General features: G+C 58.8%; 50 protein-coding genes and 4 pseudogenes. 40 read left to right on the top strand and 14 right to left on the bottom strand.

Annotated elements, in window-relative coordinates; all coding sequences use genetic code 11:
- Positions 1-38 precede the first annotated feature (38 nt).
- From ACA070_RS13200 to ACA070_RS13155, 10 genes and pseudogenes are all read left to right on the top strand, one after another.
- The gene (locus ACA070_RS13200; protein WP_497451502.1) at positions 39-935 is read left to right on the top strand and encodes a LysR family transcriptional regulator; all 897 of its coding nucleotides are present in this window, start codon (positions 39-41) and stop codon (positions 933-935) included.
- Positions 936-1,061: 126 nt separating this feature from the next.
- Positions 1,062-1,727 (top strand): RraA family protein, encoded by a 666-nt coding sequence (locus ACA070_RS13195; RefSeq protein WP_497451501.1) that lies wholly within the window; start codon positions 1,062-1,064, stop codon positions 1,725-1,727.
- Between the two features lie 199 nt (positions 1,728-1,926).
- Positions 1,927-3,273 (top strand): MFS transporter, encoded by a 1,347-nt coding sequence (locus ACA070_RS13190; protein WP_497451500.1) that lies wholly within the window; start codon positions 1,927-1,929, stop codon positions 3,271-3,273.
- 81 nt (positions 3,274-3,354) lie between these two features.
- Positions 3,355-4,016 (top strand): annotated as a pseudogene (locus ACA070_RS13185) (RraA family protein).
- 242 nt (positions 4,017-4,258) lie between these two features.
- A complete protein-coding gene (locus ACA070_RS13180; RefSeq protein WP_497451499.1) occupies positions 4,259-4,798 on the top strand; it encodes a thiamine pyrophosphate-binding protein in 540 nt (179 codons plus the stop codon).
- Positions 4,786-5,382 carry a thiamine pyrophosphate-dependent enzyme gene (locus tag ACA070_RS13175; protein WP_497451498.1) on the top strand — a complete coding sequence of 199 codons (597 nt, stop codon included), beginning with the start codon at positions 4,786-4,788 and terminating at the stop codon, positions 5,380-5,382. Before ACA070_RS13180 ends, ACA070_RS13175 begins: the two co-directional genes overlap by 13 nt.
- Positions 5,383-5,448: 66 nt before the next feature.
- A complete protein-coding gene (locus tag ACA070_RS13170; RefSeq protein WP_497451497.1) occupies positions 5,449-6,612 on the top strand; it encodes an acyl-CoA dehydrogenase family protein in 1,164 nt (387 codons plus the stop codon).
- Between the two features lie 19 nt (positions 6,613-6,631).
- Positions 6,632-7,834 carry a CaiB/BaiF CoA transferase family protein gene (locus ACA070_RS13165; protein ID WP_497451496.1) on the top strand — a complete coding sequence of 401 codons (1,203 nt, stop codon included), beginning with the start codon at positions 6,632-6,634 and terminating at the stop codon, positions 7,832-7,834.
- A 68-nt stretch (positions 7,835-7,902) separates the two neighbouring features.
- Positions 7,903-8,745 carry an HTD2 family dehydratase gene (locus ACA070_RS13160; protein WP_497451495.1) on the top strand — a complete coding sequence of 281 codons (843 nt, stop codon included), beginning with the start codon at positions 7,903-7,905 and terminating at the stop codon, positions 8,743-8,745.
- Positions 8,742-9,557 (top strand): HpcH/HpaI aldolase/citrate lyase family protein, encoded by an 816-nt coding sequence (locus ACA070_RS13155; RefSeq protein ID WP_497451494.1) that lies wholly within the window; start codon positions 8,742-8,744, stop codon positions 9,555-9,557. The genes ACA070_RS13160 and ACA070_RS13155 overlap by 4 nt, the downstream gene beginning before the upstream one ends.
- On the opposite strand, the gene ptrR is transcribed toward ACA070_RS13155, so the two are convergent.
- The gene (ptrR, locus tag ACA070_RS13150; RefSeq protein ID WP_497451493.1) at positions 9,554-10,438 is read right to left on the bottom strand and encodes a putrescine utilization regulator PtrR; all 885 of its coding nucleotides are present in this window, start codon (positions 10,436-10,438) and stop codon (positions 9,554-9,556) included. The genes ACA070_RS13155 and ptrR overlap by 4 nt on opposite strands.
- Positions 10,439-10,538: 100 nt before the next feature.
- On the opposite strand from ptrR, the gene ACA070_RS13145 reads away from it, so the two are divergent.
- The gene (locus ACA070_RS13145; protein ID WP_497451492.1) at positions 10,539-11,930 is read left to right on the top strand and encodes an aldehyde dehydrogenase family protein; all 1,392 of its coding nucleotides are present in this window, start codon (positions 10,539-10,541) and stop codon (positions 11,928-11,930) included.
- 62 nt (positions 11,931-11,992) lie between these two features.
- Positions 11,993-12,103 (top strand): annotated as a pseudogene (locus tag ACA070_RS13140) (glutathione S-transferase family protein); the annotation flags it as partial.
- A gap of 3 nt (positions 12,104-12,106) precedes the next feature.
- Here ACA070_RS13140 and ACA070_RS13135 read toward each other — a convergent pair.
- The gene (locus tag ACA070_RS13135; protein ID WP_497451491.1) at positions 12,107-13,051 is read right to left on the bottom strand and encodes an aldo/keto reductase; all 945 of its coding nucleotides are present in this window, start codon (positions 13,049-13,051) and stop codon (positions 12,107-12,109) included.
- The gene (locus ACA070_RS13130; RefSeq protein ID WP_497451490.1) at positions 13,038-14,324 is read right to left on the bottom strand and encodes an NTP/NDP exchange transporter; all 1,287 of its coding nucleotides are present in this window, start codon (positions 14,322-14,324) and stop codon (positions 13,038-13,040) included. The genes ACA070_RS13135 and ACA070_RS13130 overlap by 14 nt, the downstream gene beginning before the upstream one ends.
- 124 nt (positions 14,325-14,448) lie before the next feature.
- Here ACA070_RS13130 and ACA070_RS13125 point away from each other — a divergent pair, with 124 nt between their 5' ends.
- Both ACA070_RS13125 and ACA070_RS13120 read left to right on the top strand, forming a co-directional pair.
- Positions 14,449-15,213 (top strand): alpha/beta hydrolase, encoded by a 765-nt coding sequence (locus ACA070_RS13125; protein WP_497451489.1) that lies wholly within the window; start codon positions 14,449-14,451, stop codon positions 15,211-15,213.
- A gap of 315 nt (positions 15,214-15,528) precedes the next feature.
- On the top strand, positions 15,529-16,428 hold the full coding sequence (locus ACA070_RS13120) for a bestrophin family protein (RefSeq protein WP_497451488.1): 900 nt from the start codon (positions 15,529-15,531) through the stop codon (positions 16,426-16,428).
- Between the two features lie 10 nt (positions 16,429-16,438).
- Here ACA070_RS13120 and ACA070_RS13115 read toward each other — a convergent pair whose 3' ends face one another.
- A complete protein-coding gene (locus ACA070_RS13115; protein WP_497451487.1) occupies positions 16,439-17,416 on the bottom strand; it encodes an NAD-dependent epimerase in 978 nt (325 codons plus the stop codon).
- A gap of 615 nt (positions 17,417-18,031) precedes the next feature.
- On the opposite strand from ACA070_RS13115, the gene rfaH reads away from it, so the two are divergent.
- The 15 genes from rfaH to ACA070_RS13040 all read left to right on the top strand — a co-directional run bounded on the left by rfaH (position 18,032) and on the right by ACA070_RS13040 (position 35,884).
- On the top strand, positions 18,032-18,571 hold the full coding sequence (rfaH, locus tag ACA070_RS13110) for a transcription/translation regulatory transformer protein RfaH (RefSeq protein WP_497451486.1): 540 nt from the start codon (positions 18,032-18,034) through the stop codon (positions 18,569-18,571).
- A gap of 28 nt (positions 18,572-18,599) precedes the next feature.
- Complete coding sequence (locus ACA070_RS13105; RefSeq protein ID WP_497451485.1) at positions 18,600-19,760, top strand: outer membrane beta-barrel protein; 1,161 nt, start codon at positions 18,600-18,602, stop codon at positions 19,758-19,760.
- 11 nt (positions 19,761-19,771) lie between these two features.
- A complete protein-coding gene (locus ACA070_RS13100) occupies positions 19,772-20,305 on the top strand; it encodes a polysaccharide biosynthesis/export family protein (protein WP_462027534.1) in 534 nt (177 codons plus the stop codon).
- Between the two features lie 2 nt (positions 20,306-20,307).
- Positions 20,308-22,620 carry a GumC family protein gene (locus ACA070_RS13095; RefSeq protein WP_497451484.1) on the top strand — a complete coding sequence of 771 codons (2,313 nt, stop codon included), beginning with the start codon at positions 20,308-20,310 and terminating at the stop codon, positions 22,618-22,620.
- 143 nt (positions 22,621-22,763) lie between these two features.
- A complete protein-coding gene (locus ACA070_RS13090; RefSeq protein WP_497451483.1) occupies positions 22,764-24,155 on the top strand; it encodes an undecaprenyl-phosphate glucose phosphotransferase in 1,392 nt (463 codons plus the stop codon).
- A gap of 46 nt (positions 24,156-24,201) precedes the next feature.
- On the top strand, positions 24,202-25,542 hold the full coding sequence (locus ACA070_RS13085; RefSeq protein ID WP_497451482.1) for a UDP-glucose dehydrogenase family protein: 1,341 nt from the start codon (positions 24,202-24,204) through the stop codon (positions 25,540-25,542).
- A gap of 13 nt (positions 25,543-25,555) precedes the next feature.
- Complete coding sequence (locus ACA070_RS13080) at positions 25,556-26,260, top strand: WecB/TagA/CpsF family glycosyltransferase (protein WP_497451481.1); 705 nt, start codon at positions 25,556-25,558, stop codon at positions 26,258-26,260.
- A 2-nt stretch (positions 26,261-26,262) separates the two neighbouring features.
- The gene (locus ACA070_RS13075) at positions 26,263-27,351 is read left to right on the top strand and encodes a glycosyltransferase (RefSeq protein WP_497451480.1); all 1,089 of its coding nucleotides are present in this window, start codon (positions 26,263-26,265) and stop codon (positions 27,349-27,351) included.
- Complete coding sequence (locus tag ACA070_RS13070) at positions 27,348-28,460, top strand: glycosyltransferase (RefSeq protein WP_497451479.1); 1,113 nt, start codon at positions 27,348-27,350, stop codon at positions 28,458-28,460. The genes ACA070_RS13075 and ACA070_RS13070 overlap by 4 nt, the downstream gene beginning before the upstream one ends.
- On the top strand, positions 28,457-29,770 hold the full coding sequence (locus ACA070_RS13065; RefSeq protein WP_497451478.1) for an O-antigen ligase family protein: 1,314 nt from the start codon (positions 28,457-28,459) through the stop codon (positions 29,768-29,770). The genes ACA070_RS13070 and ACA070_RS13065 overlap by 4 nt, the downstream gene beginning before the upstream one ends.
- Before the next feature lie 17 nt (positions 29,771-29,787).
- The gene (locus tag ACA070_RS13060; protein WP_497451477.1) at positions 29,788-30,741 is read left to right on the top strand and encodes a glycosyltransferase family 2 protein; all 954 of its coding nucleotides are present in this window, start codon (positions 29,788-29,790) and stop codon (positions 30,739-30,741) included.
- Positions 30,742-30,754: 13 nt separating this feature from the next.
- A complete protein-coding gene (locus ACA070_RS13055; RefSeq protein WP_497451476.1) occupies positions 30,755-32,173 on the top strand; it encodes an oligosaccharide flippase family protein in 1,419 nt (472 codons plus the stop codon).
- A gap of 29 nt (positions 32,174-32,202) precedes the next feature.
- Positions 32,203-33,258, top strand: a complete 1,056-nt coding sequence (gene galE, locus ACA070_RS13050) for a UDP-glucose 4-epimerase GalE (protein WP_497451475.1) — start codon at positions 32,203-32,205, stop codon at positions 33,256-33,258.
- Positions 33,259-33,263: 5 nt separating this feature from the next.
- The gene (locus ACA070_RS13045; RefSeq protein ID WP_497451474.1) at positions 33,264-34,736 is read left to right on the top strand and encodes a family 16 glycosylhydrolase; all 1,473 of its coding nucleotides are present in this window, start codon (positions 33,264-33,266) and stop codon (positions 34,734-34,736) included.
- Positions 34,737-34,828: 92 nt separating this feature from the next.
- Complete coding sequence (locus tag ACA070_RS13040; protein ID WP_497451473.1) at positions 34,829-35,884, top strand: acyltransferase family protein; 1,056 nt, start codon at positions 34,829-34,831, stop codon at positions 35,882-35,884.
- Positions 35,885-36,135: 251 nt separating this feature from the next.
- Here the strand turns inward: ACA070_RS13040 and treS are convergent, their stop codons facing one another.
- Together treS and ACA070_RS13030 are read right to left on the bottom strand one after the other, a co-directional pair.
- Positions 36,136-38,202, bottom strand: coding sequence for a maltose alpha-D-glucosyltransferase (gene treS / locus ACA070_RS13035; protein WP_497451472.1), 2,067 nt, complete (start codon positions 38,200-38,202; stop codon positions 36,136-36,138).
- Positions 38,203-38,447: 245 nt separating this feature from the next.
- Positions 38,448-39,851, bottom strand: a complete 1,404-nt coding sequence (locus ACA070_RS13030; RefSeq protein ID WP_497451471.1) for an MFS transporter — start codon at positions 39,849-39,851, stop codon at positions 38,448-38,450.
- 128 nt (positions 39,852-39,979) lie between these two features.
- Between ACA070_RS13030 and ACA070_RS13025 the strand changes: the two genes are divergently transcribed.
- Both ACA070_RS13025 and ilvD read left to right on the top strand, forming a co-directional pair.
- Positions 39,980-40,879 (top strand): LysR family transcriptional regulator, encoded by a 900-nt coding sequence (locus ACA070_RS13025; RefSeq protein WP_497451470.1) that lies wholly within the window; start codon positions 39,980-39,982, stop codon positions 40,877-40,879.
- Between the two features lie 91 nt (positions 40,880-40,970).
- Positions 40,971-42,653 (top strand): dihydroxy-acid dehydratase, encoded by a 1,683-nt coding sequence (gene ilvD, locus ACA070_RS13020; RefSeq protein WP_497451469.1) that lies wholly within the window; start codon positions 40,971-40,973, stop codon positions 42,651-42,653.
- Positions 42,654-42,823: 170 nt separating this feature from the next.
- On the opposite strand, the pseudogene ACA070_RS13015 reads toward ilvD, so the two are convergent.
- The 4 genes and pseudogenes from ACA070_RS13015 to ACA070_RS13000 form a co-directional block, all read right to left on the bottom strand.
- A pseudogene (locus tag ACA070_RS13015) lies at positions 42,824-43,420 on the bottom strand (methyl-accepting chemotaxis protein); the annotation flags it as partial.
- Between the two features lie 309 nt (positions 43,421-43,729).
- A pseudogene (locus ACA070_RS13010) lies at positions 43,730-44,437 on the bottom strand (MCP four helix bundle domain-containing protein); the annotation flags it as partial.
- A gap of 112 nt (positions 44,438-44,549) precedes the next feature.
- Positions 44,550-44,909, bottom strand: a complete 360-nt coding sequence (locus tag ACA070_RS13005; protein WP_497451468.1) for a hypothetical protein — start codon at positions 44,907-44,909, stop codon at positions 44,550-44,552.
- Positions 44,910-44,946: 37 nt separating this feature from the next.
- Positions 44,947-45,507 (bottom strand): MarR family winged helix-turn-helix transcriptional regulator, encoded by a 561-nt coding sequence (locus ACA070_RS13000; RefSeq protein ID WP_497451467.1) that lies wholly within the window; start codon positions 45,505-45,507, stop codon positions 44,947-44,949.
- A gap of 134 nt (positions 45,508-45,641) precedes the next feature.
- On the opposite strand from ACA070_RS13000, the gene ACA070_RS12995 reads away from it, so the two are divergent.
- From ACA070_RS12995 to ACA070_RS12985, 3 genes are read left to right on the top strand one after another with little or no spacing between them, the layout of a single operon-like run.
- Positions 45,642-46,382: a hypothetical protein gene (locus ACA070_RS12995; protein WP_497451466.1), complete on the top strand. Its 741-nt coding sequence runs from the start codon at positions 45,642-45,644 to the stop codon at positions 46,380-46,382.
- On the top strand, positions 46,382-46,642 hold the full coding sequence (locus ACA070_RS12990; RefSeq protein WP_109632290.1) for a DUF2024 family protein: 261 nt from the start codon (positions 46,382-46,384) through the stop codon (positions 46,640-46,642). The genes ACA070_RS12995 and ACA070_RS12990 overlap by 1 nt, the downstream gene beginning before the upstream one ends.
- A gap of 4 nt (positions 46,643-46,646) precedes the next feature.
- On the top strand, positions 46,647-46,925 hold the full coding sequence (locus ACA070_RS12985) for a Rho-binding antiterminator (protein WP_497451465.1): 279 nt from the start codon (positions 46,647-46,649) through the stop codon (positions 46,923-46,925).
- An 18-nt stretch (positions 46,926-46,943) separates the two neighbouring features.
- Here ACA070_RS12985 and ACA070_RS12980 read toward each other — a convergent pair whose 3' ends face one another.
- From ACA070_RS12980 to ACA070_RS12970, 3 genes are read right to left on the bottom strand one after another with little or no spacing between them, the layout of a single operon-like run.
- Entirely contained in the window at positions 46,944-47,375 is a 432-nt protein-coding gene (locus tag ACA070_RS12980) for a DNA methylase (RefSeq protein ID WP_497451464.1), read from the bottom strand.
- 17 nt (positions 47,376-47,392) lie between these two features.
- Positions 47,393-47,665, bottom strand: a complete 273-nt coding sequence (locus tag ACA070_RS12975; protein ID WP_497451463.1) for a hypothetical protein — start codon at positions 47,663-47,665, stop codon at positions 47,393-47,395.
- A gap of 22 nt (positions 47,666-47,687) precedes the next feature.
- The gene (locus tag ACA070_RS12970) at positions 47,688-48,344 is read right to left on the bottom strand and encodes a hypothetical protein (protein ID WP_497451462.1); all 657 of its coding nucleotides are present in this window, start codon (positions 48,342-48,344) and stop codon (positions 47,688-47,690) included.
- Between the two features lie 289 nt (positions 48,345-48,633).
- Between ACA070_RS12970 and ACA070_RS12965 the strand changes: the two genes are divergently transcribed.
- The 6 genes from ACA070_RS12965 (at position 48,634) to ACA070_RS12940 (ending at position 56,848) form a co-directional block, all read left to right on the top strand.
- A complete protein-coding gene (locus ACA070_RS12965) occupies positions 48,634-48,870 on the top strand; it encodes a hypothetical protein (RefSeq protein WP_497451461.1) in 237 nt (78 codons plus the stop codon).
- Positions 48,871-49,201: 331 nt separating this feature from the next.
- A complete protein-coding gene (locus ACA070_RS12960; RefSeq protein ID WP_497451460.1) occupies positions 49,202-50,500 on the top strand; it encodes a sialidase family protein in 1,299 nt (432 codons plus the stop codon).
- The gene (locus ACA070_RS12955) at positions 50,497-51,111 is read left to right on the top strand and encodes a hypothetical protein (protein ID WP_497451459.1); all 615 of its coding nucleotides are present in this window, start codon (positions 50,497-50,499) and stop codon (positions 51,109-51,111) included. Before ACA070_RS12960 ends, ACA070_RS12955 begins: the two co-directional genes overlap by 4 nt.
- Before the next feature lie 31 nt (positions 51,112-51,142).
- Entirely contained in the window at positions 51,143-53,179 is a 2,037-nt protein-coding gene (locus ACA070_RS12950) for an LTA synthase family protein (RefSeq protein WP_497451458.1), read from the top strand.
- 388 nt (positions 53,180-53,567) lie between these two features.
- Positions 53,568-55,823, top strand: a complete 2,256-nt coding sequence (gene katG / locus ACA070_RS12945; RefSeq protein ID WP_497451457.1) for a catalase/peroxidase HPI — start codon at positions 53,568-53,570, stop codon at positions 55,821-55,823.
- A 209-nt stretch (positions 55,824-56,032) separates the two neighbouring features.
- The gene (locus ACA070_RS12940; RefSeq protein ID WP_497451456.1) at positions 56,033-56,848 is read left to right on the top strand and encodes a DUF1206 domain-containing protein; all 816 of its coding nucleotides are present in this window, start codon (positions 56,033-56,035) and stop codon (positions 56,846-56,848) included.
- A 30-nt stretch (positions 56,849-56,878) separates the two neighbouring features.
- On the opposite strand, the gene ACA070_RS12935 is transcribed toward ACA070_RS12940, so the two are convergent.
- On the bottom strand, positions 56,879-57,475 hold the full coding sequence (locus tag ACA070_RS12935) for an eCIS core domain-containing protein (RefSeq protein WP_497451455.1): 597 nt from the start codon (positions 57,473-57,475) through the stop codon (positions 56,879-56,881).
- Positions 57,476-57,671: the final 196 nt, after the last annotated feature.

Below are 57,671 nucleotides of genomic sequence, written 5' to 3'. Positions count from 1 at the left end.
TAAATAATGGACCACTTTTTTTCAACCGAGCCTGAGCAATGATCACGTTCAAGCAACTGGAAGCTATTTACTGGATTGTGGAACTGGGTAGCTTCGAATCCGCAGCCATGAAACTGAACATGTCCCAGTCGGCCATCTCCAAGCGTATTCAGGAGTTGGAAGATGCCTTCGACATGCCCATTTTTGATCGTTCAAAACGCAGTGCGCGCCTGACGGAAAAAGGCACAGAGTTGTTCGAGCAGGCCACGGAGATTCTGCGCCAGCGCGATTACCTGCTTGAACGCATAAGCTCCAAGGAAGTGCTGGTCAGGCGCTTTCGCATCGGTGTCACCGAGCTGACCGCCATGACTTGGTTGCCGACGCTGGTCGAGGGGATTCGCAGTGCTTATCCCAAAGTGGTACTGGAACCCTCGGTCGAGCTCAGCACCGAACTGGTGGCTAAACTGGAGAACGATCAGCTTGACCTGATCATCGTTCCCGACATCTTTGCCGACGCGCGTTTCGTCAGCACCCCGCTGAGTTCGGTGGAGAACGCCTGGATGTGTGCACCTTCGCTGCATCAGGGTAACGAGATCATGAACATGCAGGCCATTTCCTCATACACCGTCCTGACTCAAGGCGGCGGCTCCGGGACCGGGTTAATCTATGAACGCTGGTTTGCCCAGAATGACGTCCGGGTCAACCGTACGATCAAAAGCAACTACCTGATCGCCCAGTTGGGCCTGACCCTGTCCGGTGTTGGCATCAGCTACCTGCCTCGCCAGTGTCTCTCGCCATTGGTGGACCAGGGCCGGCTGCAGGTCATCGAAACCGAGCCTGCGTTGCCTCCCATCCACTACATCGCCGTGCACCGCGCCGATCGACTTCAGGGCCTCAGTGTCGAGGTTGCACGTCTGGCAGCGCGCTGCTGTGATTTCAGCCGCATGGTGTGGTAACGCTAGCGCCAGACACGGGAAAAAAAGCGATGTTTTTGCATAGATAAATATCGCTAATAGTGCCGAGCGACCTTTCTTACTATGAGCGCATAGCCCAAAAGGGTTCAGTCGTTTATGGAGGTCGCTATGTCATTGCCCGGTTCACGCATCTACCCTTCTCCGCCCCAGGCACCACGCTCACTGCTAGACGCATTTCAGAACGTAGTGACGCCGCATATCAGCGACAACCTCGGGCGTCACATCGGTGCCCGAGGGCTGACGCGCTATAACCACACCGGCAAACTGGTGGGCACCGCCCTGACGGTGAAGACCCGCCCCGGCGACAACCTCTACATCTACAAGGCACTGACGCTGATCGAACCGGGGCATGTGTTGGTGATCGATGCCCAGGGCGACGAGACCAATGCGGTCATCGGTGAGTTGATCAAGCTCTACGCGCAGCAACGTGGCTGTGTCGGCTTCGTCGTCGACGGCGCCATCCGCGATGTCGCCAGTTTTGAAGACACGCCTTGCTATGCCCGCAGCGTGGTGCATTGCGGTCCCTACAAAAGCGGCCCCGGCGAGATCAATGTCCCGGTGTCCATCGGGGGGATGATCATCAACCCAGGCGACATCATTGTCGGTGACGAAGATGGGTTGGTTGCCTTCTCCCCCGAACACGCCGAACAGGTGTTGCTCAAGGCGCGAGAGCATGATGCCCACGAACAGCAAGTCAAAGCCGAAATCGCCACCGGCGCCATCGATCAGTCATGGCTGGACAAGGTGCTGGAAAAGGCTGGGCTGGCGAACTGAAAAGCGCCTCGCAATCGCTTGACTCGCACGCTTCGCAGCGCCATCCAACCGGGCATACAGCCCGGTTTTTTTATGCCTGTGCCTCGCGCCTTTTCATCAATAAAAGTGATCTGTTGACCGGAGTATTTGTCGCTTTTTTTGCAGATTCACAATCATTACTTTGGCCGGACAACACCAACAGAAAAATAAGGTCCGCCCCATGTCTATGCCTGAAGTCATAAAACCTGCTGTGCGCAGCCATTACCGCTGGGTGGTTGCAGCCCTGATTTTTCTGATTTACACCGTTGCGGCCGCCGACCGGGCCAACCTCGGTGTCGCGCTACCGTTCATTCGTAAAGAGTTTGAAATGAGCAATGCCGAGGCCGGCGGCTTGATGAGCCTTTTTCTGCTGGCCTATGCCTTGGCACAGATCCCCTCAGGCTTTGCCTTCGGGCGTTTTGGCGTCAGCCGGATACTGCCCGGCGCCATGGTGCTGACTTCAATACTGACGGGGCTGGTAGGTACAGCCAGTTCATTGCTGGCACTTAAACTTTATCGCCTGGGCCTTGGTGTTGCTGAAGGTCCGCTGCCGATCAGCATGACCACGACCATCAACAACTGGTTTCCTGCGCGGGAAAAAGGCACTGCGTCAGGGATCTTTCTGTCCGCCGTCAAGTTCGGGCCGGTGATCGTGCCACCCCTGTGTGCCGTAATCATTTCGGTATGGGGCTGGCGAGAGATCTTCTACTTCTTTGCCGTGCCCGGCATCGCACTGGCAGTCGTCTGGTATTTCATGGTCACCGACCATCCCTCCAAAAGCCGATTCGTCAACGCCGCCGAGCTCAACTACATCGTCGAAGAAACCGGCAGTACTGAAGCAACTCAGCAAACTCGTTCCCAGAAGACTCCAGCCTGGGTGAGCAAACTCGATCGCGTCATACGTGCCCGCCATGAAACGCCTCTGGAGACCAACCGGCAGGTGTTCAAGTCCTGGAACATCTGGGGCTGCGCGGCCAGTTATTGCTTCCAACTGGGTGTATCGAGCGTACTGCTGGCCTGGATTCCGACCTACCTGATGACGGTCAAACAGTTCTCGATCATGAACATGGGGCTGGTGTCGGCTGCGCCATGGGTGGGCGCCGTGCTCGGCAACCTGCTGGGTGGATTCTGCTCGGATCGGTTGATGGGTGGGCGGCGTAAACCCGGCATGCTGCTGTCCGCGCTCGGCACATCGCTGATGATGTACCTGCTGATCAATTCACCCGCCGAACCCCTGCCCTACGGCCTGTTGCTGATGCTGACCGGCGTCGTGCTGAGCCTGGGCTTCTCTTCCTACATGGTTTACCCGATGGGTCTGACCACCAAAAAAACATTCCCCATCTCTAACGCCATCGTGAACATGATCGGCCAGTTGGGCGCGGCGGCGACGCCTTTCATCACTGGGCTGCTGCTGGACAACTATGGCTGGAACTATGTGTTCGCCTGGCTGGCGGTCGGCTCATTTATCAGTTTCATCATCTTGCTGACCATTTCCGAGCCTCGTCCGAGATTAAACACCCCGGCTTGAAGTGCCTTCCGAACAAAGCCGAGCCGCTCATGTGAGCGGCTTCTGTCTGAACGATTCTGTCATCCCTGCGAGGTGTTACACATGTCCCCCCAAGACAAAGAATTGGTTGCCCTGTTTGAAGGCCTGGATACGCCGGGCGTCTCCGATGCCCTGGATAAGCTGGGTCTGCCTGGCCAGTGCCTGGGCGTCATGCCCCTGGACAACTATCGGCAAGTGGTGGTCGGGCCTGCCTTCACCGTGCGCTACGTTACCGCCAGTTGCCCGCCGGGCACGGTCGGCGATTTCATCGATGATGTGGCAGAAGGCGACGTGGTGGTGATCGACAATGACGGGCGCACAGACTGTACCGTCTGGGCGACATCATGACCCAATATGCCGGGAGCCAACGGATTGCCGCGACCGTTATCGACGGCGTCTGCCGGGATGTCAGCAAGGCACTCGGTGACGGCTACCCGGTATTCAGCAAAGGCCGATTCATGCGTACCGGGAAAGATCGGGTCGAAGTCGAGTCGGTCAATCAACCGGTATCCATCGGCCAGGCCCGCGTGTGCGCCAGAGACATCGTGGTCGCCGATGCCAACGGCGTGGTAATCGTGCCCCGGGAACGCGCCAGTGAAGTGGCCGCCTGTGCCCGTTCGATCGAAGCAGTGGAAGCCCGTATCCGCGCCTTGATCGCTGAAGGCAAATCCCTTAGGGAAGCCAGGTCAGAACTGGGTTACCACACCCTGCAACGCAAGTCCTGATCGTCGCCCTACGTCCCTTTTCCCTTTGCCCTCACCGCCTGCCCACGACAGTGCGGTGTGAGGGCTTTTTTTTGCTTATGCATCCTGATTCGTCGTTAATGCTGCTGACTGCTACGCCAGAAGTACATCGCCCAGCTATACAAAACGGGCATATCTCAAAGACAAAAACGGTAGTCGTCGTTCGGTTCCAGCACTCCCAGAATGTGTGAAAACACAAAAGCAGCACTGCTTGGGAGATGGGCATGTCAACAGAAGCTGAACACACCGTGGGACAGGATTGGCAGGAGGACGTGTTCCGCGTACTCAAGGCCCACGACGTCAAACACGTGGTCTTCGTACCGGATGCAGGTCACTCGGCGGCCATCCGCATGTCGTATGCCGACCCGGACATCAAGGCCGTCGTCCTTACCACCGAAGAAGAAGGCATCGGCTACCTCGCCGGCGCCTGGCTGGGCGGTGAGCGCGGTGCACTCTTGATGCAATCCAGCGGCGTCGGTAACTGCATCAACACCCTGGCACTTCAAGTCTGTGCCGGGTTCCCGCTGTTGATAGTGGTGACCATGCGCGGTGACTGGGCCGAGTTCAATGCGTGGCAAAACCCAATGGGCCAGGCCACCGAAGCCTCCCTGAACCTGATGAAGGTCATGACCTGGCGCGCGGACGTTTCGGAAGATGTCGCTCCGCTGCTGCACGGTGCCGCGACCATGGCCTTCAACGGTGATTGCGCCACTGCCCTGCTGCTCGGTCAGCGCCTGATTGGAGAAAAGAAATGGGTCAAGTAAGCGCAAACCACACCCTGTGCCGCCGCGAAGTGGTCAAGGCATTGCTGGCCGACCGCAAAGACGTGCTGGTCGTGACCGGCCTGGGCTCGGCGTCCTATGACGTTATGGCCGCCGGTGACAACGATCTGAATTATTACCTCTGGGCCGCCATGGGCAGCGCAATCACGGTGGGCCTGGGCCTGGCGAATGCGCAGCCAAACAAGTCGGTGGTGGTGGTCACCGGTGACGGCGAGTTGCTCATGGGGTTCGGCGCGTTGGCCACGGTAGCCTTGCAAAAGCCCGCCAACCTGACCATCGCTGTGCTGGATAACGGTCACTTCGGCGAAACCGGTATGCAAGTCAGCCACGCCGGTTTCGGTATTTCCCTGGACCAGGTGGCGAAGACTTGCGGCTTCAGCTGGACCGATGAAATCCGCGACATGGAAGGCGTACACAACCTGCGCGAACGCTTCGCCACCCGCGACGGCGTCAAGCTCGCAACGATCAAGATCAAAGCAGAAAACCCGCCACGGGTGCTGCCACCGCGCGATGGTCACTACGTCAAGAATCGCTTTCGTGCTGCCTTGGGTTTCAACCCGATCTGATTGCTCGTTGCCCGGAACCGGTCACGCAGGGCAGATGCCGTGCGTGACGCGTTCAGGAGAATAATAATGACCGACCGCAACTCTGAAGAACTCAATGCCATCCGCGAGGGCGTACGCGCTCTGTGCGCTGAATTCGATGCAGCTTATTGGCGCAAAGTCGACGAAGAAAAAGGCTTTCCGGAAACTTTCGTCAAGGCCCTGACCGACGCCGGTTGGCTGGCTGCGCTGATCCCGATTGAATATGGCGGCTCCGGTCTGGGGTTGGCCGAGGCCTCTGTGATCCTGGAAGAGGTGAACCGTTGCGGCGGCAATTCCGGCACCGTGCACGGCCAGATGTACAACATGTTCACCCTGCTGCGACACGGCAGTGACGCGCAAAAACGCTACTACCTGCCGAAGATCGCCGCCGGCGAATTACGCCTGCAATCGATGGCCGTCACCGAGCCGACGACCGGCACCGACACCACCAAGATCAAGACCTCCGCGATCAAGCGCGGGGACAAGTACGTGATCAACGGGCAGAAGGTCTGGATCTCGCGGATCCAGCATTCCGACCTGATGATCCTGCTGGCGCGCACCACACCACTGGCCGACGTGAAGAAAAAATCCGAAGGCATGTCGATCTTCCTCGTGGACTTGCGTGAAGCCATCGGCAACGGCCTGACCGTGCAACCGATCGCGAACATGGTTAACCACGAAACCAACGAGTTGTTCTTCGACAACCTGGAAATCCCCGCTGACAGTTTGATCGGCGAGGAAGGCAAAGGCTTCCGCTACATCCTCGACGGCCTGAATGCCGAACGCACCCTGATCGCCGCCGAATGCATCGGTGACAGCCGCTGGTTTATTGAAAAGGCCAGTGCCTACGCCCGCGACCGTGTCGTGTTCGGCCGCCCGATCGGACAGAACCAGGGCGTGCAGTTCCCCATCGCCGAAGCGCACATCGAAATCGAAGCCGCCGACCTGATGCGCTGGCGCGCCTGCGAGGAATACGACAGCGGCATCAATGCCGGGGCCAGCGCCAACATGGCCAAGTACCTGGCGGCGAAAGCCTCCTGGGAAGCCGCCAACGCCTGCTTGCAGACTCATGGCGGTTTTGGCTTTGCCTGCGAATACGACGTAGAGCGCAAGTTCCGCGAAACCCGTCTGTATCAGGTAGCGCCGATCTCCACCAACCTGATCTTGTCGTACGTTGCCGAACACCTCCTCGAACTGCCGCGCTCGTTCTAATAACAAGAGAGATAAAATCATGAGCCAGTCCAAAGGTATTCGTCCGCTCGATGGCATTACCGTCGTCAGCCTTGAGCATGCGATTGCCGCGCCCTTCTGCACCCGACAACTGGCCGACCTTGGAGCCCGGGTGATCAAGGTCGAACGTCCAGGCACCGGTGATTTTGCTCGCGCCTACGACCAGCGCGTCAACGGCCTGGCCTCGCATTTCGTCTGGACCAATCGTTCGAAAGAAAGCCTGACCCTCGATTTGAAGCAAGACACAGCCACTGAGGTACTGGACAGTCTGCTGGCCACCGCCGATGTGTTCGTGCAAAACCTGGCACCTGGCGCTGCAGCGCGAATGGGCCTGTCATTTGAGGTTCTGCATCAGCGATTTCCGCAGCTGATTGTGTGTGACATTTCAGGTTATGGCATGGGGGGGCCCTATGAGAAGAAAAAAGCTTACGACCTGTTGATCCAGAGCGAGGGTGGGTTTCTGTCGGTAACCGGCGGCTCGGGTGACGAAGAGATGGCCAAGGCCGGGTGCTCGATCGCCGACATCGCAGCCGGCATGTACGCCTACACCGGCATCCTGTCTGCACTGCTGCTGCGCGGGCGAACCGAGGAAGGCAGTCACATCGATGTGTCGATGCTGGAGAGCCTGGTCGAGTGGATGAACTATCCGATGTACTACGCCTACAACGGTGCACCTCCGCCCCCTCGCGCCGGTGCTGCACATGCCACCATTTATCCCTACGGCCCCTTCCCCATCGGTGACGGCACCACCGTGATGCTGGGTTTGCAAAACGAGCGTGAGTGGCAGTTGTTTTGTGACGAGGTGCTGCTCAAGCCCGAACTGGCGAAAGACGAGCGCTTCTCTGCCAATTTCAAACGCGCCGAAAACCGCCAGGTGCTGCGAGAGCTCATCATTGAATCCTTCTCCAAGCTCACCTTCGATGTCGTTTTTGACCGACTGGAGCATGCGCAAATCGCCAACGCCCGGGTCAATGACATGCAAGGGGTCTGGGATCATCCACAACTCAAGGCCCGTGATCGCTGGCGAGAAGTCGAGACCTCTGCAGGCAGCGTTCCGAGCCTGATGCCACCGGGCAGCAACAGCGCGTTCGCCCCGCGCATGGATGCCGTACCGGGCCTTGGTCAACACACCGAACAGCTGCTCAGGGAGCTGGGATTGAACACCGACCGCATTGAACACATGCGCGCAATCGGGGCGATCTAGCCGAATTCGCGTGGCCGACTACTACGTCAGGTCCCTGGCCTGATCACCGACTAACGGGAGCGATGAAAATGAGTAATGTCGATTTTTCTGCCTGGATTGGCCGTCGTCAGGAGAGCCAGGACCGGATCAGTTTCAGCCTGGTCAAACGAATTGCCGCAACATTGAGCGAAGTGGCGCCGCAGCCTGGCGAACCGCTGCCGCCGTTGTGGCACTGGGCGTTCTTTCAGGAGCCGGTGGCGGCTGATGACCTGGGACCCGACGGGCATCCCGCACTCGGTGGGTTCCTGCCCCCGGCTCACGACCGTAATCGCATGTGGGCCGGCAGCCGCATCGAATTCTTCCAGCCGCTGAGGGTCGAGGCGGATGTGACCTGTGTATCCACCCTCCTCAACATCGAAGAGAAGCACGGCCGCACGGGCTCTTTGCTGTTTGTCACCGTACGCCATGAGTATTTCCAGGACGGTCAACGCGCCTTGCTGGATGAGCAGGACATCGTCTATCGCGAACCTGTGCCGCCTAAATCCGGCGGCACCGAAGCGCTCCCCGAGGGCCAATGGCAGGAACAGGTGCAGCCCTCCCCGACCTTGTTGTTCCGTTACTCGGCGGTCACCTTCAATGGCCATCGAATTCACTACGACTGGCCTTACGTCACAGAGACCGAAGGCTATCCGGGCCTCGTGGTCCATGGCCCGTTGATCGCCACGCTCAACCTTCGAGCGTTTACCAAAGCGCACCCGACCGCGCGTCTGGAACGCTTCACCTTTCGCGGTCTGCGCCCACTGATTTCACCGCTACCTTTCGAGGTAGGCGGACGTTTGACCGGACGCGGTAAAGCGCAGGTCTGGGCGGGCAATCAGGACGGCACCGCGCAAATCGGCGAAGTGGAATTCAGCGAAGGGGCGGCATCATGAGCACTTCGATTGTCAGGTCAGCCCTGTTCGTACCGGCCACTCGCCCCGAGCGCATCGCCAAAGCCATCGCCACCGGTGCCGACAGGGTCATCGTCGACCTTGAAGACGCCGTCCAGGAAGATCTCAAGGATCAGGCGAGAGACAACCTGGAACGCTTTTTGAGTGAAACCCCGGATGCTCGAGTGCTGGTTCGGGTGAACGCCCCCGATCATCGGGCTCACATAGCGGATCTGACGCTTTGCCAGCGGCACGCCGGCGTGATCGGGGTCTTGCTGCCCAAAGCAGAAAATGCCGCCCAGGTCCTTATTGCCGGCCGCACGGGCAAGCCGATCTGGCCCATCATTGAGAGTGCCAAGGGCCTGGCCGCACTCAGTGAGATTGCCGCGACACAAGGTGTCGAGCGACTGTCGTTCGGCAGCCTTGATCTGGGCCTGGACCTGAACCTCACAACCGGCAGCCGCGCCGCTGCGCAATTACTCAGCCATGCTCGCTATGCCGTTCTGCTGGCGACCCGGGTTGCCAGCCTGGCACCGGCGCTGGACGGTGTATTTGCGTCGATCCAGGACACCGAAGGTTTGCAAGACGCTATTCAGTTTGCCCGCGACATGGGTTTCGGCGGTGCGCTGTGTATCCATCCGAGTCAGGTCGAGATCATCCATCAAGCGCTAAAACCCAACCCTGAGGAACTGCAATGGGCGCACCGCATCATGGCGGCCGCGGGCTCGGGTGAAGGTGTGTTCGTGCTGGATGGGCAAATGGTCGATGCACCCGTCATTGGACGCGCAAAAGCCATCCTTGGACGCGAGAACTAGCGCACCGACTCTTCGCGTACCACGCCCCGCTCCTCCAGCAACCTCACAAACATGGTCAAGCTCTGCGACACCGTGCCTCTGCGCCAGACCAGCCAGGTGCGTAAATACCGGAAGGATTGCGACAACGGCCAGACGCTGACCGTGGTGCAGCCCGGCATGCTTTCGAGCATGCTGCGCGGCATCAGCGCCAGGCCGGCACCGGCGCTGACGCAGGCCAGCATGCCGTGATAGGACTCCATCTCGAAGATTTTGCCGGGCACCGCCGCGTCCTTGCTGAACCAGCTTTCGAAGTGGTGTCGGTACGAGCAATTTGAGCGGAAGGCATAGATGTTTTCGCCATTGACGTCCCGCGCGCGGTGGATCGGGGCATGGTTGAGCGGTGCGATCAGCACCATTTCCTCCTCAAACGCCGGCACGCCCTCCAGTGCCGGGTGCAGCACCGGTCCATCGACGAACGCTGCGGCCAGTCGGCCCGACAGCACGCCGTCGATCATGGTCCCGGAAGGTCCGGTAGACAGGTCGAGCTCGACCTTGGCGTGCTTCTGGTTATAGGCGGCCAACAGCTCAGGGATGCGCACCGCCGCCGTGCTTTCGAGCGAACCCAACGCAAAGGCACCCTGGGGTTCTTCGCCGGCCACCGTCGCTCGGGCTTCCTGGACCAGGTCGAGAATGCGCCGGGCGTAATCCAGAAAACTCCAACCGGCCGGAGACAGGCGCAGGCGGCTTTTCTCGCGGATAAACAGGTCCACGCCGAGGTCCTGCTCCAGTTGCTTGATCCGTGTCGTCAGGTTCGACGGCACCCGATGGATGTGCTGGGCGGCCACGCTGATGCTGCCGTGCTCGGCCACCGCTTTGAAAATTTCCAGCTGAACCAGATCCAAGTCATTCTCCAAACGTGAACGATATGCTCAGCATTATTCAGTTTCCAGAAAACAAACACCACCGTAACCTGAGCGCATTCCCACCTTGCAGGACGGTGCCATGACCAGCGTTTCCAGCCTCACCCATGCCATTTCGATCAATCCCGCCACTGGCGAGCAGATCGGCCACTACCCTTTTGAATCCGACTCGGTGCTGCAAGCCGCACTGTCCCGTGCCGCTGCCGGGTTCCGCGTCTGGCGCATCACCGCAGTTGCACAACGCTCACAGCACTTGATCGCCTTGGCGCAGGCATTGCGCGACAACGCTGCAGCGATGGCGAAGATGATTACCCTGGAGATGGGCAAGCCGATCACTCAGGCGCGCGGTGAAATTGAAAAATGTGCGCAGCTCTGCGAGTGGTACGCCGAACACGGCCCCGCCATGCTGACCGCCGAGCCGACCCTGGTTGAAGGTGGCAAAGCACGCATCGAATATCGCCCGCTCGGCCCGATTCTCGCGGTGATGCCGTGGAATTTTCCGATCTGGCAGGTTCTTCGTGGCGCCGTCCCCGCGCTGATTGCCGGCAACACCTACGTGCTCAAACATGCGCCGAACGTGATGGGCAGTGCTTACCTGCTGCAAGAAGCCTTCAAACAAGCTGACTTCCCTGAAGGCGTGTTCGAGGTGATCAACGTCACGCCGGAAGGTGTTTCCACAGCCATCGCCGATCCACGCATCGCGGCAGTCACCCTCACCGGCAGCGTGCGCGCCGGCATGGCCATCGGCGCGCAGGCCGGTGCAGCGTTGAAGAAATGCGTATTGGAGCTGGGCGGTTCGGACCCTTTCATCGTGCTCAACGACGCCGACCTCGACGAAGCGGTCAAAGCCGCCGTGATTGGCCGCTATCAAAATACCGGGCAAGTCTGCGCCGCCGCGAAACGCTTGATTGTCGAGCAAGGCATTGTCGAAGCATTCACCCGCAAGTTTGTCGAGGCCACGCGCAAACTGGTAGTCGGCGATCCACTGGCGACCGAGACGTACATTGGCCCGATGGCTCGCTTTGACCTGCGTGATGAACTGGATCAACAGGTGCGCGACACCCTGGAGGAAGGCGCGACGTTATTGCTGGGCGGCAAGAAGGCTGAAGGCCCGGGCAACTTCTACGAGCTGACTGTCTTCGGTGATGTCACCGACCAGATGACCTCGTTCAAGCAGGAATTGTTTGGCCCGGTGGCGTCGATCATCACCGCGCGCGACGCAGCCCATGCACTTGAACTGGCGAATGACAGCGAATTCGGCCTCGCCGCGACCATTTATACCAGCAACGTTGAACGTGCCCAGCAGATGGCCGGCGAACTGGAAACCGGTGGCGTGTTCATCAACGGCTACTGCGCCAGCGACCCGCGCGTCACCTTTGGCGGCGTGAAGAAAAGCGGTTTTGGCCGCGAACTGTCGCACTTCGGGGTACGTGAGTTCTGCAACGCGCAAACCGTGTGGCTGGATCGTCGCTGATCGCCTCCAGTGGCTCGGGAGTCTTTTGACTCCCGAGCCACTGCGCTGCGGCGACTATGCTGTATTTCGAAAGACTGATGGCCCGGCCATCTGTCCAGCGGGTCCTCGACGAAGCCAAATCCTACTTCTCGATGTATCCGTTTGCCGAGGCCCTCCCGGAACGGTTTCGCTAGTGCTTAGCCGACGATATCGATCAACTGCTCACGCTGCGCGCCGGTCAGCATCGGCCCGAAACCGGCGCCGGCATTGTCCGCCATGTAACGCGGGTTGCCGGTACCGGGAATCACGCAGGTCACGGCTGAATGCGTCAGCAGGAACTTCAGCGCCATTTGCGCCCAGCTGTTGACCCTCACGTCCGCCGCCCAGCGCGGCAAGGGTTTGTCCTTCAATCGGCTAAGCAGGTTGCCGCCGCCGAACGGTCGATTGCAGATCACCGCTACGCCGCGCTCCCGACACAGCGGCAGGATGCGTTTCTCGACGCCGCGGTCATCCAGCGCATAGTTGATCTGCAAAAAATCCAGTGGCTCGGCCTTGAGCACTGCTTCCACTTCTTCATACGCCGACGCCGTGTAATGGGTGATGCCGATGTAGCGGATGCGCCCTTCTTCCTTCCATTTACGCAAGGTCGGCAGATGGGTTTGCCAGTCCAGCAGGTTGTGGATCTGCATCAGATCGATGCGATCGGTTTGCAGCAGTTTGAAAGACTGCTCCATCTGCGCGATGCCTTCTTCGCGGCCCCGGGTCCAGACCTTGGTGGCCAGGAAAGCCGGCGAGCGCGGCTCGTGAATCGACAGCAATTCACCGGTCGTCTCTTCGGCCCGGCCGTACATGGGCGAGCTGTCGATCACCGTTCCGCCCTTCTCGAACAATGCCCGCAGTACGGCGGGCAGCTGTTTGTAGGCGGGGCTCGAAGGCTCGACATCAAAACCGCGATAGGTACCCAACCCGACGATGGGCAATGGCTCGGAGCTGGAAGGAATGGCGCGGGTCTGCATGTTCTTGCCTCCTGTTTCCTTCGACGGCGTGGTGGCAGCAAAGGCTGGGCCGAAGGTGAAAACCGCCGAAGCACCGGCAGCCAGCGTGAGTATTTGGCGACGCGTATACCGATCAGTGTGGCTCATGGAATTGCCCTTCCACAGTTTTACTCTCAGCCCTTTGTTCCTGGCGCCTGGCCAGCCACAGACATAACCAGCCCCACAGCCCGGCAAAGGGCACGATCAGCAGCGCCACCAGACCAAAACCCGCGCCCAGTGCCGTCAATCCCACCGACAACCAGCCACTGGCGGCATCTCCGCCGCGGTACACCAGGGTTTCGATCACATTCTTGGCCTTGTACTTTTCCTCGCGGCTGACCACGGTCCACAACACCTCGCGCGCCGGGCGCACGATGGCGAACTCGACCGCACGCCGCAGCCCCTGCGCCAGTGCGACGGTGGTTGGCACGGGCGCCAGGGCCATGGCGGTAAACGCCACGATGGTCGCCAGTGGCAACGCCACCAGCGCCCCGCCGACACCGACCCAACGAATCAACGGCGCCGTCAGCAGCAGTTGAAAGATCAAGGTCAGCGCCGACACGATCAAATCAACAACGGCGAAGAATTGCGTCCGGCTGGCCACATCAGCATAGCTACCCGCCACAATCCGTCCCTGCTCGAAATACAACAAGGTCGCGGCGCTGGTGTGCAGCAGCATGAACAACACCAGCCCCAGCAGATAAGGCGAGCGCACAATCAGCGTGATCCCGCCCAGCATGCTGCCGCCCATGCGTCGTTCATCCAACAAGCGGCTGCCGGATTGCGATTGGGTCCGGGACAACAACGCCCGATAGCAGCGCACCGCGATTTCCAGCAGCAGCGCCGCCGCGACGGTCAATGCCACCGGGCCCAGACGCGTGGCCATGGTCGCCGCCAGCAACGGCCCGATGAACGTGCCCAGGGTGCCACCCGCCGCGATAAAGCCGAACAGCCGTCGTCCTTGTTCACTGGTAAACCGGTCGACCAGCACGCTCCAGAAAATGCTGACGATGAACAGGTTGTAGATGCTGATCCAGACGAAAAACACCCGCCCGACGGCCACCGGCGCGATGTGGTTGGCGATCAACACGCCAAACACCAGCATCGACGCGGCGATCACGCGGTAGATCAGCGGCACGAAACGCGTGGCCGGCAGCCGCGAGGCCAGCGCACCAAACACCGGGACCATCAACAGCATCACCACGAAGGTGGCCGTGAACAGCCACTGCAATTTGTCGGCACCGCCCTCAAGGCCCAAGGCATCGCGCAGCGGTCGTACCAGGTAATAGCTGGCCAGCACGCAGAAATGGAACGCGAACCCAAGCATCAGTGCTGTTCTTTCGCTAGGCTGGACGTTGAGCCACTTTGCAGCGATGGGCATGGGCGCCCTCCTCTGTAGCCGGGCTCGGTGTGCCCGGCTACCGATGAACTAAACTCTGGCTCCGAGCCAGTGGATTGGGTTACTCAGCCCAGAGCCGTCAATGTCGCCCACTAAAGTTAGTCGAATGCCACGAACCCTGGTGTTAATCGTCGTCATCCTTGCCGCGTTGTACCTGGCGCTCTGTGCGGCGCTGTTCGTGTTTCAGCGCGCGCTCATCTACTTCCCGCAACCCAGCGCCATCGAGACGCCCGATACGCTGCTCAAACTGACAGTAGACGATGCGCAGGTGATGGTATCGGTCAGGCCCCACGACGGACCGAAGGCGTTGATCTATTTCGGCGGCAATGCCGAGGACGTCTCTCGCAACCTGCCCGGGTTTGCGCAGGCCTTCCCGGAGCATGCGATCTACTTGCTGCACTATCGAGGCTTCGGGGGAAGCTCGGGCTCGCCTTCCGAGGAGGCTATCCAGCGCGATGCCATGACCTTGTTCGACAAGGTTTACGATACTCATCCGCACATCGCCGTGGTCGGGCGCAGCCTCGGTTCGGGGGTCGCCGTGCGCCTTGCCAGCCAACGCCCGGCCTCCAGCCTGATCCTGATCACGCCCTACAACAGCCTGGAAGACCTCGCCGTTCGCCAGTACCCGTGGTTTCCGGTGAAATGGCTGCTACAGGAGCGGTTTGAATCATGGAAGTACGCCGCGCACATCTCCATACCGACGCTGTTGATCGCCGCGGAGCACGACGAAGTCATACCGCGCTCAAGCACGGAGCAGCTCTACACCCATTTCGCCAAAGGCGTGGCCACGCTGCGGGTCGTGCCGGGGGTGGGCCACAATTCAATTTCCGAGAGCCCCGAATATCTAAAATTGCTGGGCGATGCGCTGTGAACAAAGCTGCTCCGCGACCTGTAGTAGCTGTCGAGCCTGCGAGGCTGCGTTCGGCTGCGCAGCAGTCGTAAACCCGGTTTCCGTGGTCTGACTGATACACCGCGAGCTCTGGTTTTACGACTGCTTCGCAGCCGGACGCAGCCTCGCAGGCTCGGCAGCTGCTACAAGGTAAGAGTGTGGGTCATAGAGCCCATCGATCACTCGGTCATCAACAGTGATTGGACGGACAGCCCACAGGCTCTTAGCCTGCGCCCGCTCTGAACGTGCGGCACATCGAACACGTGAATCACCTGTTTTCTCCTTAGGAGGAACACCATGATCGTCAGACCCAAACCGACTTTCCTCAACATTGTGAGCGCGATCAAGGGCTCGATCGCCAAACGGATTGCCCTGCGCTGCCTGATGGTGACGCTGCTCGCCTCGGTTATCGTGCTCGTCGAGACATGGCACCCGAGCTATTTTTCCAAGGTCAGCGCAACGCCCTTCACGCTACTGGGTTTGTCGCTGTCGATCTTCATGAGCTTTCGCAACAACGCCTGTTATGACCGCTGGTATGAAGGCCGCAAAGCCTGGGGCGACGTGACGGTCGCGATCCGCTCAATGATTCGCGAAACCAGGGTCATCAAGGACGCCAATCAGCGCCGAAAAATGCTTCATCACCTGTGCGGGTTTGCCCATGCACTCAACGCGAAGCTGCGCCTGGAAAATCAGCTGGTCGCCAGTAGCCGCTGGCTCAACCCGGCACCGCAGGACCACGCGCCTGATTTCAGCGAACACATTGTGCAGCAGGTGGGCCAGCAGTGTTCGGCGCTCAGCGAGTCAGGGGTGATCAACGAATGGCGCTACACGATCATGACCAATCACCTGGCGCACCTGACCCAAGCCCAAGCGGTGTGTGAACGCATCAAACACACGCCGTTCCCTTTCGCTTACACCTTGTTGCTGCACCGGACCAGCTACCTCTTCTGCTTTTTGCTGCCCTTCGCAATGGCCGAACCGCTGGGCTGGCTGACACCGATTTTCACCGCGATTGTCAGCTATACCTTTTTCGGTCTGGACGCGATTGGCGATGAACTGGAGGATCCGTTTGGACGCGATGAAAACGACCTGCCCATCGACGCCATCGTGCGCAACATCGAGCGGGAAATCCTTGCAGCATTAGGGGAAACAAAGCTTCCTCCAGCGCTGGAGCCGGTGGATTTCGTGTTGGAGTGAGGTGTCAGACTCATACCTGATAGAAATCGCGATACCACTGCACAAACTGCCTCACACCTGCTTCAACCTCCACTTGGGGCGAGAAGCCGACCCAGTCTGCCAGCGCCGACACATCGGCCCACGTCTTGAAGACATCGCCCTTTTGCATCGGCAAATAGTTGCGCTGAGCTTTTATGCCCAGCGCCGTTTCCAGGCATTCGACAAACTCCAGCAACGCGACCGGTTTCCCGCGCCCGATATTGAAAATACGGTTGGCGCCATCAGCCTCCTTGTCCGGTACCGGCGGCTTTGGACGCAAGCGGGCGATGCTTTCGACAATGTCGTCGATATAGGTGAAGTCGCGCGCCATCTGGCCATGGTTGTAAATATCAATCGGCCGGCCACTGAGCATCGCTTCGGTAAACGTGAACAGAGCCATGTCAGGACGGCCCCAAGGCCCGTATACGGTAAAAAAACGCAGGCCGCTGGCGCGAAGACCGTAGAGATGGCAGTAGCTGTGGGCAAGCAACTCATTGGCTCGCTTGCTGGCGGCGTACAGCGAAACCGGTTGATCGACCGGGTCATTGACGCTGAACGGGAGCTTGCTGTTGGCGCCGTACACCGAACTGCTCGACGCATAGATCAGATGCGCAGGCCGATAGTGGCGACAGGCTTCCAGCACGTTGAGGAATCCCACCAGATTCGATTGCGCATACACATCCGGGTTATCCAGCGAATAACGAACCCCCGCTTGCGCCGCCAGATGCACGACCTCGGTGAACGCACTGTTTTTGAATAACGCCATCAAGGCCGGTTTATCGACAATATCCATCGTTTGAAAACGGAAACCGTGCAACTCGCTTAGCTGTTTGAGCCGAGCGCGTTTCAATTCCACGCTGTAATAATTGTTAAGGTTGTCGATACCGACAACTTCTCGCCCCTCCAGGCACAATCGTTTGACGGTGTGATACCCGATGAAACCTGCCGCGCCGGTCACAAGAATGGTCATAGTGATTATCCCGCCTGTCCGATCCAAGGCAATTAGTTATAGCGTTACAGTAGCCGAGGTTCCAGATTCCATTACAACACCCATTAATGGGTAAACCGTCTCCAGACCCTCTTGGCAGAGCACGACTATAAATATCATAAAAAGTTTAAACCGTTTGCCGGAAAACAATTCACTTGTAAAAACAAACACTTGACTACAGCTGAATGCACTATTGGACAAAAGGCATGTTTTTTGACAAGGAACGTTTGACAGATTATCGAGACTGGTCAATAACTACCCATGGTCTGGTGGAACAGAATACGAGTGCAGTTTTTTTTGAATGCGCTGCTTCGCCAGATAACTTTTTAAATCCTGGTTTTTGATGGCCCCCTCACCGGGACCCTGCGGTAGCTTTGCCTTCGGCAAACTGCTCAGGCTTTATATCCAACACGCTGTCATATATAACGCACCCTTATTACTGCACTGTTTCACTAATGCAACATGTTGTGTCTCATTGTTGAAACACACTGTCGCTCGTCCAAATAAGAACAGCAATTTTGCCTGGCTTTAATACTTTTCGGGCCTTAATAGAGCCTCTGCCTGCCTAAACTTTCGATCTCTACGAGGTTTACCAGCATGTCAGCCATCAGTTCCGAACGTTCCAACTGGTACCTGTTGCAATGCAAGCCTCATCAGGATGAACGCGCCCACCTCAACCTGCTTCAACAAAACTATGTCGTGTTCCACCCTCAACTGTTGAGTGAACGCAGGATTCGCGGCAAACAACACCTGGTGCGCGAGTCCCTCTTCCCCGGGTATCTGTTTATCCATCTTGGCGGTAACGATAACTGGGCGCCCATACGATCTACGCGCGGCGTCAGCCGTATTGTCGAATTCAATCACGGTCCTGCGATGGTGACCGAGCACGTCATCGAGCATCTGCGTGCGCGCTGTGGCGAATTCGCAGAATCCCCCGATGACCCACCCCTGACGCCCGGCGATCACCTGCAAATTATCCGCGGTCCGCTGTCGACGCTCGAAGGTGTTTTCATCGCGTCCCATGGGTCTGAGCGCGTCATGATCCTGATGCAGTTCCTTAATCGGGAACAGGCTATTTGCTTGCCACTAGGTGACCTTGAACGTCAGCACGCCTCACACCACTCTCTAACTCTCTGATTTCCATGTTTTTTCCAGGAGCCATGACATGGCCTTGAATTCACGTTGCCCTTTTGCACTGATCATGGCTTCTCTCTACCCTGGAATGGCCTGGAGTATTGATCCGGCGCCTATTGATGTTTACGGGTTCGATTTCACACCCACCTTTCTGTTTTCAGAAAGCCATGACGATAACTTCCGGGAGGTGGAGAACAATAAACAATCCTCCATGATCACCAAGCTGGTGCCCAACTTCGAACTCAAGGCCGAAGATCGCAACAGCGCCACCCGACTGATCTGGCAGCCTGCCCGCTACATTTATCATGACGAGTCTGATGCCTCGTACACCGCACAACGGGTGCGGGCGGACAGCGTCATGGAATTCACCGACCGGCACCGTCTGAAACTCGAAGCCGAGTATCGAAAATACGAGCGCACCGAATCGACTGCAGTCGAAGGCGTCAATGACAAGCTCAACAACAAACGGGTGGGTGGCCTCTACACCTACGGCGCCAAGAGCGCTGACAATCAGATCGATTTCGGCGCCAGCTACGCAGAACTCCGCTACGACAATGCCGACGGCATCAATGACGACAAAGAGCGCAACACCGCCGGCCTGACCACCACCTGGTATCACCGCATCGGCAGCAATACCCGTGGCCTGCTCGAATACGACCACACCAATTTTGATTACCAGCAACCCGGTAGCCTGCGCAGCAGTAAATCCAACGCAGTGCTGGCCGGTGCCGTCTGGGATTTCACTGCAAAGACCACCGGCAAAGTCCGCGTCGGGTATGAGAAAAAGGACTTCGACAGCAGCGAATCCAAGGACCTCGACAACCCCACCTGGCAAGTGGACCTGCAATGGAAGCCGCGAACTTATTCAACGTTCACCTTTGTGGCTCGTCAGGCCCTCGCCGAGGGCGACGATGGCGCCGATGCCGTCAAGTCGACCTTCACCCAGGTCGGTTGGCGCCATGGCTGGACCGAGCGGATCACCACCGTGGCACAAGCCGGGTTCGGTCGTTATGTCTACGAGGGCCAAAGCCGCACGGACGACTTGCAGGATTACCACCTGGCCGTGGTGTATGCGATGCGCCGATGGCTGGATATCGAACTCGGCTATCGGTTCCGCGATAACGACTCCGATGCCGACAACGAAAGTTTTACCCGCAATGTGGTTCAGATCAGCTTCAACGTAAGCCTCTAGAGGGTTTCGCCATGAACATACACACACTCGGCTTGTTGTTCGCATTGGCGGTTCTACCCAATACCTATGCAGCAGACCCCGGCACTCAGTACAAACTGGCCGCTGGCGATGTCTTGCGCATCATCGTGTTTGGCGAGCCAGAGTTGAGCATGAAAAAGATTCGCCTGAGCGATGCCGGCACCTTTTCCTACCCCTTCCTGGGGGAGATTTCCGCGACGGGACTGACCCCCGGTCAAGTCGAGAGAATCATCGTCGACGGACTTAAACAAGGGTATCTGACCGACCCGAAAGTCAGCTTGAGCCAGATCGAATACCGCCCGTTCTACATCAACGGTGAAGTGAAAAAACCCGGCAATTATCCATTCATACCCGGGCTGACTCTGGAGAAAGCCATCGCCCTGGGCGGTGGCTTGACCGAGCGGGCCTCGATCAAACGCGTGACCATCGTGCGCGGTGACGGCGGCGCCACACTCACCGATGAGGTCACCCGAAGCACCACGATTGCCCCCGGCGATACCATTTCCATTGCACAAGGGTTTTTCTGACCATGGACAACAGCCCTAGCCCCTACGTCGAGCGTCCTCTTCAAACGCATGTACATCAGCCGTACAGCGAACGTCAGGACACCATTGATTTGCTCAACATCTGGAGGGTGATCTGGCGCGCCAAATGGTCCATCGGATGGCTGGTCCTGTTCTGCTGTGCCCTGGCGGCCATTGCGGTGTCGGCCATTACCCCGCAGTACATCGGCAGCACCACTTTGCTGTTCAACGATAAAACACCGCCCCTCATGTCCTTCCAGCAGGTCAAGGATTCAGGCAGCAACGCCACCGAATACTTGCAGACACAACAGGCGCTCCTGCAATCACGGGACCTTGCCGAACGCGCGGTGAAAAAACTCAACCTGACGACCCACCCGGTCACCGACCCGCGCCAGCAACCGAAGCCGTGGTTCACGCCGCGCAAATGGCTGGCGGACCTCGAACTGGATCAATGGCTGCCAGGACTGGGCACGTTGGCCCCGGTGAAAGAGGCGCCCAGCGAGGAAGATGTTTTCAATCAGGTCACGCAGAACCTCATGTTGCACACCAGCGTCAAGTTCGTCGGCAAGAGCCAGCTGCTGGAAATCGAGGTCGAACTGCCCGACCCGGCTCTGGCGGCAGCGGTGGCCAACGCGCTGGCCCAAGGCTTTACCGACAGCCAACTGGACACCAGCGAGAAGTCCTCGCAGACCACCACGGCGTGGATGAACACACGACTCGTCAAGCTGCGTGACAACCTGCGCACCGCCGAGAAAAAGCTTCAGGGATACCGGGAGGAGCAAGGCCTGGTCGACGTTGGAGGGGTCGCAACCATCAGCGCCAATGAATTGGAAATGACCGGCAATCGTATGGTCGACGCCCGTCGCAACCGCGCGGAAGCCGAGAGCGAATACCGCCAGGCGAAGGCCCTGAGCAGCGGCGATTTGAGCCGGCTCTCCAGTGTGCCGGCGGTCTTGAGTAACCCATTGGTCCAGCAATTCCAGGCGGATCGGGCCAAGGCACAAGCCAAGGTCGATGAGCTGGCGGGGCGCTATGGGCCGAAACACCCAAGCCTGATTTCCGCGCAATCCGAACTGCGCGCCGCGACCACCAGCCTGCAGTTGCAGGTTCAGCAAGTGGTCGCCGGGATTGAACGCCAATTCCAGCTGGCCTCGGCCAGTGAAGCCTCGCTACGCCAATCCTTCAACAGTAACAAGGCGCAGATCCAGGACATCGCCCGCAAGGAATTCCAGTTGCGCGAGTTCCAGCGTGAAGTCGACAGCACCCGCGCACTGTACGAAACCTTCGTCACCCGCTTGAAGGAAACCGCCGCCACCGCCGACATGGACTCCACTAAAGTGCGCATCGTCGATCCGGCCATTGTTCCTGTCGAAGCGAGCAAGCCCCGTAAAACATTGATTGTGGGGATCGTCGGAATAATCGCGACGGTGATTGGCATGGCGCTGGCCTTGCTCATGGACAAACTGAGCAACACCTTCAAGACTGATGAGTCGATCGAAAGCACGCTGAACATTCCGCTGCTCAGCGTCGTTCCGCTGGTCATGAAGAAAAGCCGTCGGCAACTGGCGCGGTTGTTCGAAGACAATGAAAACCCGCGCTTCTCCGAGACCATTCGCAACCTGCGCACCTGGCTGATGTTGCAAAGCAGTGACATGCCGTCGCAGGTGGTCCTGGTCACGTCGACCGTGGCCGGTGAAGGGAAAAGCACGATTGCCAACAACCTGGCCAGCTCACTCACACCATTGGAGCGTGTGCTGCTGATCGATGCAGACATGCGTCAGCCAACCCTGTCGCTGAACTTCGACTTTCCGCCTGACATTCCGGGGCTGGCCAATGTGATTGCGGGCACTGCCCGGCTCGAAGACTGCATCGTTTCGGTGGGCAACCTGGACATGCTGCCGGCCGGAAGGATGGCGCCTGTATCGCAGGATCTGTTCAGCGCACCGCGCCTGCCATCCCCTGCGGACCCGCTCAGTTCGACACGCCAGCCGCCGCCACAGGACCTGCTCAGCTCACCGCGCATGGCGCGCATGCTTGAGGTACTCAAGTCGCGTTACCGCCACATCATCATCGACTCTCCCCCTGCAGAGATGATCAGCGACGCGCTGTTGCTGGCCAGGCATTCGGATGCCGTGATCTATGTGGTCAAGGCCGACAGCACGCCGATCAATCAGGTGCAGAGAGGCATTTCAATGTTGCAACAAAGCCATGTACCGGTATTTGGCGCGGTGCTCAATCAAGTCGATCTGCGCAAGGCGCGCAAGTACGGCTACAACCATTCCCGAACGTTCTACAACTACGACTTCGTGCCCAGGTAACTGCCGGTCACGCTTTTGCTGCACCTCTATCTGCCCCTCACACCTGACTTCACCTCTGCCGAGCTACGGAAAAGCCCTGCGGAAGCCACGTCGTGGCTGCCGTTCAGTGCCGATTAGATCACTCATGCCTCGAGGTCAAGCCCATGACTCCGCAATACACCGCTCATATTGCACATCGCCGAGGCCTGACGTTCTGGGGCCAGTGGTTATGTGCGATGACACTGGCCATCTCGCTGCTGACACTACTGGTGTATTGGCGTGTTGGCAGTCTGACCAGCGAATACCGCATCCTGATGATTCTGACCGTGCTCGGTTCGGTGCCCATCTACAGCATGATGCAGGTCTACCACAAGCGACACGGTCTGGTGGTCGGGCTCGGCCGGTTACTGGCCGGCTGGTTGATCCTGCTGGCGGTGCTGGCGGCCATTGCTTTCACCACCCAGACCAGTGCGATTTACTCGCGCCAGGTCATCATGGTCTGGGCAGTGCTGGGCTTTTTCGTCCAGGCTGCGACTTTCCTGCCGTTGCATTATTTCGCCCGGCTGCATTCGCGAATGATCTGCAGGGAACGTCGCTCGGTGATCATCGGCACTTGCCCGACCGCCCATGAACTCGCGAAAAAACTCTTCCAGCCGAACCGCGCGCTGGTATTGGGTTTCATCGCCGCCGCCGATAACAGCGGCCCGGCACCGAGCATTCTGCCGCTGCTGGGTCACGTCGACGGGATCCGCGAGATCATCACCCGCCTGGACGTGCGCCGCGTCTACATTGTCCTGACGATGGCGCATGCCGCCACCATCGAAGCGCTCTACATCGATCTGCTGGACATGAACGTCGACGTGGTGTGGATTCCGGATTTCGGCAGCATGGTGCTGCTCAATCACTCGATCTCTGAAATCGAGCGAATGCCGGCGATTTACCTCAACGAGAGCCTGATCAGCTCCCACCCCGCCAGCCTGTTTTGCAAGGACCTGTTCGAACGCAGCCTGGCCGCCGTGGCCATTATTGCCCTCAGTCCGTTGCTCTTGATGGTGGCGACCGCCGTCAAGCTGACCTCCGCCGGTCCCGTGCTGTTCAAGCAAAATCGCCACGGCTGCAACGGCGAAGTGATCAAGGTCTGGAAATTTCGTTCGATGCGCCTCCACGACGATCGCGAAGTGCACCAGGCCACCCGTGACGATGATCGCGTCACACCGCTCGGACGCTTTCTGCGCCGCAGTTCCATCGACGAATTACCGCAGCTGTTCAACGTGTTGTTCGGGCAAATGGCCCTGGTCGGGCCCCGCCCGCATGCCGTCACCCACAACATTTACTACACCGGCAAAGTGCGCGCCTACATGGCCCGTCACCGCCTCAAACCGGGGATTACCGGGTTGGCCCAGATCACCGGGCATCGAGGCGAAACCGAAACGGTGGAAAAGATGCAGCTGCGCGTCGCCCAGGACCTCAACTACATCAACCAATGGTCGCTGTGGCTGGACATCAAGATCCTCATCAAGACGCCCTTCACCTTGTTCTCGAAAAACATCTATTGACCCCTGCCCATCGTTGATCGCTGTCACGACGACCCGAGGTTTGATCATGAATGTGAGCGTATTCGGTATTGGTTACGTTGGACTTGTCCAAGGCGCGGCGCTGGCAGAAGTGGGCCACAACGTCCTCTGCGTGGACGTCGACGCCGACAAGGTACAGGCGTTGAAGGATGGCACGCTGCCGCTCTATGAGCCGGGGCTCAAAAGCCTGGTCCACAACAATTACCACAGTGGACGACTGCAGTTCGGCACTGACCTTGCCAACGCTGTCCACCATGGCGATGTGCTGTTGATTGCCGTTGGTACACCGCCTGACGAAGACGGGTCGGCAGACCTCCAACATGTTCTGAGCGTTGCGCAAACCATCGCACTGAACATGGACCGGCATCACATCATCGTCGATAAATCCACCGTCCCCGTCGGGACCGGCGACCGGGTGCGCGCGCACATCGAGCAGGTGCTGGCCGACAACGGTCGCGGCGACCTGACCTTCGACGTGGTCTCCAACCCCGAGTTTCTCAAGGAAGGCTGCGCGGTCGAAGACTGCATGCGTCCGGACCGGATCATCATCGGCACCGATAGCCAGCACGCTGAAGAGGTCATGCGGGAACTGTACGAACCGTTCAATCGCAACCGCGAAAAGATCATCGTCATGGACCTGCGCAGCGCCGAACTGACCAAGTACGCCGCCAACAGCATGTTGGCGACCAAGATCAGCTTCATGAACGAAATGGCCAGCCTCGCCGAAAAACTCGGTGCCGATATCGAAATGGTCAGGCATGGCATCGGCTCTGATCCACGCATCGGTTATCAATTTATTTACCCGGGTGTGGGCTACGGCGGTTCGTGTTTCCCCAAGGACGTCAAGGCGCTGATACACGCCGCCGCCAGCGTCGACATCGACGCTCGGGTACTCAAGGCCGTGGAGTCGCGCAACGAGGAACAGAAAGCCAGCCTGTACACCAGGATTTTCAATCACTTCGACGGCGCACTTCGCGGCAAGACCTTTGCCCTGTGGGGCCTGAGCTTCAAACCCAACACCGACGACATGCGCGAAGCCCCCAGCCGGGTGTTGATGGAAGCCTTGTGGCGTGCCGGCGCCAGCGTCCAGGCGTTCGACCCCAAAGCCATGGAGGAGGCCCAGCGTATTTATGGCTCGCGCGATGACTTGACGCTGGCGGGCACCAAGGAAGCGGCGCTGAAAAACGCCGACGCCTTGATCATCGTCACCGAGTGGCAATCGTTTCGCGCGCCTGACTTCGACCTGCTCAGCCGGCAGCTCAAGCAACCGCTGATTTTCGACGGACGCAACTTGTTCGATCCGCAGCGGTTGAGCAAACGCGGTTTCACCTATGTCTCCGTGGGTCGGCAGACCTACCCGGTCATCTGAAGGGAGTCGCGCCATGATCAGGTTGCAAATAGTCAGGCATTACTCACCGAAGTTACTCGACGCCAACCAGGCCTATTCCTTCATCAACTTTGCTTCTATCGGCTGCCTTTTCGAACAGGCCCCAGGCACCGTCGCCTACTTCTGCGACGGCATGCTGATGTCGACGTTCATGTCGCGCGTGACCGGCCGTACGATCGGTCGGGTCAGCTTTGATTTCACCTCGATTGCCGACGCTGTTCTCAGCAGCGCCGAGCAACAGGGCAAGCGCGTGTACTTCGTCGGTGCCCGCCAGGCTGAACTGGATCTGTTTGTCGGCAAGATCAAGATGCTCTATCCGCGGCTGGCCATCGCCGGCTATCACAACGGCTACTTCGATGCGGCACAGGCCCGGTGCATTCAGGCCGACATCTGCCGCAGCGAAGCAGACATCCTGATCGTCGGCCTGGGTGCCGGGCTGCAGGAGCAGTTCGAACAGGATGCGCTGCGTGCAGGTTTTCGGGGTGTCGCCTTCACCTGTGGCGGGTTCATACGCCAGGAAGCCATGGCCACGCAGCATTACTACCCGGCAATGATCAATCAACTGCATATGCGCGCGTTTTATCGGATGTATCGCGAGCCGCATACGATCAAACGCTACCTCATCGATTACCCCAGCAATTTTTTGCACCTGTTGACGATGATCGTTCAACGCAAAGTTGCCATCAGCGTTGGGGAATGACCATGCACATCCTGTTCATTCTCAAGGACTTCCAATCCGGTGGCGGCGTCGAGCGCGTCCAGCAACGGTTGTCCGAGCAGTTTCTCAAGGACGGCCAGCGTGTGAGTTTTTTCGTCATGAACGGTGACACGCCGGACATTGAAGGTGCGCCAACGCTCACCAGCGGCAACGGCAACGGCAGCGGCATCGTCGGCCTGCTCAAGTCCATTGTGCTGTTGCGCCGGCTTATTCGCCGTGAGGGCGTCACCCACCTGATTTCCGCCAAGGAGCAGGCCAATCTCTGCACCTGGATTGCCACCCTGGGCCGTCCTTGCAAAGTCATCTATAGCCGCCACGCGGCACTGGATTGCACTGAACAGAAAACCGGCCCTTCAAGCCTGCGCCTGCTCTATACGTTGTACCTCTGTGGCAGCGGCAAGGTGGTAACGGTCTCCACGGCCTTGCGCCAGTCCCTTGTCGACTGGATGCCCTGGGGTCGGAAACGGATCCGCTATTGCCCCAACGCCGTCGTCACCGAACAACTGCTTGAAGCCGCACAAGCGCCGCTGCCCGCCGATTTACCCCGCGACTATTGGTTGAGCCTGGGCCGACTGGTGGAACCCAAAGGCTTTCATCTGTTGCTGGATGCCTACGCCCTGGCGCTGCGCAGCGAAGCACTGCCGGATCTGGTGATCGTCGGTGACGGTCCCTTGCTCGATGCACTGACCACTCAGGCAAACCGACTGGGCATCGCGCACCGGGTGCATTTCACCGGTTTCCTGAGCAACCCCTATCCGCTGCTGAGGCACGCACGGCTGTTCATTCTGAGCTCCGTGCAGGAAGGCATGCCGACCGTCCTGATCGAGGCGCTGGCACTGGGTACGCCCGTGCTGGCATGCGACTGCGAGACCGGGCCCAGGGAACTGCTGGACAACGGTCGACTGGGTCAACTGGTCGCCGTCAACGACGTACCGGCGTTGGCGCGGGGAATGCTCCAAAGCCTGGAGGCACAGAGCGGCGTTGCGCCAAGCGCAAAAATGCTCAGTGACGCCATCCATCCATACACCAGCCGGTACGCCGCGCAAGCGTATTACCAGGTATGGAACCAATGAAAAAGTTGCTGATTATCCTGCATGACCTCAGCGCTGGCGGGGCTGAAAAAATGATGGCGCGCCTCGCCAGTGCCCTGGTGGACGCGGGCAATGATGTGACATTGCTGATGCTCACCGGCGGCGGCCTCCATGCGGTGCACCTCGACCCGCGGGTCAAGAAAGTCGAATTGCAAAGCCAGCGTACCGCGCATGCGGTGCCGGCCCTCGCGCGATTTCTTCGCGCCAATCGCTTCGACGCACAACTGGCGGCCCTCACTCACGTCAACGTGGTCGCCATCATCGCCGCCTCACTGTCAGGGACACTGGCACGGCTGCACGTCAGCGAACGCAACACGTTTTCCCATGACAAGCACGTTAACCCCGGCTTCATGGTCCGGCTGGCGTATCGGGTGGCACCCCTGTTGTATCGGCTCATCCCCAACCCGGTGATCTGCGTCTCGCGAGGCGTCGCCCAGGACCTGGTCGACACCACCCTTGCACGTCTCCAGGACGTGACCATTGCCGACAATCCGGTCCTCGACGACGACTTTCGCGACAAGCCGCCGGGTCGGCCGAGCCACCGCTGGCTGTTGCAAAAGTCCAGCCCGGTGATTGTCGCCGTGGGTCGCCTGGCTCCGCAAAAAGGCTTCGACACCTTGATCAACGCCTTCGCGAGGTTGCCGGACGTCAACGCTCGCCTGATCATTTTTGGCGAAGGCACGCTCAGGGCGCAGTTGCTTGAGCAGGCCTGCACGCTGGGTGTGGCTGATCGGTTCGACTTGCCAGGCTACACCCGCGATCCCATGGCAGAAGTGGCCGCGGCCGACTGCTTTGTGCTGTCGTCACGTTTCGAGGGCAGCCCCAACGCGCTGGTCGAGGCCTTGTCCACCGGCACCCCGGTGGTGTCGACCCGCTGCCCCCATGGCCCGCAAGACATTCTCATCGGTGGCCTCGTCGCGCCGCTGGTGGCCGTCGACGACCCCAGCGCATTGGCGCAGGCCATCGCCCTGCAACTCTCGACACCGCGAGACTTGCAACGCCAGTCCCGCATCGACGCCGCCGCGCGTTTCATGAATGCCAGCGCGGTAGAAACCTACCTCGCCGCGTTGCTCCGGAGGCCATCGCCATGAGCACACTGGAGATCCGATATTCCACACTGCGCGACGTGTTCACTCTGTTCGGTGTGCTGTTCTACATCCAGGTGATCACGTTTGTCCTCAGTCTGGGTGGAGCCGCAAGCTTCGGCGACATCGATAAAGACCTCGAAGGCAACGTCGCCAACCAGATCTGCGGTCTCATCACCCTGCTGGTGCCCTTGTTCTTCTTCATCCGCAACAAAGTGTTCCTCAGCAAAACCTTTTACCGCAGCAACTTCTTTCTGCTGGTGTTCATGCTCTGTGTCATCGCATCGATCGGCTGGTCCCACGACCCGATGCTGAGTTTCAAGCGGTTTATCGCAATGCTCAGCGTGGTGTTTTTTGCCGGTTTCATTGCCTACAACTACCCCCTTGAAAAAATCACCTTCATGCTCGGCTGTGCCATCGGCGTGGCAGCGTTGATCGGGTTGATGCTCGCCGTGGTCATGCCTGACGTCGCGTTCTTGTCCGGTGGCATTCGCGACGGTGCATTCAAGGGGATTTTCGCCGAAAAGAACGCCGGGGCACGGCTCAACGCAATCGCCATTCTGCTGTTGCTACCGATGATCCGCCAACGCAACCGCTGGGCCCTGTTCTGCTCGTTTTTTTCGCTGATCGCGATCCTGCTCGCCCAATCGGCGACCGGCGTGGCATTGATCATTTCCGGTACGGTGAGCTACTGGTATTTCCTCACCCTGATCCGCTTGCATATCAACCGCTCGCAGTGGCTGTTCTTCGGTTGCACGCTGGTGTTTCTGCTGGTTTGCCTGTTGCTGTACAGCCACGTTGCGTGGCTGCTGGAGATCGCCGGTCGCGATCCGTCGCTCACTGACCGCACAATGATCTGGGAGCTGCTCGCGCCATTTGTCGACGAGCAATGGCTCAAGGGTTACGGTTTCGGTGCCTTCTGGGCCAGCCCCGATGCCAGTGCCTTCATCACTCGCTGGGGCTACATCGGCAACGCCCACAGCGGCTACATGGAGACCCTGCTCAACGGCGGCATTATCCAGTTGACTGCGCTGGCGCTGCTGCTGGGCGAAGCACTGCTCAAACAATACCGCGCCGTGACGGCGAACCAGGCGGCACGGTTTCGCGCCAGCGCCCTGGTCATCATCGGCTTGTTCGTCGTCACCAATTATGTGGCGTACGTAATTCCCAACTATCGCTCCGCCGAGTTCCTGGTGTTCTGCACCTTGGCCCTGTCCTTTCGGCATCACCACGCGACATTCCCCGAGTTATCACCGACAACCCTGCGTCAGCGTCCGTCTGGCAGGGATTTAGCGCGCGATTCAGCCCAGGCGTGACAAAAGGAGAAACACCCGTGCCCAACCAAGCCTCCCCTTCAGCGCATTCAGTGTGCGTCGTGATCCCGCTATACAACGGCGCCGACAGCATTGAGCAAACACTGGCGTCCCTGGTCGGGCAAACCCGACTGCCCGATCACGTCATCGTCGTCGACGATGGTTCCACCGATGACGGACCACAACGGGTCAGAGACTTCGTGGCGCCGTTCCGCCTGACGCTGTTGCAGCAGGCCAACGAAGGCCAGGCCAGTGCCCGCAACCACGGATTGCGGCACAGTGAAGAGACGTTTGTGGCGCTGCTCGATGCCGACGATCAATTTCGTCCGCAAAAGCTCGAGCTGCAATTGGCGCTGTACGACGAACTCACTCGTCAGGGACGGCCGGTGGGGCTGATCGACTGCTACACGCAGGTCAATTACAGCGACGGCAGGCGGCAGCTGGACAACCATCTCAAGAACGGCAGGCATTTCTACGATTTCATCCACGCCAACGTCCTCAATGGCGTCTCCACCGCGCTGGTCAAGCGCGAGGTGATCATGCAATACGGCGGCTTCGATGCCAGCCTGCGTTACTCCGAAGACCGTTTCATGTGGACCCGGATCGCCGAACACTGGGAGGTCCACACGGTGCCTCAGGTGCTGCTGGAACGCACAGTCAACGGCGGCAACATGACCGCGCAACCGAAAAAGTACTATGCCAACAAAATCAGGTTCATCGACGTGTACCTCGCCCGCTATGGCGCGCAGCTCAGCAAGCAGCAACGGATCGATTTTGTGCTGGGCAACCACACCGATTTTCTCAATGCCTTTTCCCGACGTGGCGAGCATGCCGAAGTGATCGGCGTGTACCGGCGAATGCTGGAGTATTCCTGGCAAACGCTGATCTTCGCCAGCGGCAAACCGACCTTGCGTTACCTCTATGCCTGCGCCCGAACCTTGCGCAAGGCAACGGCATCAACCACCGCTCATTGAACCGGTATCCGCCATGGCCAATCACCGTCTGGTGACATTGATCTGGATCTTCACCGAGAAATTCGGCTTGATCTTCCTGTCGATGATTACCTTTGTCGCGTATGCCAGGCTGTTGTCGCCCGCAGAGCTGGGTGTGGGCACTGTCATCATTGCCATCGTCGAGTTGATCGGTCTGATGTATTCATCGGTTCTGGAAGACCCGCTGGTACGACTCGAACGGTTGGAGGACAAGCACATCACCACGGCGTTCTGGGCGGCGGTACTCGTCAGCCTGGTGTCCATCGTCGTCATCTCGGGCGCAGCAATGCTTTACACGCCCGATCCGGTGTTGCAATGGATGACGGCAGTGGCCTCGGTGAAAATCCTGTTCACCATGATGGCGCGGGTCTATGTGGCGCAAATGCGCCGCAGCGGTAACTTCAAGATGCTGGCTTCACGCACGTTAATGGGCAAGGTGTGTGGTGGCGTCGGCGGCATCGCTGTCGCGCTGTGGGGGTTGGGGGCCTGGGCGGTCGTTGCCCAGGCACTGATCATGGAGTTCGTCTCCATCATCGTATTGATGCGCGCAGACCCGCGACGCATTGCCTTTCGTATTGACGGCCCGGTCTTGCGCGAACTGTTGAAGTCCGGTGCGCCGGTGGCCGTCAACGCGCTGAGCTCGCAAGCGCTGCAACGCGGGGTCAATGTGGTCCTGGGCATGACCGCCGGCACCAACGCGGTGGGCATGTTCAACATGGCGATGCGCATCATCGATCTGCCGCGTACGGCGATCTACCACGGTCTGATCAGTTATGCGCTGCCGGTGTTTGCCCGGCGTAGCGCCGATCCCTCACGGTTACGCGCGATCATCAGCGATTCGACCGCCGTCAGCGGCTTCCTGCTGACGCCCCTGTTCATCGGCATCGCCCTCACGGCGCACGACGTGATCCTGTTGATCTTCGGCGCCAAATGGACCGAGGCCATTCCCCTGCTGCAAGTGCTGGCGTGCACCGCAGCCATTGGCAATACAGCCATGTATGCCACGACCGCACTGATCGCCGTCAATCGCAGCCACCTGACCATCAAGGCCGAAGTGGCAACCACGGTACTGGCACTGGCGCTGGTTTACAGCTTCGGCAGTCTTTATGGCGGCATGGCGGCCGCCCTCGCTCTGCTGGCGAGGATGCTGATCATCACGCCGCTGCAAATACGCGGCCTCAACACGGCCATCGGCTATGGCTGGCACCGGTTCTTCGACGCCAATTACCGCAGTGTGATTGCCTCGCTCGTCATGGCGGCAACCGTCGTGATGGTTGCTCCCCGAGTGGGTTTTCAAGGCTATCTGAACCTGATTTTCACCATCGGTATTGGCGCCCTGACCTATGCCGTGGCGTACAGCGTATTGCACCCGCGTTGGCCGCAAGAATTCAAAACGGTTTTCACCGCGCGCTGAATTCCCCCCTGAGACAGGAACACCTCACCATGCCTAAAACCACGCTGATTACTGGCGGGGCCGGCTATATTGGCTCCCATACCGTCCTGGCGCTCATCAATGCCGGGCATTCTGTGCTGGTGCTCGACAACCTGTGCAACAGCTGTCGAGAGTGCATCGCGCGTCTTGAGCTGCTGACCCACACCCGGGTCGATTTCATCAATGGCGATATTGGCGACTCGATCTTGCTCGACGAGATTTTCAGTCGTTACGACGTCGATGCCGTGGTGCATTTTGCGAGCCTAAAATCCGTCGAAGAAAGCATTCGCAAGCCTTTGGACTATTACGCCAACAACGTCGCCGGGACACTCAATCTTTGCCGGGCGATGGTGCGTCATGAAGTGTTCAATCTGGTGTTCAGCTCCTCGGCGACGGTGTACGGCGACCCTGCGCAAACCCCGATCCTGGAAGACATCGGTACCGGAAAACCGGTCAATCCCTATGGCCGCACCAAACTCATGATCGAGGAGTTGCTGACCGACCTGTGCCACGCGGATCCGCGCTGGAGCATTGCCTTGTTGCGCTACTTCAACCCGATCGGTGCCCACGAAAGCGGGATCATCGGCGAAGACCCTCGCGGGCGCCCCGCCAATTTGCTGCCGTGCCTGACCCAGGTGGCGATCGGACGAATTCCTGAACTCACGGTGTACGGCTGCGACTATCCCACCGTGGATGGCACCTGCGTGCGCGATTACATCCATGTGGTCGACCTTGCCATCGGCCACCTCAAGGCGCTGGAGGTGTTGCAGGGCAAAGGCGGCATCAACGCCTGGAACCTGGGCACCGGCATCGGCTACAGCGTGCTGCAAATCATCCAGAGCTTCGAGGACATTACCGGGATCACCATCCCCTACCGCTTCGCCCCGCGACGTGCCGGTGACATCGCCAAATGCTATGCGGACCCGAGCAAGGCAGGACGTGAGCTGGGCTGGAGCGCACAACGCGACCTGGAACAGATGATCGTCGATACCTGGCGGTGGCAGTCGCGCAATCCGCTGGGGTACCAGTCGTCACTCGACATACCGGCCCTGATGACGGCGAAGTGATGCAGATGCTCAGCAAATATCTGCTGGTCCTGCTGTGGTCGGTTTCACTGGCTGGCACGGCGGCGGCGCAAGCGCCCTCCCGTCCGCCGGCCAGCGGGCTGGTGCTGTGGCTCGACGCGGCCGATGCATCGACCATGACCGTCGATGCACAGGACCGTGTGCAGTACTGGCGCGACAAATCCGGCCAGTCCAACGACGCCACGGCAGACGATGCCGCCTTGGGCCCGAAGCAGGTGGCGAACGCCCTGAACGGTCAATCGGTGGTGCGCTTCAGTGGCGTTGAGGGGTTTCTGGGCAAAAACATCCGCAGCGCAAAAGGCCCGGTCACGGTGTTGCTCGTATCTCTTCGGCCAGCAGAAGCCAACGTTGATCCCTGGCAGCGGCTGTTCAGTTCGCGACCGCAAATCGCCAACAACGATAACGTGTTGCCGAATTTCGCCATCAGCCTGCGCCAGACCACCGCGTATGCGCCGACCATTTCCGTGCTGGAGCTTTTCGATGTGCCGATTGGTCCGTATGCCGTCGGGCGCAACGTGGTCGGCAAGGCCGAGAACTTCCGCGGCGACATCGCCGAAGTGCTGGTCTACGACCGCCCGTTTGCCTCCCTCGCCGACCGGCAACAAGCGTTTGAGTACCTGGCGGACAAATGGTCCATTGTCGTTCCCAGACTGGCTGACACCTGGACCCGTGTCGGACCGCTGGGCACGTTGCCGGTCCATACCAACCCCAACCTGCCGCTGTCCGATCAGGCCAATGCCGGCCAGTGGGCACTCGACACCAACCTGTCCGACGACTTCAACGGCACCACCCTCGATCCTGTACGTTGGCACGTCAACAATGCCCAAGGGAACGAATCGCTCGGACGCAAACCGGCGCTGTTCAAGCCGGACAATGCCAGCGTCAAGAATGGCAACCTGAACATCGTCTTCCGCAAGGACACCTTGCCGCAGAAGTACGTCAAGCTCGGCTTCAAGGACTACTCCTCGGCGATGGTTCGCACCCATTCCCGTGGGCTCTTCGGGTATTACGAGGCGCGCGCCAAACCCATGGATTCGGCAGGCTCCAGCGCATTCTGGCTGGCGTGGACGGGCATGACTGACAATGCCACCGAAATCGACATCTTCGAGATTGGTGGCAAGACCAAAAACGCTGCCCTGGACCGTTTTTACAACATGAATGCCCACCTGTGGGCCACGCCGCAAAGCACCGAACATGTTGCCGATGGCAGCGTCTGGGTCAGTCCATGGCGCCTGGCGGACAGCTTCCATATCTACGGCTTCGACTGGCAGCCCGACACCCTGCGCTGGTACGTCGATGGCGTGCTGGTCAGGGAATCGAAGAACAGCCATTTCTTCTTCCCGATGCAGATCGTCTTTGACAGTGAGGCCATGTGGCAGTGGTTCGGCGTGGTGGACGATGCTGACTTGCCCTCTACCTTCAGCGTCGACTACGTCAAGGTGTGGCAACGGAGTCGATAGCCGCCACACCCAATCGACAACCGCCCGGTTCAAATCTCAATCGGCAGATGGTCAGTTTTCAATTAGCGCTAACACGTCTGGAGCGCATTCAAATGATCAAGCGCCGGCTGAAAGAACTGGATTTGCTGCGCTTCCTGGCGGCTATCGCAGTCGTGTTTTTTCACTATGCCTTTCGCGGATATGCAAAGGGCGACATGTCCACAATGCCCTACCCGCTATTGGCTGAGCCTGCCAAGTACGGTTATTTAGGCGTTGAACTATTTTTTATGATCAGTGGATTCGTCATTCTGATGACCGCTTCGAGCAACAATCTCAAAGTATTTTTTATATCCCGCGTCGTTCGTATCTGCCCGGCTTTCTGGGTGTGCTGCACCATCACTTTTCTGGTCATACTTGTCATCGGACAGCCTAGATATACAGCTGATCTTTATCAATACATCGCGAACATGACATTACTTAGCGACGTGATGGGTGTCACGCCGATAGACGGCGTTTACTGGTCTCTATTTGCAGAAATAAAATTTTATCTAATGATATCCATTGTGTTGGCCTTCAAGAAGATAGAAAAAATAGAGACCTACCTCGTGCTCTGGCTGCTGATCTCTGCCATTGCTGAAGTATTCACTTTCGAAAAAATGCGCTCGGTATTAGTCACCGATTACGCTGCCTATTTCATAGCGGGTGCAACGTTCTACATGATTTGGTCCAAGGGCATCACAACAACACGAATTCTCCTGTTGGCGGGTGCATTGGCATTGTCCTGCTACACCGCAATTGTATGGGCCGAATTGCTCGAAACAAAATATTCAACCGACTACAATCTTCTGATTGTATGCAGCGTCATTACCCTTTTCTTTATAACGTTCTTTTTGGTCGCAACGGACAAAATGGCAGCCATAGGGGCATTGAACTGGACTGCATTAGGAGCGCTAACCTACCCACTTTATCTATTACATCAAATGATCGGCTTTATGATCTTTAATATTGCTTATCCGGCTGTGAACCCGCACATCCTGCTATGGGGGACCATCGCCTTTATGATAGGTGCCTCTCATATCATCCACAAAAAAATAGAAACCCCCATTGCCAGGCGAATGAAAAAATTCCTTTTAGTATCCTTCAACCGTATCGAGGCTGATCAGCCCTGACAGAGTTCCTTGTGTCAGGTGGAACCGTCGCCAGACAAGACGTCTGCGATGTGCAGTGATTTTCCGGTCTACCAAGACTGATTGCCAAGCACTAAACCCTGTGGGAGCGAGCTTGCTCGCGATGGGCGTGTCATCCAACATTGTTGTCAACTGACACTCCACAATCGCGAGCAGGCTCGCTCCCACAGGTTCCGTTGCGATCTCGCCTCCCCCACTCGACAGAAGAACACCACACGGATTTCGTCCACTCTTTAAATCATCGGCGAACTGCTCACCACCCGCAGTGCCAAGCCTTCATAGGCATCCAGCGTAATGGTGAAATCGCCCTCAGGCGTGAGATCGCCTTCGACTCGCTCGTTGATGATGTCGACCACCGGCCCCGGCGCGATATTGGGCAGGTGCAAGGTTTCGGTGATCGGTGTCGAACCGAAATTCAGCGCGGTGATTTGCGTGCCTTTGCCGGCGGGCAATTCGTGGACCATGACCAGCAGCCCTGGGTGCTGCACGTCTGGAATCAGGATCTGACGACTGGCGGCGATGTCGTAGGCGCGGCGCGCGGCGAGGATTTTTTTCAATTGCGAGACGAACGAATCCGGGTCCTTCAATTGGCTCGGCAGGCTGCCATACAAGGTCTTCGGACGCGGCATTTGCCCCGCCGACAGCGGTGCCTCCGGATTGAGATCTACCAGATCGTAGGCGCCGCGATGAATCCAGCGCGTGTCGCCGTCGACCATCAAATGCTCGACCTGTTCCGCCGGCAACGGCAACGCGCCGACCAGGTCCCAGCCGGACAGCGCGAACACGCCCGGTTGCATGGCGTTGTACATCACCAACAGCAAATGCACCTGGCGAATCTGCTGGATATCCGCCGCCGTGATTGCGTCGAGATCACGAATCCCCAACGCCGCCGTGATGATGCTGGCGGTGGTGCAAGACACGCCGTTGGTGACGAACTTCAGATTGTAAGGCGCGTGCTCGCCCGCCAGACGTTCGTACATCTGCTCGCGAATGTGTTCACGCAAGATGCTGCCCGGAAAGGTCTGGCCTTGATAGAGGTAGGTGTCATGGGCGTGCAGCGTCCAGAAATGCACCAGCTCCAGGGTCAGTTCGTCGTGGTTTTGCAAGGCATGGATCAGCGAGCCGGGGTCGATGCCGAGGGTGTGCATCTGGCGTAGCATCAAGCGCAGGAACTCGGTATCGCCCATCAGCAACGCGTGCTGGTAGGCCGGTCGGGTGATGAAGTCGTACGAGAGATCGGCGCCACCGTGGGACATGCTGGCGATGTCGTCGACGGTCAGGTTGAGTTCCTGAAAACTGAAACCGCCGGCCTTGCGGATCGCCCCGCCCAGCAACTGGTTACCAGTGATCGATAACGGGTGGCTCTCAGACCAGGCCGTACCGTCGAGCTTACGCTCCACGCCGAGGAATCCGTTGGCGTCCAGACGCAGGATTTTCGCGCCCATGACGTCAATGGCGTGCAGGGCATCGCCGATGATCATCTGCTGCGCGGCGAAGGTCGGGTCCAGCCAGTTCAGTGACGGCTGCCCTTCCTTGAAGTAATGCAGATAGACCCAGCGCCGCGGCTTGCCATCGACGCCGATCACGATCGGTGTCGCGCTCCAGTCGGTTTCCTTGACGCCCGGCTCGAAGAAAATCACCCGCTGCAACTGACCGACGATGTAGTGCTTGTCCCGGAGTACATCGACCTGCAGCGGACTGAGGTTTTGCGCATCACGACCGTCGGCGATGTCCGGCAGCAATGGCCAGTCCTCTTCGCGGATTTCGACCATGTGGTAGAGGCCTGGATAGTCTTCATACGCCATCTCGGCCAGGCGGAAATCCGCGCCTTTGCCGGTATGTGAAGGGATCACGTCATCGATGATCACCGCATTGTGCGCGGCGGCCATGCGCACCAGCGCCTGGAGGTGCGCCTCGGTGCCCAGCTGTGGGTCGATCTCGAAACTGATGCGGTCGAAGTTGCCGTCAATGGTCGGTGTGCGTTGAGTGCCCGTCAGGCCGCCAGACATTTTCAGCGGACCGTTATGAATGCCCTGGATGCCGATTTTCGACAGGGCGTGCCACAAGGTTTCATCGCCCAACGCCTCGAGCACGCTGCCGTCTTCGCGGGTGACGATGGACGCCGGGTAAGCGGTGAACCACACCGACGCCAGGGCTGAAGCATCACGGGGCCGGGTATGGGCATAAGGCTGCTGCCACAGCCGACCTTGCCCGGAGTACAGCTTGGCGCGCTGCCTGGCGGCATGCAGCATCGATTGTTCAACCAGCCAGGTCACATGATTCTTGTCAGCCGCAGTCATAAAAACAGTCACCTGTCGTCGGGGGTAAATTTACGCTCGGCCATCCCATGCGTACCTGCACCGGTGGACTCGTCCTTTTCATATGAGGCCCTGAGGCGGCATTCGTTGCATTGGCGCTTGAGGATTCAGGATTGGGCATTACCCTCCTTGCCACAACAGGCTTGCTAACGGCAACGACTCACTCAGCCGAGCCATAAACCTGCCAACCAACCCGTTTTTTTGGCGGGCTTTTTTTTGCTCCGGATTTACGCCTCTGCGCGTTCACGTTTCAGGGCTGGCAACGCGATGGCGAGTGCCAGGCCAATCAGCCCTGCCGCAACCGCAAAAGTGAATGTCATGCCACGGGCGACCGCTTCTGGCGGTGCGCTGGTGACGTCGGTCGCCGATGAAGCCAACGCAAACACTGCGCCCATGACCGAGGCCCCGGTGATGAGCCCGAGATTGCGTGACAGACTGAGCAGGCCGGCAATGACGCCTCGCTGATCCGCGCTGACGCCGGTCATGATCAACGTGTTGTTGGCCGCCTGAAACAGCGCATAACTGGCGGTGATCACAGCAATGGGCATGAGGTAGCCAAGAACGCCGAATCGCGTCGGCATCATGGACAGAACGCATGCACCGAGCGCCATCGCAACAAGCCCGGAAACGCTCATGCGTTGTGCGCCGAAACGGTCCACCAGGCGGCCGGCGGGTACGCCAGCCAACGCGGCAACCAGCGGGCCGACTGACAACGTGAGCCCGACCAGCGCTGCATTCAGCCCAAGCGCGCCCGAGAGATAAAACGGCCCGACCACCAGCGTCGACATCATCACCGTCGAGACCAGCATGCTCATGGCCAGGCTCGCGCTCAACCCTCGATCACGCAACAGCGCCAGTTTGATCAGCGGCGATTCAACCGTTGCCTCAATGAACAGAAAAACCCCGGTTCCGGCAACCGCGATCAGCAATAACGCGAGGTTGATCGAACCCCAAACCCCTTCACCCAACGTCATTGCCAATGCATAAGCACCGAGTGTCAGCGCCAACACCAACGTACCTGCAAGGTCAAAACCGCCGCGCTGAACCTTTGGCGTTTGGCGATCGGCAGGCAAATAGAGGTAAGCGAGTACGCCGTTCAAAACGCCCAGCGGCAGGTTAATCAGAAAAATCGCCTGCCAGCCGAAGCCGGAGATCAACACGCCTCCGAGCGATGGCCCCAGCGTGGTGCCGATCGCCGACATCGTGCCGAGCAATCCCATGGCACTGCCGGTTTGCGCCTTGGGCACCGTCTCACCGACAAACGCCACGGTGAGCGCCAGCATGGTCGCCGCGCCGAGGCCTTGCACCGCCCGGGCGGCGACCAGCCACCCCAGCGACGGCGCAAGGCCACACGCCAGTGAAGCCAGGGTAAAAATGGCGATGCCAGCCAGGAGCAAGCGACGGCGACCGACGATGTCGCCCAAGCGTCCGACACTGACAATCAATGTCGTGATCGCAAGCAGATACGCCAGGACGATCCACTGCACGTGCTGGAAAGAAGCGTCGAGTGCCTGGGACAAGGTCGGCAAGCCTGCATTGGCGATGCTGGTGTCGAGGGAAGGCATCAACATCGACAGCGAAAGGCAGGCGAGCGCCCATCGGGCCGAGCCGGATTGCGTGGTGAGAGTCATGGTTGGCCCCTTGATGAAGTGTTGGCCTCCAGCGTATGCCCGCACCTGACATGGCGGAAGCCGCACCACTTGCACTTGATACCTGCACACGACGCCATGTCACGGCCCAGCCGTGCTAACGTTAAAACATGACGACTCCCGACCTGAATCTGCTGATCACCCTCGATGCGCTACTCGCCGAAGGCAGTGTTGCGCGTGCCGCCCAACGATTGCGGCTGAGCCCGTCGGCGATGAGCCGGGCGCTGGCGCGATTGCGTGAAACCACCGGCGATCCATTGCTGGTCCGCGCCGGACGCGGCCTGGTGCCGACACCCCGGGCGCTGGAACTGCGCGAGCAGGTCAGCCAACTGGTGCAGCACGCCGAAGCGGTGCTGCGCCCCGCCGAGCAACTCGACCTCACGCAACTGATGCGAACCTTCACACTGCGCACCAGCGACGGTTTTGTAGAGACCTTCGGGCCGGCGCTGATTGCTCGCCTCAGCGAAGAAGCACCTGGCGTACGGCTGCACTTTTTGCAGAAACTGAACCAAGACAGCACGCTGCTGCGTGACGGCACGGTCGATCTGGAGACCGGCGTGGTCGCGGACACCACCAGCCCGGAAGTGCGCACCCGCGCGTTGTACCAGGACCGCTTCATCGGCGTGGTACGCCCAGGGCATCCGCTGAGCAAGGGCAAGATCACGCCCGCCCGGTATGCGTCCGGCCGGCATGTGCTGGTCTCGCGACGTGGACGGGACACAGGGCCGATGGATGACGCCTTGAAACCGCTTGGGCTGGCGCGGGAGATCGTCACCATCGTCGGGGGCTTTTCCGCAGCCCTGGCGCTGGCCCGGGCGTCGGACCTGATCGCCACGGTGCCCGAACGCCACACCCACAATCTGCGCGCCGGCCTGCACAGTTTCCCCCTTCCGGTCGCCACGCCAGTCATCACCATCTCAATGCTCTGGCATCCCCGAATGGACGCCGATGCCGCGCACCAGTGGTTGCGCGGATGTATTCGGGAGGTGTGTGCGGGGCCCTTGGATTAGCAAACTGATTTTTGTCGCTGTCGGGACTAGACTCAATCCGTTGCTTCGGGCCACACCGGTCGGGCCAGCGATCTGGATATGAGGGAACGTCATGAGCGACAAAGTCGATTTACGCAAGTATTCCTCTCTAGTGGTCGACGGCGTGGAGCGCGCGCCCGGCCGCTCCATGCTGCGTGCCGTGGGCTTTACGGATGAGGACTTCAAAAAACCGCAGATCGGCATCGCCTCGACATGGGCGATGGTCACGCCGTGCAACATGCACATCGACAAGCTCGCCGTTGAAGCGGAAAAAGGCGCAAATGCCGCCGGCGCCAAGGGCGTTATTTTCAACACCATCACCATTTCCGACGGCATCGCCAACGGCACCGAAGGCATGAAGTATTCGCTGGTGTCGCGGGAGGTGATCGCCGACTCCATCGAAGTGGTGGCCGGTTGCGAAGGCTTTGACGGTCTGGTGACCGTGGGTGGTTGTGACAAGAACATGCCGGGGTGCCTGATCGGCATGGCCCGGCTGAATCGCCCGTCGATCTTCGTCTATGGCGGCACCATCCGCCCGGGCGCCGGCCACACCGACATCATTTCCGTGTTCGAGGCCGTGGGCCAAAATGCACGCGGCGATATCAACGAGATTCAGGTCAAGCAGATCGAGGAAGTGGCGATTCCCGGTCCCGGCTCCTGCGGCGGCATGTACACGGCCAACACCATGGCCTCGGCCATCGAAGCATTGGGCATGAGCCTGCCCGGTTCCAGTTCTCAGGACGCCGTCGGCAGCGATAAGGCGTCAGACAGCTACCGTGCCGGCCAGCAGGTCATGGAGCTGCTCAAACTGGACCTCAAACCGCGCGACATCATGACCCGCAAGGCCTTCGAGAACGCCATCCGCGTGGTGATCGCCCTCGCCGGCTCGACCAACGCAGTGCTGCACCTGTTGGCCATGGCACATGCGGTGGATGTCGAGCTGACGCTGGATGATTTCGTCGAGCTGGGCAAGGTGTCCCCGGTGGTGGCCGACCTGCGCCCCAGCGGCAAATACATGATGAGTGAGCTGGTGGCCATCGGCGGCATCCAGCCGCTGATGAAACGCATGCTCGCCGCCGGCATGCTGCACGGCGATGTGCTGACGGTGACCGGCAAGACCCTGGCAGAAAACCTCGAAAACGTACCCGACTACCCCGAAGGCCAGGACGTGATTCTGCCGTTCGACCAGCCGGTCAAAAAGGACTCCCATCTGGTGGTGCTGCGCGGCAACCTTTCGCCCACTGGCGCAGTGGCCAAGATCACCGGCAAGGAAGGTTTGCGCTTTGAAGGTATGGCGCGTGTGTATCACGGCGAGGAAGGCGCGTTGGCCGGGATTCTCAATGGCGAAGTCAAAGCCGGCGACGTCATCGTGATTCGCTATGAAGGGCCCAAGGGTGGGCCCGGCATGCGCGAAATGCTTTCGCCTACCTCGGCGGTCATGGGCAAAGGGCTGGGCAAGGAAGTCGCGCTGATCACCGATGGCCGCTTCTCCGGCGGCTCACATGGTTTTGTGGTGGGGCATATCACGCCGGAGGCCTTTGAGGGCGGGCCGATTGCGCTGATTGAAGATGGCGACAGGATCACCATCGACGCTGAAACCCGGCAGATTACGGTGGACGTCTCCGACGCCGAACTGGCCGAGCGCAAGACCCGTTGGGTGCGCCCGGAATCCAAGTACAAACGCGGGGTGCTGGCCAAGTATGCGAAGACTGTGTCCAGCGCTTCGGAGGGCGCGGTTACGGATAAATACCTTTAGGGACAGGATTCTGTGTTGTCTGACCTGCTGCAATCGCGAGCAGGCTCACTCCCACATTGGATCTTCATTAAGCACAGAATTTGTGTTCGACGCAGATCAAATGTGGGAGCGAGCCTGCTCGCGATGAGGCCCTGACAATCACCTGAAATCATTTGATCGATACACAAGCCTCAAAGCCGAAACCGATCCACCGACTGCGACAGCTTCCCCGCCAAAGTCGACAGCTCATCAGTCGTCGATGCAGTCTGCCCAATCACCTTGCTGTTGCCTTCCGACATCCCCGCAATCATGTCCACCTGATGAGCAATTTCGTTACTGGCCAGACTCTGCTCGCCGATCGTGCGGGTAATGTCATTCACCAGCTCAGTGGTATTGAGCGTGGCTTCGAGGATTTCGCGGATGGCGCGCTCGACGTCGGCGGTCACCGCCATGCCCTTGTCGACCTGCGCAACCCCCGCCTCCATGCTGGTCACTGCCTCGCGGGTGCTTTGCTGGATGCGCGAGACCATGCTGGCAATTTCCTGGGTGGAAGCGCTGGTGCGTCCTGCGAGGCTGCGGACTTCGTCGGCCACCACCGCAAAACCTCGGCCTTGCTCACCGGCGCGAGCAGCTTCGATGGCGGCGTTGAGGGCCAGCAGGTTGGTTTGATCGGCGATGCCCTTGATCACCTGAATGATGCTGAAAATTCCCTCGGACTCCTTGTCCAGCGTGCGGATCACCTGGGCCGATTGCTGCGCCGAACGCGCGATGCCGTCCATGTCGCTGACCACCTGATGGATCACGCGACCGCCATCCTTGGCCAGTGCCTCGGCCTGGTTGGCCATGTTTAGTGCGCGCTCGGCGTGGCGGGTAATTTCCTCGATGCTCGCAGTCATTTCACTCGCGGCAGCGGCCATGGTGCTGGCCGCGACGCTTTGCTGCTGGCTGCTGTCGGCGACCTGATGGCAGCCGCTGCTCAACTGCACGCTCATGCCACTGACGCCATGCGCATTGCTGCGCACCACCTCGATCATGCCGCGCAGGTCACGCTGCATGGTCGCCAGACTGCGGATCAATGCGCTGGCTTCATCCTTGTGGGTCGGTTCGACGATAGGTTCGCTCAGGTTGCCATGGGCGATGCTTTGGGCAATGCGGCTGGCGGTCTGCAACGGACCCATGATGCTCAAAATCACCCAGCGGCCCTGGATGAGCAGCAACAACAGGCTGGCGATGAGCACGACGCCCAGCGTGAAATTCGCGCTGCTGATGGCCTGCTCGGTGCCTTGGCTGGTCTGCTGGGTGTAGGTTTCGATCAGCTCGCTGAGGGCCGCCATCTGGTCTTCCAGTTGGCTGAATGCGGTATTGAACGTGCCCAGTTCCTTTTGGGCGGAATCCGGATTTTCCAGCGCCAGACCGACAATGCGCTCGGCCGCGCTGATGTAGGTATCGAGGCTCGGCTTGATCTTGTTCAGGCCCGCCTTGATGGTGTCGTTGACCGGCAGCTTGAGGTTTTCACCCAGCAATTCACGAAAATTCGCCGCATGCTCCTCGATGGAGCTGCGCACCTCGGCTTTGCTGCTGGTGCTTTTGCCCAGCCCGACCACCATCGCGGACAGCACATCGGCGCGCAGTGCGTCGTGCATCATGTCGCCTTCGAGGTGATTGCGCAGCGCGGTCATGCTGACCTCGTTGTCCTTCACCGCTTCAGCCATTCGGGTGTTTCCCACGTAACTGACCAGACTCACGATCAACGCGGTGAGCAAGCTCGTACCAATCAGCAGCAACAAGCGTAATTTTATAGACATGGGGTAGCCCTCTCGGTACGTCGCTTTTATGAACACGTTATCGGCTGCGCTGGCCAGTCTTTGAAGACTGACGCCGTACTTTCGATGTTTTGCGACATGCGGTAGGTGCCGATTAGCGCTTGCGCGCCAGACGCTGCTGCCAATTGCCGCCATTGGCTCGCTGGCATTGCTCTTCAGAATCAAACTGCACATGGGCCGAGACTTGGCTGACGAGTACATCCGCTTCGTTCAACGCGTTAGCTGTCAGTTCGACCATGCGCTCGCCCTGCCCGCTCGCCAACGCTTGATCCTTGTTGGCCTGGGTGTTGAAGACCCAGACAACCCTCAGGCTGGAAGGAAATTCGTCGTAATCGACTTCGTGGGTCAGCCATTCGAATCCGACGATTTGCGCTTTGGCCGTTTCACACGCCTCGGTCAGGGTGGCAACCAGGCGACGTTCGATGCGTGCCTGATCGCGTTTGCTTAAACCCATGGGGAATCCTTGTGATGGTCGAAATTGTGGATCAGTCTCAATCGAGCACCTCTTCAGGCACTCGATGCTCCCTGCAAATCAAATCGATTTCGCCGGACTCCAAGGGTTCCTGAGTCAGTCCACAAAAGGCCCCGCCCGCCACTGTCCGATGGAAGCGGCAGCTTCGGCAAAGCCCGAAACCCGGTACATTTTCCCCTTGCTGAATATTCCTCAACAGCTCCAGCAACAACCCTTCCAGATCCTGTGACCGTGCGCCCATTCGCTGGGCGGCAGCTACCAGAAAATCCGGTGGCATCACGGCATCCAACAGGGCTCTGGCCGGCGCGGTCAATTCCAGGTGCACGCTGCGTTTGTCCTTGGCGTCCGGGGTCTTGATCAGCAGCCCGTTGGTTTCCAGCGCCTTGAGCGATTGCGACACCGTGCCCTTGGTCAGCCCCAGATACTCGGTCACCGCCAATGGCGTGTTGGAGTAACGATTGCAGCGGCCCAGATACATCAGCGCGCTCAATTGAATCGGCTGCAGATCCGTCAGCTTCGGGTGTTCGCGAAACCAGACGCGCGTCAGGCTCGACAGTCTTTCCAGCAGATCGAACAACACAGGGGTATTTCCAGATCAAGAGTGTTGATAAATAGTATCGGATAAAAACCATATTGACAAAATCCAGCCTTGGCTTAGGCTTGTCGGTATCGATTCGAAACTAAATTCACAACACACTGAGATAGGAGGTCATCATGAAATCGGTACTGGCATTGGCCATCAGCACGCTTCTGGTAGCACCCGCGTGGGCCCACGATTCGGCAGGTATCAGCAGCGCGAAGAGCACGGCGGACGCCGCGTTCGACCTCGTCAATACCCGTGTCTTCAAGGAAGGCACCAACCTGGTATTCGAACAATTGGTCGACGGCAAGGCCGGCAGTCGGGTGCCTGCGGCTAAAGGCGCTTTCGCAGGTGCGGACGTCTACAGCTATGTCTGGCCAACCAGTCTGGACAGCTCAGCCGTCGGGTTTGAAGCGAAGTCAGGCATTCTCGCCCTGGCACTGACCTCGCACCCGGACTTCGACGACACCCCGCAACTGGACGAAAACAAGGACGGCAAGAAAGACAACGACGGCGGCCTCTGGCATTCCCACTGGGTAGTGCTGACCAAAGATGAAAGCTGCGGACCTGGTGGTCTGAAAGTCCGCGACATCCCCAAAGATGCCAAGCCCAAGCTACCGGCGACCTGGCCTGGCGCGCCGATCTACATCGACTCCCCCGGCTACGACCTGAGCGTCGAAAAAAATGCCGCGAAAATTCGCGTGCCGCTGGCAGCCGTGGGCTTTCCTGAAAGTTTCAACTACGACGGCGTCACCGCGGCCCTGAAGGTCAATGCCGATCTGCACAACCCACTGCTTTGCGTGAGCAGCGTCTATGACATTGCCTCGGGCGACCTGTCTCTGCCCGGCACCTGGAAACTGAAGGAGAGCAAATGATGAGCGTTAAAGTGTTCGATACCCACGTGCGTACCAAAGATGGCCGCTACTTGCATTTCGATGTGTTGATCGACAGCAATGACCCTGAACTGGCGAAGTCCTACGCCCGACGCTTCCTTGATGAACAGGGCGTTCAGGACGAAGATATTTCCCAGAACGAATGCCGGTTCTGCCACGTTGAACCGTCGAACCCGGTCGTCGCCGAAGCGATCAGCAAGCAAGGTCACTTCATCATCAAACTGCAAGGTTGCCAGGAGTAACGAGATGAACGCGTATCAGCCTTTGAACTGCGATCTGCACGACTATCTGGAGATCGCTTGCCTGCGCGGTTATCGACTGGATATCGAGCTGAACGACGGCGCACGCCTGATCGCCAAGGCGCTGACGACGCGAACTTCCAGTGACAAGGAAGAGTTTCTGTGCCTTGAAACGGCTGATGGCCAGCAGGAAGTCCGTCTGGATCAACTGCTGGCTGTCACGCCGCTGGACGCCAATGCGCAGTTTGGACGGGTGGTGTTTCAGGGTGCCGTTTGCAGTTTTTAAGCGTTCACCACAGGTGTTTCAATACAGCACGGTCCCCGCATCACGCATGAAAATCTCAATGGTCTTGGGCCCTACCCCTTCGAACTCCGCCAGGCGTTTTTCGAACGCCTGGCGGTTTTCACTGACGCGCTGAATGTTGCCAATCTTCCCGGCGTATTCTTCGTGCAGTTTGGCGCTGAGCTTTAGCAATCGCAGGGCTGTGGTTTCGTCATAACGCACGTAACGGGCTTCGCCCAACATGCCGACCAGTTGTCGGTGTGTGCAGTGCCCAAGTTTGAGTGCGGAATCTCTCGCATGTTTTTCAACAATGACGCGATACGCCTGCGCGGCGATTTCAGCCTGAATCCGCTTGCCCATCAGAAAGCTGGCGATGAACCATTTGAACAGGGCACTTTCGTCCCCGTGCTGCAAATCTATGCCCAGATCCGTGGCGCCGATGGTTTTGTTCATGCTTTTATCCGATTCAATCAGCCGCTCTCCTTTTTCAGCGCTCGGTGATAATCCTCGCCTGCGATAGCACGCAGATACGCTTGATCCGCCTCAACCCTGAGATCGCGCCACTCCTGCCAGCTCACTATTCCCAGTCGATCCATCTCGTCAGACTGACGAATCAGTTCTTCGTGATAGGCGTCGGGACACTCCATACGCAGCTTCAAGTCTTCAAGGGCGAGATGCCAGGTGTTGAGCGCTCGCAGCTTTAGCTCTTGGGCCGGAGTCAGTAGATTGGCAAACGAGTGCATGGCAGCGCTCCCCGAAGTTCTTTCAGAATGGATCAATACAGCGTGAATCCGGTTCAGGTACACCGACCAAAGGCAGGTTTTTCGCTAAAGCACCGCGGCCGCAACCGGGCATTGGGATTTTGGGGAGTGGGGATCTTGGGAACTTGGGAACTTGGGAACTTGGGATTTTGTAGCAGCTGTCGAGCAGCGCGAGGCTGCGTCTGCGGTTTGCCTGAAGAAACACGGTTGCAGGGTTTGCGACGGCTTCGCCGCCGGACGCTGCCTCGCGGGGCTCGACAGCTGCTACAGCATTCACGATGAGACCGAGAACCAGAAAAGTCGACAGCGATGGAAGTGCGTAGCGGCCATCCTGTTCGAAGTAAATGCGAAGCCCGTTTTGTTCGTCCTCGCTTCGGCTTGGAAGCAACAATGCGGCAAATACAAAAAGCGATAACGCCAACAGGACGAGCAATAAAAATTCCGCGAACGAGAATGTCACTTTTACCGCAGGCAGTGCGTTGACGGCCCACCAAAAATCCAGCTGTGTCGTGAAAAGCATAATGGCCCAGACAAGGGCGACCCAATCAGGCGCAGCCACACGGCGAATGCGGAACACGGTCAATACACCCAAAAGAAGACGGGTGACGGAGAGCCCCAATATCATCGAAAGCACCGTGGCAACGATTGGGAAGTTGCTCATAACACCCGCTGTAAAAAGCGTTTTGGCAAGCGTAGACCACCCACCTAGCAGACCGAGAAACTAAAAGCCCTTGTACGAGGAGTTTTAGCCCATCGGGCAGATGCTAATCAGATCAGGAGCATGATGTTTGTTGCGCTGCTCCCCGTGTATCACGCCGATGAGCTTCTATAGCGCCTCGATAACCTCGAGTCGGGCTCGATAGGGAAAGGGTAAGCCGAGCAGTTGAACTAACAACTGACGACCCAGTCGGGATAATTAGCATCTCTTCTCCCATAACAAGGATCCCACCATGCACAAGTACACGCTGCATTACCTGTTCGAAGGCGAGCACCGCACATACGTGTTCGAACTGAAGCAATCGCAGCTATCCGTTCATGAGGCGACGATGCATTTGTTACAGCTGCATTTTGGGGATGGAGAGAACAGCCTGATCATGCCCACTGCGGACGCGACGCCGGAGGAAATTTTAAAACAGGCTGAGCTGATAGGGTTGACGCAGATAGAGGTCGTCGATCAATCCCGTTGAGTCGATCACCCATCATCTGGGTGACGCCGATAAGGGGTGAATGCGTGGCTTGCCTCGGGCGGCGTTCCGACGAAGACGCCCGAATAAACAACCCATATCCCGATGACTCGCCTGTTACCAGCCTGACTTTTGCGACCAATGGCCAGCACGCCCGACTGACTAAAGGAATCCCTCTAGTCCGGCGGTCTCAGACGCTAATCCAACCTCCGCATGCCGACCTGGCAGCAAGCTACAAATACTTACTTACAATTTAGCCAATCATAAAACCCGATCGTGTACTACCGAGTGTTACGTTGAGCGCCTAATCGGGCCATTAAATGCCAACGTAGTCATGCGCATCAAACTTCCCAGTATTCCTGCCTTCTGTGCCTACCTCGCTCTCTCCTGCCTTTTTGCGACCGCGTGGTTGATCAATCCTGCCAATACACATTCTTCCTTTGCCCTGATCAGTCCAGTGATGGCAGTGGCCGGCAAAGTGGCCGAGCCCATTTATACCAGCCGTTTCGCCTCATCCGGACTCGTCGATTTCGTGCATTCCTCGGCGGTCACCGCCCTGCCCGACGGCAGCCTGATGACGGTCTGGTTTGCAGGCTCGCGCGAAGGTGCAGCCGATGTGCAGGTGCGCTCCGCCCGGTTCGACTCGAAAACCGGTGAATGGGGGGCGGAACAGGTCCTGGCGACTCGGGATTCGACCCAACAGGGCACTCGAAAATACATTCGCAAGCTGGGTAACCCGGTGGTGGCCCTCGCGCCGGATAACCGCGTGTGGTTGTTCTACGTGTCGGTGTCCATGGGTGGCTGGGCCGGTAGCGCGGTCAATGTGATGGTGTCCGACGACTTCGGTGAACATTGGTCCGCTCCGCGCCAGCTAATCACATCGCCCTTTTTGAACATCAGCACCCTGGTCCGCTCCGCACCGGTGTTTCATGCCGACGGCTCTATCGGCCTGCCGGTGTACCACGAATTTCTAGGCAAGTTTGCCGAGTACCTCTACCTGAGTGCAGACGGCGATGTGATCGACAAATTCCGCATCAGCCATGGCATGAACTCTCTGCAACCCACGGTGGTTCCGCTGGACGGACAGCGCGGCATCGCCTTGCTGCGTTATGCCGGCAACACCCATCACCGTGTCCTGGCGACCCGCACTGAAGATGCCGGGCAAACCTGGAGCGAACCTTATCCGCTCGATCCCTCGAATCCGAATTCTTCGTTGGCGGCCGTCGCAACGCCCGAACACGGGTTGCTGGTGGCGCTCAACGACCTGCAAGAGGGCCGATTCAAGCTGAGTCTGTACGGAACCGACGCCAAAATGGACGATTGGCGCTCGTTGCGCGACCTGGACAAATCACCTGATCCGCAGGGCGCTCCGTTTTCTCCCGAAGCCTACAAGGAGATTATCGGCCGGGAGTTCCGTGGGTCCAGCGGCGCGCGCCGCCAACCGCTGGAAGCGGAGTTCCTGGATAACCTCGACAACCGTGTCTGTAAAAACCAAGGGTGTGAATTCGAATACGAATACCCCTACTTCATCCGCAGTCCTGACGGCATGTATCACTTGGTTTATTCCTGGAACAACACCTTCATCAAGCACGTTACTTTCAACGATGCATGGCTCAACGAGCGTCTCAAATGATCAGCCTGTGGCAAGCCCATATCAGCTTCGCAATGATCATCTTCCTGATGCTGCCTTCGTTCGGCCTGTCCAGGGCCTGGCGGATCACGCTGTTGGCCGCGTTGCTGGCAGCCAGCTTCATATCGCTGGAAGGGTTGTCCCTGGCCGCGTATTTGCGCAGCTACATTGATGACCTTGCGATCACCACCCTGGTGTTCATGGCGTGGGGTTGTTTACGGCGGCTGGACCTGCTGCCACCGGCGCGGGGAAAAACCGGCGTATTGATCCTCTTTGCCGCGATGGCCGTGGTGCTGTACCCGGCCACCTTGGGCATGAGTGATGTGGACCCCTATCGCCTGGGCTACAGCCCGCGGCCCATGTTGATTTTCTTCGCCGTGCTCACACTGGGCCTGTTTTACCTGCGCAACGGCCTGGCCGTCTTGATGCTGGCCAGCGCGACCCTGGCCTTTATCGCCGGAATCAAACCTTCGCAAAATTATTGGGATTACCTGGTTGACCCGCTGCTGGGTCTGTATTGCTGCGTGGCATTGCTGACGCTTGCCATACGCTGGACGTACCGCCGCTCAAACAAGCAACGTGGTGCGGTGAGCGACGAATTCAAATCCGTTTGAGATTTAACGACTTTTTAACAGGGGAACAGGGATGGGTTGGCTGCACTCGAGACGTTTACATTACTGGCTAGGCGCGACAGCGATTGTGTTTGTGCTGTTTGCACTGCTGAGGGTGGTGTTCTTCTTCGGCTTTTCCGGGTTCGAACCCAAAGCCCTGATCGACACAAAGGGCGTCTGGGAAACCCTGAACATCGGCTTTCGTTTCGATTTGCGCCTGGCCATCCTGACGATGTTGCCGTTGGCGTTGCTGGCATGGATTCCTCGCTGGAACTTGCTTCGCAGCCGCCTGCTGCGGCGGATCGCACGGGTCTATCTGGTCGCCGCACTGAGCGTAATGCTGCTGATCTACATCATCGACTTTGGCCATTACGCTTATCTGGGCGTGAGGATCAACGCCACCGTCCTGCGCTTCATCGAGGATGCGCAAATTTCCCGCGACATGGTCTGGCAGACTTACCCTGTGATCTGGATTTCACTGGGATGGCTGGCAACAGTTGCGTTTGTGACCCTGGCGCTGGTGCGTCTGGAAAGCGTCACGCTGGACCGCCCTCGCAAAGTCATTCACCCGCTCTCCGCTACGTGGGGTGGCGCGGTCATGGTCGTGGTTGTGCTGCTGGGCATTTTGGGTCGTGTCGAAAACATGAACCTTGAGAACCCCGTCCCGTTGCGCTGGAGCGATGCGTTCTTCTCGGGTAATAACCAGATGGCCGCGCTGGGTCTGAACCCGGTGTTGTTCCTTTACGATACGGTCAAAGTCGGCCAGTCGCGCTACGACGAAGCGCAGGTACGTGAACATTATGCGGTGATGGCCAACTACCTGGGGGTCAAAAAGCCTGACCCTCAGACCCTTGATTTCGTCCGTCACCAGGCGCCACAACCTTACAAAATACCGGGCTCGCGTCCCCCGAACGTCATGTTCATCATGCTTGAATCGCTGGGCACCAGCGCCGTCGGGGCCTACGGCAACCCGATCAATCCGACGCCCAATCTCGACCGTTTGGCCACGCAGAGCTGGTTCTTTGAACACTTCTATGTGCCGGTGACAGGGACTGCGAAAACCGTTTGGGCCAGCATTAGCGGGGTGCCTGACGTCACTCGACAGGAAACCGCGACGCGTAATCCGCTGATCACCAAGCAAAACACGCTGATCAATGCCTTCACCGGTTACGAGAAGATTTACACCATCGGCGGCAACTCCGGCTGGGCCAACATGAATGCCCTGATTCGGCAAAGCATCGACGGCGTACGCTTGTTCGAAGAGCGGGACTGGAAATCCCCGGTGGTGGATGTCTGGGGCATTTCCGATCTGGATCTGTTCAAGGAAACCGATCAGATCCTGCAAGCACTGCCCAAGGACAAACCGTTCTTTGCGTATGTGCAGACGGCAGGCAATCACCGTCCGTTCACGATTCCCAAGAGCAATGACGGTTTCGAGGTCAAGCACCCTACCCTGGCCGAAGTACAGGCCGCAGGTTCACGCAGCGTCGAGCAGTACAACGCCGTGCGCTTGCTGGACTTCAACCTCGGACGCTTGATGGAAATCGCCAAGGCTGGCGGCTGGTACGAAAACACCATTTTCGTGATGTTTGGCGACCACAACACCCGAATCGCGCAGATCCCTTTCCTGGCACCTGCCTACGAGCAACTGGGCCTGGAAAGCAACGCGGTGCCGATGTTGATCCACGCGCCGGGTTTGATCGGGACGCGCAAGGTCGAGGAAGCGGTTGGCCTGGTGGACTTGCTGCCGACCGTGGCGGGGATGGCCGGCCTTGAGTTTCGCAACAGCGGCATGGGCCGTGATATCCAGCAGCCCGCGCCCGAAGGTGAACGCGTGGTACCGCTGGTATTGCGTGAGGGAACGTTCCCGCTGATTGCCGGGGTGACGCAACACTACATGGTGCAGATGGAGCACGACGGCAGCTCGCCGACCCTTCATGACCTGGCTTCGATGACGCCGCTGGACAACGTCGCCGAGAAAAACCCTGAAGAGTTCAAGCGCCTGTCGGAGCTGACACGCGCCATGCATGAAACCTCTAGATTGATGCTGTACCAGAACGTGCAAAAGTAAGCTCACAGGCCTGAAACCCGCGTCCAAGCTTCAGATAGACGCGGGTCCTCCCCGCAACACCCGTAAAAGACTCTGCCTATCACCCCCCAATACTCCTCCTATTAGCTGACTTCCCAAGTGGGGTCTACCCTGTATCCAGCGCTGGCGGAACAAGCTGGCCGGTTTAGTGCTGATAGGGAGACAGGAATGAGTCCGAAGCTTGACTAGGCCACCCGTGGGCCACCGCACAGGCAACTCGATTGCCGCTGTTCAGCATTCCCGTGTGGTCCAGACAAATCAGTTGATCCAACTGCTGGCCCTGCAGCCTATGTCATTGATTTCGCTCGTTGCTATCTAACGCCCACCCCGGGCTGATAGCCGGATGAACACGACCAAAGGTAGCTCGCACATGGCAAATGAATCGAAATGCCCGTTCAATCACGCCGCTGGCGGTGGCACCACGAACCGCGATTGGTGGCCGAACCAACTGAACCTGAAAATCCTGCACCAGCACTCGTCCCTGTCCGACCCCACGGACGAGGGCTTCAACTACGCCGATGAATTCAAGACCCTGGATTTTGAAGCGGTCAAGCGGGACCTGACGGCGCTGATGACCGATTCCCAGGACTGGTGGCCGGCGGACTTCGGTCACTATGGGCCGCTCTTCATTCGCATGGCCTGGCACGCCGCAGGCACGTACCGCACGGGTGACGGTCGTGGCGGTGCCGGTTCAGGTCAGCAGCGCTTTGCACCGCTCAACAGCTGGCCGGATAACGTCAGCCTCGACAAGGCGCGCCGGTTGCTCTGGCCAATCAAGCAAAAGTACGGTCGTAAGATTTCCTGGGCTGACCTGATCGTCCTCACCGGCAACGTCGCGCTGGAGTCCATGGGCTTCAAGACCTTTGGTTTTTCCGGTGGTCGTGCGGACGTCTGGGAACCGGATGAAGACGTGTATTGGGGTTCGGAAAACAAATGGCTGGGCGGTGACACCCGCTATGGCAAAGAAAACGAACCCATGCAAGAACCTGGCGAAGGCCCGCTCGTTGCTGAGCCGGGGGAAAACGAGGAGAGCCGGACCGAACAAGGACGCAATCTCGAAAACCCGCTCGCCGCCGTGCAAATGGGCCTGATTTATGTGAACCCCGAAGGCCCTGAAGGCAACCCGGACCCTGTCGCTTCAGCCAAGGACATCCGTGAAACGTTCGGGCGCATGGCGATGAATGACGAAGAAACCGTGGCGCTGATCGCCGGCGGCCACGCCTTCGGCAAAACCCACGGTGCCGGACCTGCCGACAACGTCGGTGCCGAACCCGAAGCCGCCGGCCTCGAAGCCCAGGGCTTTGGCTGGAAGAACAGCTTCGGCACCGGCAAAGGCCCGGACACCATCACCAGCGGCCTGGAAGTGACCTGGACCACCACGCCCACCCGTTGGAGCAATAACTACCTGGAAAACCTGTTCGGCTTCGAGTGGGAACTGAGCAAAAGCCCCGCCGGAGCGAACCAGTGGGTCACCAAAAACGGCGCCGGTGCCGGGACCATTCCGGATGCTCACGACCCGTCCAAACGACGCAATCCCACCATGCTGACCTCGGACCTGGCCCTGCGATTCGACCCAATCTACGAGCCGATCTCGCGGCGTTTCCTGGCCAATCCGGATCAGTTGTCCGACGCGTTCGCCCGTGCCTGGTTCAAACTGCTCCACCGTGACATGGGCCCCCTCTCCCGCTACCTCGGCCCGGAAATGCCCAGCGAAGAATTGCTGTGGCAAGACCCGATCCCAGAAGTCGACCATGCCCTGATCAGCGACAGTGACGTCGCAGCGCTCAAGAGCAAAGTGCTTGCTTCGGGCCTGAGCGTCTCGCAGCTGGTATCAACGGCCTGGGCAGCGGCTTCCACGTTCCGCGGCTCCGACAAACGTGGCGGCGCCAATGGGGGTCGTCTGCGTCTGGCTCCGCAGAAATTCTGGCAAGCCAATCAGCCTGAGCAACTGGGCAACGTGCTGGCGAAACTCGAGAGCATTCAGAGCGAGTTCAACAACAGTGGCAAGAAAATCTCGCTGGCAGACCTGATCGTGCTGGCCGGTAACGCGGGTGTCGAACAAGCGGCGAAAAATGCCGGTCACAGCGTCACGGTGCCTTTCACACCGGGTCGTGCGGACGCTTCGCAAGAGCAGACGGATGTCGAGTCTTTCGGCTTCCTTGAACCCATCGCCGATGGTTTCCGCAACTACCTCAAATCCCGCTACAGCGTTTCGGCCGAGCATCTGTTGATCGACAAGGCGCAACAGCTGACGCTCACCGCGCCAGAAATGACCGCGCTCGTGGGTGGCCTGCGCGTGTTGAACACCAACGTCGGGCAGACCAGACACGGCGTGTTCACCAAGCAGCCAGAGGCGTTGACCAATGACTTCTTCAAGAACCTGCTGGACATGGGCGTGGAATGGAAACCGACCTCGGAGGCCAATGAGGAGTTTGAAGGACGCGACCGGAACACCGGCGAAGTGAAGTGGACCGGGACCCGTGTTGATCTGGTCTTTGGCTCTCATGCGCAATTGAGGGCATTGGCTGAGCTTTACGCGAGCAGTGATGCGAAGGAGAAGTTTGTTAAGGACTTCGTGGCGGCGTGGACCAAGGTGATGAACCTGGATCGGTTCGACGTGAAGTGATGCCGTTGTTGAATCTGTGAGGCCTGGAATGGGCCACCTCGATCCGGTGATAGGGATTGAGGTGGCCTTTGGAAAAGCTCATTCCCGTTGTTCCGGAACCAGACGTTGTTACCGCAATTGAAATCCGGAATAGATCAAATCCGGCCTTCGATCGAACCCCTTCCCCGTGGACAGGTCTGCTCTTTTAATACCTCTGCGGAGTAAGGGCCATGTCTGCGCACCACAACCTTGTAGTACTCGCTCGGTGCGGATATGCCGCTCGAGGCGTTCTTTACCTGATCATTGGCATCTTCGCGCTGCTGGCGGCTCAAGACTCGACAAAACCGAAGGACAGTCAAAAGAGCCTGGAGGCCTTGTTAAGCCAGCCATTCGGTTATGTTTTAGTCGGGTTGGTGGTAGCGGGTCTGCTCGCGTTCGCCGGTTGGCGAGTGTTGCAAGCCATACGCGACGTCGATCATCACGGTAAAAAAATGAAGGGTTTGGTCATTCGGGCAGGCTTGTTGGCGGGAGGTGTCGTCAACGGCGCGCTGGCGTTTTTTGCGTTGGGCTTACTCGTTAGCGGCATCAGAAGCTCGGGTAACTCCGGGGGTGAGCAAACCAGCGATTTACTGGCGCATCTATTGTCCTGGGAACACTCAAATGTATTGGTGTACCTCGTCGCACTCGTCCCTCTCGGCGTAGGCATCGCTCACATCATCAAGGGATGGAAGTCGTCGTTCGAGAAGTATTTTGAAGCTGACGAAGACGTCATGCGGTACGTCCGTCCGGTGTCTCGGTTCGGGCTGATAGCCCGCGGCGTCGTCTTTATCGAGATCGCTCTGCTGCTGATAATCAGTGGCTCGCGCTATAAAACCATGGATCCACCCGGCATGAAGGAAGCCCTGGATGCGCTCCAGAACCTGCCGGCCGGAGGTGTGATTTTGATGGTAATGGCCTTGGGGTTGATCGCTTTTTCGGTTTACAGCTTGTCTGAAGCCGCTTGGCGCAAGATAAACATGGATGTGCCGGGAGTGCCGAAAGCATAGCGGCTTGCTCCGTGACCGATCCATTGCCCTTCAGTAAGCCCCTTCCCGCACCGACCGTCTGACCTCAGCCTGGATGGCATAAGCCGGCGCCTCCACCGCGTTGAAATCTTGTGTATACCGCTGGGCAAATCCTTCTACTCCCCATTCCTTGAACTGTTGCACATGCTTCAGTTCGTGCGCCCAGAGCGCGATGTTCTGTTCTGCGGTTTGAGCGTCCCGGAAGAGGATGATGTCGATCAGCGTCACGGCACCGACATCGGGGTTTTGCAACATGGCAGTGGCGGCGTTGAATTGGCTGTTGTCGCTGATTTTGTAGCGCGCGGCATCGAGGACGCTGGGGTCGTACCAGCGCAGCAGTTGCTCCCGTATATGCGATGGAATGGGTTGAATGTCGGTATTGGCTGCTTCAGCGCGGGCTTGGGCCAGCCACAGCGCCAGGGCAGGCACCGCGATCTGGTAGATGTTGTCAGACAGCGGGCCGAGCAGCGGTCCCACGTCTGGCAGGCAGATGCAGCCGTCCAGGCACACTTGTTTCTCGCCGGCTGGGCAAGTGTTGTCCTGGGCTGGCACTTCATGCGTCAGGCAAAGAACAAACAGCGCCACCAGGCGCGTGGTGATGGGCGGCATTGGACGCTCCAGGGACGGACGCAGCGCAAACAGTGGATCACAATTGATCGACGGCCTGCATAGCGTTAGCGTAGTCCCGAACCAGGTGCCCCCAAGATAATCGCAGGACGCGACAGACTGACTTTTTCTGCGAATCCCCCACTTCAGGAGACCTTGCGCCCACAGTGGCCGGACACTTTCTGTAGACGCGTCACCC

The organism is Pseudomonas sp. LBUM1678 (genome assembly GCF_059695575.1).
Note: the sequence above shows the minus strand (reverse complement) of the source record. Positions and strands in the feature narration are given on the sequence as shown.

Excerpts from the sequence above, each read along its gene's own strand:
- ACA070_RS13200 (WP_497451502.1), top strand. The coding sequence starts at position 39 with ATGATCACGTTCAAGCAACTGGAAGCTATTTACTGGATTGTGGAACTG.
- ACA070_RS13195 (WP_497451501.1), top strand. The coding sequence starts at position 1,062 with ATGTCATTGCCCGGTTCACGCATCTACCCTTCTCCGCCCCAGGCACCA.
- ACA070_RS13190 (WP_497451500.1), top strand. The coding sequence starts at position 1,927 with ATGTCTATGCCTGAAGTCATAAAACCTGCTGTGCGCAGCCATTACCGC.
- ACA070_RS13180 (WP_497451499.1), top strand. The coding sequence starts at position 4,259 with ATGTCAACAGAAGCTGAACACACCGTGGGACAGGATTGGCAGGAGGAC.
- ACA070_RS13175 (WP_497451498.1), top strand. The coding sequence starts at position 4,786 with ATGGGTCAAGTAAGCGCAAACCACACCCTGTGCCGCCGCGAAGTGGTC.
- ACA070_RS13170 (WP_497451497.1), top strand. The coding sequence starts at position 5,449 with ATGACCGACCGCAACTCTGAAGAACTCAATGCCATCCGCGAGGGCGTA.
- ACA070_RS13165 (WP_497451496.1), top strand. The coding sequence starts at position 6,632 with ATGAGCCAGTCCAAAGGTATTCGTCCGCTCGATGGCATTACCGTCGTC.
- ACA070_RS13160 (WP_497451495.1), top strand. The coding sequence starts at position 7,903 with ATGAGTAATGTCGATTTTTCTGCCTGGATTGGCCGTCGTCAGGAGAGC.
- ACA070_RS13155 (WP_497451494.1), top strand. The coding sequence starts at position 8,742 with ATGAGCACTTCGATTGTCAGGTCAGCCCTGTTCGTACCGGCCACTCGC.
- ACA070_RS13145 (WP_497451492.1), top strand. The coding sequence starts at position 10,539 with ATGACCAGCGTTTCCAGCCTCACCCATGCCATTTCGATCAATCCCGCC.
- ACA070_RS13135 (WP_497451491.1), bottom strand. The coding sequence starts at position 13,051 with ATGAGCCACACTGATCGGTATACGCGTCGCCAAATACTCACGCTGGCT.
- ACA070_RS13130 (WP_497451490.1), bottom strand. The coding sequence starts at position 14,324 with ATGCCCATCGCTGCAAAGTGGCTCAACGTCCAGCCTAGCGAAAGAACA.
- ACA070_RS13125 (WP_497451489.1), top strand. The coding sequence starts at position 14,449 with ATGCCACGAACCCTGGTGTTAATCGTCGTCATCCTTGCCGCGTTGTAC.
- ACA070_RS13120 (WP_497451488.1), top strand. The coding sequence starts at position 15,529 with ATGATCGTCAGACCCAAACCGACTTTCCTCAACATTGTGAGCGCGATC.
- ACA070_RS13115 (WP_497451487.1), bottom strand. The coding sequence starts at position 17,416 with ATGACCATTCTTGTGACCGGCGCGGCAGGTTTCATCGGGTATCACACC.
- rfaH (WP_497451486.1), top strand. The coding sequence starts at position 18,032 with ATGTCAGCCATCAGTTCCGAACGTTCCAACTGGTACCTGTTGCAATGC.
- ACA070_RS13105 (WP_497451485.1), top strand. The coding sequence starts at position 18,600 with ATGGCCTTGAATTCACGTTGCCCTTTTGCACTGATCATGGCTTCTCTC.
- ACA070_RS13100 (WP_462027534.1), top strand. The coding sequence starts at position 19,772 with ATGAACATACACACACTCGGCTTGTTGTTCGCATTGGCGGTTCTACCC.
- ACA070_RS13095 (WP_497451484.1), top strand. The coding sequence starts at position 20,308 with ATGGACAACAGCCCTAGCCCCTACGTCGAGCGTCCTCTTCAAACGCAT.
- ACA070_RS13090 (WP_497451483.1), top strand. The coding sequence starts at position 22,764 with ATGACTCCGCAATACACCGCTCATATTGCACATCGCCGAGGCCTGACG.
- ACA070_RS13085 (WP_497451482.1), top strand. The coding sequence starts at position 24,202 with ATGAATGTGAGCGTATTCGGTATTGGTTACGTTGGACTTGTCCAAGGC.
- ACA070_RS13080 (WP_497451481.1), top strand. The coding sequence starts at position 25,556 with ATGATCAGGTTGCAAATAGTCAGGCATTACTCACCGAAGTTACTCGAC.
- ACA070_RS13075 (WP_497451480.1), top strand. The coding sequence starts at position 26,263 with ATGCACATCCTGTTCATTCTCAAGGACTTCCAATCCGGTGGCGGCGTC.
- ACA070_RS13070 (WP_497451479.1), top strand. The coding sequence starts at position 27,348 with ATGAAAAAGTTGCTGATTATCCTGCATGACCTCAGCGCTGGCGGGGCT.
- ACA070_RS13065 (WP_497451478.1), top strand. The coding sequence starts at position 28,457 with ATGAGCACACTGGAGATCCGATATTCCACACTGCGCGACGTGTTCACT.
- ACA070_RS13055 (WP_497451476.1), top strand. The coding sequence starts at position 30,755 with ATGGCCAATCACCGTCTGGTGACATTGATCTGGATCTTCACCGAGAAA.
- galE (WP_497451475.1), top strand. The coding sequence starts at position 32,203 with ATGCCTAAAACCACGCTGATTACTGGCGGGGCCGGCTATATTGGCTCC.
- ACA070_RS13045 (WP_497451474.1), top strand. The coding sequence starts at position 33,264 with ATGCTCAGCAAATATCTGCTGGTCCTGCTGTGGTCGGTTTCACTGGCT.
- ACA070_RS13040 (WP_497451473.1), top strand. The coding sequence starts at position 34,829 with ATGATCAAGCGCCGGCTGAAAGAACTGGATTTGCTGCGCTTCCTGGCG.
- treS (WP_497451472.1), bottom strand. The coding sequence starts at position 38,202 with ATGACTGCGGCTGACAAGAATCATGTGACCTGGCTGGTTGAACAATCG.
- ACA070_RS13030 (WP_497451471.1), bottom strand. The coding sequence starts at position 39,851 with ATGACTCTCACCACGCAATCCGGCTCGGCCCGATGGGCGCTCGCCTGC.
- ACA070_RS13025 (WP_497451470.1), top strand. The coding sequence starts at position 39,980 with ATGACGACTCCCGACCTGAATCTGCTGATCACCCTCGATGCGCTACTC.
- ilvD (WP_497451469.1), top strand. The coding sequence starts at position 40,971 with ATGAGCGACAAAGTCGATTTACGCAAGTATTCCTCTCTAGTGGTCGAC.
- ACA070_RS13005 (WP_497451468.1), bottom strand. The coding sequence starts at position 44,909 with ATGGGTTTAAGCAAACGCGATCAGGCACGCATCGAACGTCGCCTGGTT.
- ACA070_RS12995 (WP_497451466.1), top strand. The coding sequence starts at position 45,642 with ATGAAATCGGTACTGGCATTGGCCATCAGCACGCTTCTGGTAGCACCC.
- ACA070_RS12990 (WP_109632290.1), top strand. The coding sequence starts at position 46,382 with ATGAGCGTTAAAGTGTTCGATACCCACGTGCGTACCAAAGATGGCCGC.
- ACA070_RS12985 (WP_497451465.1), top strand. The coding sequence starts at position 46,647 with ATGAACGCGTATCAGCCTTTGAACTGCGATCTGCACGACTATCTGGAG.
- ACA070_RS12980 (WP_497451464.1), bottom strand. The coding sequence starts at position 47,375 with ATGAACAAAACCATCGGCGCCACGGATCTGGGCATAGATTTGCAGCAC.
- ACA070_RS12975 (WP_497451463.1), bottom strand. The coding sequence starts at position 47,665 with ATGCACTCGTTTGCCAATCTACTGACTCCGGCCCAAGAGCTAAAGCTG.
- ACA070_RS12970 (WP_497451462.1), bottom strand. The coding sequence starts at position 48,344 with ATGAGCAACTTCCCAATCGTTGCCACGGTGCTTTCGATGATATTGGGG.
- ACA070_RS12965 (WP_497451461.1), top strand. The coding sequence starts at position 48,634 with ATGCACAAGTACACGCTGCATTACCTGTTCGAAGGCGAGCACCGCACA.
- ACA070_RS12960 (WP_497451460.1), top strand. The coding sequence starts at position 49,202 with ATGCGCATCAAACTTCCCAGTATTCCTGCCTTCTGTGCCTACCTCGCT.
- ACA070_RS12955 (WP_497451459.1), top strand. The coding sequence starts at position 50,497 with ATGATCAGCCTGTGGCAAGCCCATATCAGCTTCGCAATGATCATCTTC.
- ACA070_RS12950 (WP_497451458.1), top strand. The coding sequence starts at position 51,143 with ATGGGTTGGCTGCACTCGAGACGTTTACATTACTGGCTAGGCGCGACA.
- katG (WP_497451457.1), top strand. The coding sequence starts at position 53,568 with ATGGCAAATGAATCGAAATGCCCGTTCAATCACGCCGCTGGCGGTGGC.
- ACA070_RS12940 (WP_497451456.1), top strand. The coding sequence starts at position 56,033 with ATGTCTGCGCACCACAACCTTGTAGTACTCGCTCGGTGCGGATATGCC.
- ACA070_RS12935 (WP_497451455.1), bottom strand. The coding sequence starts at position 57,475 with ATGCCGCCCATCACCACGCGCCTGGTGGCGCTGTTTGTTCTTTGCCTG.